The 57,671-nt window shown below is 54.9% G+C and carries 52 protein-coding genes and 4 pseudogenes (2 of these 56 cut by a window edge); 12 read left to right on the top strand and 44 right to left on the bottom strand.

Annotated features, from left to right (window positions below):
* Both IM299_RS08850 and IM299_RS08845 read right to left on the bottom strand, forming a co-directional pair.
* Nucleotides 1-1,708, bottom strand: partial view of a nitrate reductase subunit alpha gene (locus IM299_RS08850; protein WP_193357348.1) — the start only. Its footprint begins 2,036 nt before the window's first position; 1,708 of the gene's 3,744 nt are visible here — the first part of the coding sequence; the start codon lies at nt 1,706-1,708; the stop codon falls past the left edge of the window.
* A gap of 382 nt (nt 1,709-2,090) precedes the next feature.
* Nucleotides 2,091-3,488: a NarK family nitrate/nitrite MFS transporter gene (locus IM299_RS08845; protein ID WP_047364940.1), complete on the bottom strand. Its 1,398-nt coding sequence runs from the start codon at nt 3,486-3,488 to the stop codon at nt 2,091-2,093.
* Between the two features lie 309 nt (nt 3,489-3,797).
* Between IM299_RS08845 and narX the strand changes: the two genes are divergently transcribed.
* Nucleotides 3,798-5,594: a nitrate/nitrite two-component system sensor histidine kinase NarX gene (narX, locus tag IM299_RS08840; RefSeq protein ID WP_188246022.1), complete on the top strand. Its 1,797-nt coding sequence runs from the start codon at nt 3,798-3,800 to the stop codon at nt 5,592-5,594.
* On the top strand, nt 5,587-6,237 hold the full coding sequence (gene narL / locus IM299_RS08835) for a two-component system response regulator NarL (RefSeq protein ID WP_003856701.1): 651 nt from the start codon (nt 5,587-5,589) through the stop codon (nt 6,235-6,237). Before narX ends, narL begins: the two co-directional genes overlap by 8 nt.
* 3 nt (nt 6,238-6,240) lie before the next feature.
* On the opposite strand, the gene IM299_RS08830 is transcribed toward narL, so the two are convergent.
* From IM299_RS08830 to nasR, 7 genes are all read right to left on the bottom strand, one after another.
* On the bottom strand, nt 6,241-7,647 hold the full coding sequence (locus IM299_RS08830; protein WP_049138191.1) for a YchO/YchP family invasin: 1,407 nt from the start codon (nt 7,645-7,647) through the stop codon (nt 6,241-6,243).
* 75 nt (nt 7,648-7,722) lie between these two features.
* Nucleotides 7,723-10,221, bottom strand: a complete 2,499-nt coding sequence (locus IM299_RS08825; RefSeq protein ID WP_193357347.1) for a nitrate reductase — start codon at nt 10,219-10,221, stop codon at nt 7,723-7,725.
* Entirely contained in the window at nt 10,218-14,204 is a 3,987-nt protein-coding gene (nirB, locus tag IM299_RS08820) for a nitrite reductase large subunit NirB (protein ID WP_193357346.1), read from the bottom strand. Before nirB ends, IM299_RS08825 begins: the two co-directional genes overlap by 4 nt.
* 13 nt (nt 14,205-14,217) lie before the next feature.
* A complete protein-coding gene (locus IM299_RS08815; RefSeq protein WP_045630583.1) occupies nt 14,218-15,006 on the bottom strand; it encodes an ABC transporter ATP-binding protein in 789 nt (262 codons plus the stop codon).
* Nucleotides 15,007-15,015: 9 nt separating this feature from the next.
* Nucleotides 15,016-15,894 (bottom strand): nitrate ABC transporter permease, encoded by an 879-nt coding sequence (gene ntrB, locus IM299_RS08810; protein WP_028013452.1) that lies wholly within the window; start codon nt 15,892-15,894, stop codon nt 15,016-15,018.
* 2 nt (nt 15,895-15,896) lie between these two features.
* Nucleotides 15,897-17,144 carry a CmpA/NrtA family ABC transporter substrate-binding protein gene (locus tag IM299_RS08805; RefSeq protein WP_193357345.1) on the bottom strand — a complete coding sequence of 416 codons (1,248 nt, stop codon included), beginning with the start codon at nt 17,142-17,144 and terminating at the stop codon, nt 15,897-15,899.
* 229 nt (nt 17,145-17,373) lie between these two features.
* Complete coding sequence (gene nasR, locus IM299_RS08800) at nt 17,374-18,558, bottom strand: nitrate regulatory protein NasR (RefSeq protein WP_045261104.1); 1,185 nt, start codon at nt 18,556-18,558, stop codon at nt 17,374-17,376.
* A 72-nt stretch (nt 18,559-18,630) separates the two neighbouring features.
* On the opposite strand from nasR, the gene IM299_RS08795 reads away from it, so the two are divergent.
* The 3 genes from IM299_RS08795 to IM299_RS08785 all read left to right on the top strand — a co-directional run bounded on the left by IM299_RS08795 (nt 18,631) and on the right by IM299_RS08785 (nt 21,309).
* Nucleotides 18,631-18,984: a DsrE/DsrF/TusD sulfur relay family protein gene (locus IM299_RS08795; RefSeq protein WP_048998380.1), complete on the top strand. Its 354-nt coding sequence runs from the start codon at nt 18,631-18,633 to the stop codon at nt 18,982-18,984.
* Between the two features lie 106 nt (nt 18,985-19,090).
* Entirely contained in the window at nt 19,091-20,875 is a 1,785-nt protein-coding gene (locus IM299_RS08790; RefSeq protein ID WP_193357344.1) for a methyl-accepting chemotaxis protein, read from the top strand.
* A gap of 194 nt (nt 20,876-21,069) precedes the next feature.
* Complete coding sequence (locus tag IM299_RS08785) at nt 21,070-21,309, top strand: DUF1883 domain-containing protein (protein WP_013096243.1); 240 nt, start codon at nt 21,070-21,072, stop codon at nt 21,307-21,309.
* Between the two features lie 29 nt (nt 21,310-21,338).
* Here the strand turns inward: IM299_RS08785 and IM299_RS08780 are convergent, their stop codons facing one another.
* Together IM299_RS08780 and chaB are read right to left on the bottom strand one after the other, a co-directional pair.
* Complete coding sequence (locus IM299_RS08780) at nt 21,339-22,034, bottom strand: gamma-glutamylcyclotransferase (RefSeq protein WP_028013457.1); 696 nt, start codon at nt 22,032-22,034, stop codon at nt 21,339-21,341.
* A gap of 177 nt (nt 22,035-22,211) precedes the next feature.
* Nucleotides 22,212-22,442: a putative cation transport regulator ChaB gene (gene chaB / locus IM299_RS08775; protein ID WP_014884191.1), complete on the bottom strand. Its 231-nt coding sequence runs from the start codon at nt 22,440-22,442 to the stop codon at nt 22,212-22,214.
* Nucleotides 22,443-22,711: 269 nt separating this feature from the next.
* Here chaB and chaA point away from each other — a divergent pair, with 269 nt between their 5' ends.
* Nucleotides 22,712-23,812 (top strand): sodium-potassium/proton antiporter ChaA, encoded by a 1,101-nt coding sequence (gene chaA / locus IM299_RS08770; protein ID WP_041909576.1) that lies wholly within the window; start codon nt 22,712-22,714, stop codon nt 23,810-23,812.
* Nucleotides 23,813-23,886: 74 nt separating this feature from the next.
* Here chaA and kdsA read toward each other — a convergent pair whose 3' ends face one another.
* From kdsA to hemA, 6 genes and pseudogenes are all read right to left on the bottom strand, one after another.
* Complete coding sequence (kdsA, locus tag IM299_RS08765; protein ID WP_028013459.1) at nt 23,887-24,741, bottom strand: 3-deoxy-8-phosphooctulonate synthase; 855 nt, start codon at nt 24,739-24,741, stop codon at nt 23,887-23,889.
* 36 nt (nt 24,742-24,777) lie between these two features.
* On the bottom strand, nt 24,778-25,587 hold the full coding sequence (sirB1, locus tag IM299_RS08760; protein WP_028013460.1) for an invasion regulator SirB1: 810 nt from the start codon (nt 25,585-25,587) through the stop codon (nt 24,778-24,780).
* Nucleotides 25,588-25,628: 41 nt separating this feature from the next.
* Nucleotides 25,629-25,712, bottom strand: a pseudogene (locus IM299_RS22880) (siroheme synthase); the annotation flags it as partial.
* An 8-nt stretch (nt 25,713-25,720) separates the two neighbouring features.
* Entirely contained in the window at nt 25,721-26,551 is an 831-nt protein-coding gene (gene prmC / locus IM299_RS08755) for a peptide chain release factor N(5)-glutamine methyltransferase (RefSeq protein ID WP_193357343.1), read from the bottom strand.
* Nucleotides 26,551-27,633 (bottom strand): peptide chain release factor 1, encoded by a 1,083-nt coding sequence (prfA, locus tag IM299_RS08750; protein ID WP_193357342.1) that lies wholly within the window; start codon nt 27,631-27,633, stop codon nt 26,551-26,553. Before prfA ends, prmC begins: the two co-directional genes overlap by 1 nt.
* Before the next feature lie 41 nt (nt 27,634-27,674).
* Nucleotides 27,675-28,931, bottom strand: a complete 1,257-nt coding sequence (hemA, locus tag IM299_RS08745; protein ID WP_021240361.1) for a glutamyl-tRNA reductase — start codon at nt 28,929-28,931, stop codon at nt 27,675-27,677.
* A 201-nt stretch (nt 28,932-29,132) separates the two neighbouring features.
* Here hemA and lolB point away from each other — a divergent pair, with 201 nt between their 5' ends.
* From lolB to dauA, 4 genes are all read left to right on the top strand, one after another.
* Nucleotides 29,133-29,744 carry a lipoprotein insertase outer membrane protein LolB gene (gene lolB / locus IM299_RS08740; RefSeq protein ID WP_028013462.1) on the top strand — a complete coding sequence of 204 codons (612 nt, stop codon included), beginning with the start codon at nt 29,133-29,135 and terminating at the stop codon, nt 29,742-29,744.
* Nucleotides 29,741-30,610 (top strand): 4-(cytidine 5'-diphospho)-2-C-methyl-D-erythritol kinase, encoded by an 870-nt coding sequence (gene ispE, locus IM299_RS08735; RefSeq protein ID WP_193357341.1) that lies wholly within the window; start codon nt 29,741-29,743, stop codon nt 30,608-30,610. Before lolB ends, ispE begins: the two co-directional genes overlap by 4 nt.
* 125 nt (nt 30,611-30,735) lie before the next feature.
* A complete protein-coding gene (gene prs / locus IM299_RS08730) occupies nt 30,736-31,683 on the top strand; it encodes a ribose-phosphate diphosphokinase (protein WP_003856663.1) in 948 nt (315 codons plus the stop codon).
* 124 nt (nt 31,684-31,807) lie between these two features.
* Nucleotides 31,808-33,487, top strand: coding sequence for a C4-dicarboxylic acid transporter DauA (gene dauA / locus IM299_RS08725; protein WP_193357340.1), 1,680 nt, complete (start codon nt 31,808-31,810; stop codon nt 33,485-33,487).
* Here dauA and IM299_RS08720 read toward each other — a convergent pair.
* Together IM299_RS08720 and ychH are read right to left on the bottom strand one after the other, a co-directional pair.
* Nucleotides 33,473-34,531, bottom strand: a complete 1,059-nt coding sequence (locus tag IM299_RS08720) for a MerR family transcriptional regulator (protein WP_193357339.1) — start codon at nt 34,529-34,531, stop codon at nt 33,473-33,475. The genes dauA and IM299_RS08720 overlap by 15 nt on opposite strands.
* 122 nt (nt 34,532-34,653) lie before the next feature.
* Nucleotides 34,654-34,929, bottom strand: coding sequence for a stress-induced protein YchH (gene ychH / locus IM299_RS08715; RefSeq protein ID WP_028013466.1), 276 nt, complete (start codon nt 34,927-34,929; stop codon nt 34,654-34,656).
* Nucleotides 34,930-35,203: 274 nt separating this feature from the next.
* Here ychH and pth point away from each other — a divergent pair, with 274 nt between their 5' ends.
* A complete protein-coding gene (gene pth / locus IM299_RS08710; protein WP_047364922.1) occupies nt 35,204-35,788 on the top strand; it encodes an aminoacyl-tRNA hydrolase in 585 nt (194 codons plus the stop codon).
* A 126-nt stretch (nt 35,789-35,914) separates the two neighbouring features.
* A complete protein-coding gene (gene ychF, locus IM299_RS08705; RefSeq protein ID WP_003856650.1) occupies nt 35,915-37,009 on the top strand; it encodes a redox-regulated ATPase YchF in 1,095 nt (364 codons plus the stop codon).
* Nucleotides 37,010-37,063: 54 nt separating this feature from the next.
* On the opposite strand, the pseudogene IM299_RS22875 reads toward ychF, so the two are convergent.
* From IM299_RS22875 to tri1, 25 genes and pseudogenes are all read right to left on the bottom strand, one after another.
* Nucleotides 37,064-37,356: pseudogene (locus IM299_RS22875) on the bottom strand (YciI family protein).
* A 102-nt stretch (nt 37,357-37,458) separates the two neighbouring features.
* Nucleotides 37,459-37,824 carry a hypothetical protein gene (locus IM299_RS08700; protein WP_193357338.1) on the bottom strand — a complete coding sequence of 122 codons (366 nt, stop codon included), beginning with the start codon at nt 37,822-37,824 and terminating at the stop codon, nt 37,459-37,461.
* A 16-nt stretch (nt 37,825-37,840) separates the two neighbouring features.
* Nucleotides 37,841-38,221 (bottom strand): hypothetical protein, encoded by a 381-nt coding sequence (locus tag IM299_RS08695; protein ID WP_193357337.1) that lies wholly within the window; start codon nt 38,219-38,221, stop codon nt 37,841-37,843.
* Between the two features lie 80 nt (nt 38,222-38,301).
* Nucleotides 38,302-38,496 (bottom strand): hypothetical protein, encoded by a 195-nt coding sequence (locus IM299_RS08690; RefSeq protein WP_193357354.1) that lies wholly within the window; start codon nt 38,494-38,496, stop codon nt 38,302-38,304.
* Nucleotides 38,497-38,642: 146 nt separating this feature from the next.
* The gene (locus tag IM299_RS08685) at nt 38,643-38,888 is read right to left on the bottom strand and encodes a hypothetical protein (RefSeq protein WP_193357353.1); all 246 of its coding nucleotides are present in this window, start codon (nt 38,886-38,888) and stop codon (nt 38,643-38,645) included.
* 17 nt (nt 38,889-38,905) lie between these two features.
* Entirely contained in the window at nt 38,906-39,109 is a 204-nt protein-coding gene (locus tag IM299_RS08680; RefSeq protein ID WP_071993454.1) for an RHS domain-containing protein, read from the bottom strand.
* A 344-nt stretch (nt 39,110-39,453) separates the two neighbouring features.
* Nucleotides 39,454-39,660, bottom strand: coding sequence for a hypothetical protein (locus IM299_RS08675; protein WP_193357336.1), 207 nt, complete (start codon nt 39,658-39,660; stop codon nt 39,454-39,456).
* A gap of 744 nt (nt 39,661-40,404) precedes the next feature.
* Entirely contained in the window at nt 40,405-40,809 is a 405-nt protein-coding gene (locus IM299_RS08670; RefSeq protein ID WP_193357335.1) for a hypothetical protein, read from the bottom strand.
* Nucleotides 40,806-42,143, bottom strand: a pseudogene (locus tag IM299_RS08665) (RHS repeat domain-containing protein); the annotation flags it as partial. The gene IM299_RS08670 and the pseudogene IM299_RS08665, both read right to left, overlap by 4 nt.
* A gap of 104 nt (nt 42,144-42,247) precedes the next feature.
* Entirely contained in the window at nt 42,248-42,724 is a 477-nt protein-coding gene (locus tag IM299_RS08660; protein WP_048957816.1) for a hypothetical protein, read from the bottom strand.
* Between the two features lie 167 nt (nt 42,725-42,891).
* Nucleotides 42,892-43,374 (bottom strand): SMI1/KNR4 family protein, encoded by a 483-nt coding sequence (locus tag IM299_RS08655; protein WP_193357334.1) that lies wholly within the window; start codon nt 43,372-43,374, stop codon nt 42,892-42,894.
* A 66-nt stretch (nt 43,375-43,440) separates the two neighbouring features.
* Nucleotides 43,441-43,878, bottom strand: coding sequence for a tetratricopeptide repeat protein (locus IM299_RS08650; protein ID WP_052954166.1), 438 nt, complete (start codon nt 43,876-43,878; stop codon nt 43,441-43,443).
* 102 nt (nt 43,879-43,980) lie between these two features.
* Nucleotides 43,981-44,544, bottom strand: coding sequence for a hypothetical protein (locus tag IM299_RS08645; RefSeq protein WP_193357333.1), 564 nt, complete (start codon nt 44,542-44,544; stop codon nt 43,981-43,983).
* A 204-nt stretch (nt 44,545-44,748) separates the two neighbouring features.
* Nucleotides 44,749-45,351: an Imm43 family immunity protein gene (locus tag IM299_RS08640; RefSeq protein WP_227013064.1), complete on the bottom strand. Its 603-nt coding sequence runs from the start codon at nt 45,349-45,351 to the stop codon at nt 44,749-44,751.
* Complete coding sequence (locus tag IM299_RS22870) at nt 45,351-45,674, bottom strand: AHH domain-containing protein (RefSeq protein WP_075206242.1); 324 nt, start codon at nt 45,672-45,674, stop codon at nt 45,351-45,353. Before IM299_RS22870 ends, IM299_RS08640 begins: the two co-directional genes overlap by 1 nt.
* 26 nt (nt 45,675-45,700) lie before the next feature.
* A pseudogene (locus tag IM299_RS22865) lies at nt 45,701-46,252 on the bottom strand (type IV secretion protein Rhs); the annotation flags it as partial.
* A 154-nt stretch (nt 46,253-46,406) separates the two neighbouring features.
* On the bottom strand, nt 46,407-46,763 hold the full coding sequence (locus IM299_RS08630; protein ID WP_048957416.1) for an SMI1/KNR4 family protein: 357 nt from the start codon (nt 46,761-46,763) through the stop codon (nt 46,407-46,409).
* A 25-nt stretch (nt 46,764-46,788) separates the two neighbouring features.
* The gene (locus IM299_RS08625; RefSeq protein ID WP_193357332.1) at nt 46,789-51,204 is read right to left on the bottom strand and encodes an RHS repeat-associated core domain-containing protein; all 4,416 of its coding nucleotides are present in this window, start codon (nt 51,202-51,204) and stop codon (nt 46,789-46,791) included.
* Nucleotides 51,205-51,207: 3 nt separating this feature from the next.
* Nucleotides 51,208-51,648, bottom strand: coding sequence for a DcrB-related protein (locus tag IM299_RS08620; RefSeq protein ID WP_193357331.1), 441 nt, complete (start codon nt 51,646-51,648; stop codon nt 51,208-51,210).
* Nucleotides 51,649-51,721: 73 nt separating this feature from the next.
* A complete protein-coding gene (locus IM299_RS08615) occupies nt 51,722-52,798 on the bottom strand; it encodes a hypothetical protein (RefSeq protein WP_193357330.1) in 1,077 nt (358 codons plus the stop codon).
* A 3-nt stretch (nt 52,799-52,801) separates the two neighbouring features.
* A complete protein-coding gene (locus tag IM299_RS08610) occupies nt 52,802-53,275 on the bottom strand; it encodes a hypothetical protein (RefSeq protein ID WP_227013063.1) in 474 nt (157 codons plus the stop codon).
* Nucleotides 53,276-53,431: 156 nt separating this feature from the next.
* The gene (locus tag IM299_RS08605) at nt 53,432-53,944 is read right to left on the bottom strand and encodes a hypothetical protein (protein WP_059355731.1); all 513 of its coding nucleotides are present in this window, start codon (nt 53,942-53,944) and stop codon (nt 53,432-53,434) included.
* Entirely contained in the window at nt 53,925-56,465 is a 2,541-nt protein-coding gene (locus IM299_RS08600) for a type VI secretion system Vgr family protein (protein WP_193357328.1), read from the bottom strand. Before IM299_RS08600 ends, IM299_RS08605 begins: the two co-directional genes overlap by 20 nt.
* A gap of 59 nt (nt 56,466-56,524) precedes the next feature.
* Nucleotides 56,525-56,962, bottom strand: coding sequence for a hypothetical protein (locus IM299_RS08595; RefSeq protein ID WP_227013062.1), 438 nt, complete (start codon nt 56,960-56,962; stop codon nt 56,525-56,527).
* A gap of 364 nt (nt 56,963-57,326) precedes the next feature.
* Nucleotides 57,327-57,671, bottom strand: partial view of an ADP-ribosylarginine hydrolase Tri1 gene (tri1, locus tag IM299_RS08590; RefSeq protein ID WP_193357326.1) — the end only. It continues 726 nt past the right edge of the window; the window shows 345 of its 1,071 coding nt (coding positions 727-1,071); its start codon lies beyond the right edge, outside the window; the stop codon is at nt 57,327-57,329.

Genomic DNA, 57,671 nt, shown 5'->3' with positions numbered 1-57,671 from the left:
GACCGACGCAGCCGCAGAAGATCAGCATGTTGATCAGGCCGCGATAGTTCATATCGAGGTGATACCAGTGGTTCAGACCGGCACCCACGATGATCATCGAGCGACCGTGGGTCTTGTCGGCGTTTTCAGCAAACTCGCGGGCGATACGAACGATCTGCGCGCGCGGTACGCCGGTGATCTGCTCCGCCCAGGCCGGGGTGTAGGCCTTCACGTCGTCATAGCTGGTTGCGCAGTTTTCGTCGTTCAGACCGCGCTCCAGGCCGTAGTTCGCCATGGTCAGGTCATAGACGGTGGTGACCAGCGCGGTAGAACCGTCGGCCAGCTGCAGGCGTTTAACCGGCAGCTTGTGCATCAGCACGTTTTTCAGTTCAACCTTGTTGAAGTGCTCGGAACCTTCACCGCCAAAGTACGGGAAGCCAACCTCGGCGATCTCGTCCTGGCTGCCCAGCATGCTGAGGCGCAGCTCCGTCTCTTCACCGGTGGTGCTGTTGCGCTGCTCAAGGTTCCACTTGCCCTTCTCGCCCCAGCGGAAGCCGATAGAGCCGTTTGGTGCCACCAGCTCGCCGTTGCTGTTATAGGCAACGGTTTTCCACTCAGGGTTGTTTTCCTGGCCCAGCGCGTCCACCAGATCGGCGGCGCGCAGCGTGCGGCCCGCGGCATAGTAGCCCTCACGCTCTTCCAGCATTACCAGCATCGGCATGTCGGTGTAGCGACGCACGTAGTCGGTGAAGTACTGGCTCGGTTTGTCGAGGTGGAATTCGCGCAGCATGACGTGGCCCATCGCCATCGCCATCGCGGCATCGGTACCCTGTTTCGGTGCCAGCCACAGGTCGCACAGCTTGGCGATTTCCGCGTAGTCCGGGGTGACCGCAACGGTTTTGGTCCCTTTGTAGCGGACTTCGGTAAAGAAGTGCGCGTCCGGGGTACGGGTCTGCGGAACGTTAGAGCCCCAGGCGATAATGTAGCTGGAGTTGTACCAGTCGGCGGATTCCGGTACGTCGGTCTGCTCACCCCAGGTCTGCGGTGACGCTGGCGGCAGGTCACAGTACCAGTCGTAGAAGCTCAGGCAGGTCCCGCCGATAAGCGACAGGTAGCGCGCACCGGAAGCGTAAGAGACCATTGACATCGCCGGGATTGGCGAGAAGCCCGCCACGCGGTCAGGACCGTAGGTTTTTACGGTATAGACGTTAGAGGCGGCAATCAGCTCGTTCACCTCTTTCCAGGAAGAACGAACGAAACCACCGCGACCGCGCGCCTGCTTGAAGCTTTTCGCTTTGTCGGCATCTTCAATGATAGAGGCCCACGCATCAACCGGGTCGCTGTGCTGCACTTTCGCTTCACGCCACATTTTCATCAGGCGTTTGCGCATCAGCGGGTATTTCAGACGGTTGGCGCTGTAGAGATACCAGGAGTAGCTAGCCCCGCGCGGGCAGCCGCGCGGTTCATGGTTCGGCATATCCGGACGGGTGCGCGGATAGTCGGTCTGCTGCATTTCCCAGGTCACCAGACCGTTTTTAACGAAAATCTTCCAGCTACATGAGCCAGTGCAGTTTACGCCGTGGGTAGAACGGACGACTTTGTCATGCTGCCAGCGCTGGCGGTAACCGTCTTCCCAGTCCCGGTTGGTATCCAGAACCTGGCCGTGCCCATCGGCAAAAGTTTCACCCTTCTGTTTGAAGTAGCGAAACCGGTCCAAAAATTTGCTCATCGGGTATCTCCTGTATGGAGCCTGTGGCTCTCTAAATCGACATTGCTGATTTGCAGCGAAGGTAACGCCCTGAAAGAGGGGGAGAATTGATAACGATCAAGACGAAGAGGGACTGTAAAAGGAGGGGTTAGACCAAATACCACCAAAGCGGTATATTTTTAAAACGAATAAATAAATGATTTATAAAGATATTTATTATTCATCGTACAATAACCCCGGCAAAATTTAACATCTCAGGTATTAAGGGGTAGACATCCCTGCAAAGCGATGGCGATCACAGTGTTACCCGCAGATGACTGCTGCAAAAGCTTTCAGTATGTTGTAACTATTATTCAGTCGAAAAAAAACGCGGCACGAAGGCCGCGTTAACGGATAATCACACTTACTTATTTTTCTTGGTATTACGGCCATATACCAGCCACGTAATCACGACGCAGGCGATATAGAAGACGAGGAAGACTTTCATGGCGCCAGCCGGAGAGCCGGTCAGGTCAAGCGAGATGCCGAACGCTTTCGGAATAAAGAAGCCGCCAATTGCACCAATAGCCGAGATAAAGCCCAGGGCTGCAGCCGTATCCGTCGCCGCTTCACGCATGGCCTGCTCTTCGCTTCCGCCCTGCGCTTTCACGCGATCCATCGTCAGCTTGCGGAAGATCACGGAGATCATCTGGAAGGTAGAAGCACTCCCCAACCCGGCCGTCAGGAACAGCACCATAAACACGCCGAAGAAGGCAAAGAAGTTACCGCCCTGCCCGTCAGAAGGCAGCGTCAGGAACAGCAGCGCGCAGAAGACTGCCATCACAATAAAGTTCACCAGCGTAACGCGAGTCCCGCCCAGACGGTCGGAGATCATGCCGCCCAGCGAACGCGCCAGTGCGCCAATGAACGGACCGAAGAAGGCGAATTGCAGGATCTGCACGTCCGGGAACTGGGTTTTCGACAGCATGGCAAAGCCCGCTGAGAAGCCGATAAACGAACCGAAGGTAGCCAGATACAGCAGCGCCATCACCCACAGGTGTCCACGCTTCAGCACCGGAAGCTGCTCGCTCAGGGATGCTTTCGACGCGCTCAGATCGTTCATAAAGAACCACGCAGCGAGGGTGAAGACCACCAGGAACGGGACCCAAATCCAGGCCGCGTTCTGCAGGTAGAGGGAAGAACCATCCGCCTGCTCAACGCCGCCGCCACCGAAGGCGGCAAAAATAGAAACAGAGATCGCCAGCGGCGCAATCAACTGCATCACGCTTACGCCCATGTTGCCCAGACCGCCGTTAATACCCAGCGCGCCGCCCTGCTTCGCTTTCGGGAAGAAGAAGCTGATGTTCGCCATGCTGGAGGCGAAGTTAGCGCCGGCGAAACCGCACAGCAGGGAGATAATCACGAACACGCTGAACGGTGTGGAGGTATCCTGCACCGCGAAGCCTAGCCACACGCAAGGGACGATCATGATGCCCGTACTGAACGCCGTCCAGCGACGGCCACCGAATACCGGGACCATAAACGCGTAAGGGACACGCAGCAGCGCGCCAGACAGCGACGGCAATGCGGTAAGCATAAACAGCTGATCGGTCGTGAACGTAAACCCTACTTTCGGCAGGTTTACCGCGACCGCGCTAAACAACATCCATACGCAAAACGCTAAAAGCAGACACGGAACGGAAATCCACAGATTCCGGCTTGCTACACGATGGCCGCGCTGTTGCCAGAACGCCGGATCCTCTGGACGCCAGTCTGTAATAACGGCACCATTTTCCCTTTCGGGAGCGGATGAGTGACTCATAGACACCTCTGATTCTCGAATGATGCTGCAAACATTAGGGTTTTAGGGCGGCGGTAAGTTGATATAAATCAAAGGAAAAGTGCGGGGATTTGCGGCGCAAAAAAAGGGGTTATCCTTAGTGAGTAGGATAATTCGGTAAAAAAGACGTGGTTTTTCACTGCACTGAAGGTTCCTTGCTACCACCGCTTCTTCACCTATACTCCGTTGGCAATTTAGGGGTAATCCTTTATTGGTATGGGTATACTCCAGGGTATGCACCAGAATAGCGCCATTCCTGCAAGCAGGCCACGTCAGGAGCCCGGCAACTCTATGTTAAAAAGATGTTTATCACCGCTGACTCTCGTCAATCAGCTAGCCCTGATTGTTTTGCTGTCTACCGCCCTTGGCGTGGCCGGCATGGCGATTTCCGGCTGGCTGGTACAAGGGGTACAGGGTAATGCACATGCCATCAACGAGGCAGGTTCTCTACGCATGCAGAGTTATCGTCTGCTGGCGTCGGTCCCCCTGACGCAGGACGATCGGCGCTTAATTGATGAAATGGAGCGCACGGCCTTCAGCCCCGAACTGGAAAACGCCGCCATCCGCGCCGGCCAGCAGTCCCAGCTTAAAGCCCTGCAGGGCTACTGGCACACCCAGCTGGAACCCGGTCTGAAACAGGCGCGCAGCACCGAAACCGTTGCGCAGGACGTAGCGGGTTTCGTCTCCCGCATTGACGCGCTGGTCTCCTCTTTCGACCAAACCACCGAATTACGCATCGACCGGGTGGTAATGGTACACCGTGCCATGGCGCTGTTTATGGGCCTGCTGCTGATCTTCACCATTATCTGGCTCCGGGCGCGGCTGCTGAATCCCTGGAAACAGCTGCTGGCGATGGCGCGCGCCGTAACGAACAGAGATTTTACCCAGCGCACGCACATCAGCGGCCGCAACGAGATGGCCATGCTCGGCCAGGCGCTGAACACCATGTCGGCGGAGCTCTCCGAAAGCTACGCGGTGCTGGAGCAGCGCGTGCAGGAAAAAACCGCCGGGCTGGAGCAGAAAAATGAGATCCTCTCCTTCCTGTGGCAAGCCAACCGTCGGCTGCACATGCAAGTGCCGCTATGTGAACGCCTTTCGCCGGTGCTGAACGGCCTGCAAAATCTGACCCTGCTGCATGACCTGGAGCTGCGGGTTTACGATGTGGAAGATGAAGATAATCATCAGGAGTTTACCTGTCAGTCCGACATGTCCTGCGATGATAAAGGCTGCCACCTGTGCCCACGCGGCCTGCCGCTGCAGGCTTCTGGCGGCACTACCCTTAAGTGGCGGCTGACGGACAGCCACACCCAGTACGGTATTCTGCTGGCCACCCTGCCAGCCGGACGCCATCTGAGCCACGACCAGCAGCAGCTGGTGGACACCCTGGTTGAACAGCTAACGGCCACGCTGGCGCTCGACAGGCACCAGGAAAAACAGCAGCAGCTGATCGTCATGGAAGAGCGCGCGACCATCGCCCGCGAGCTCCACGACTCTATCGCACAGTCGCTCTCCTGTATGAAAATGCAGGTGAGCTGCCTGCAGATGCAGGACGCGGAAATGCCGGAAAGCAACAAACAGCTGCTGAGCCAGATCCGCAACGAGCTGAACACCTCCTGGGTACAGCTGCGCGAGCTGCTGACCACCTTCCGCCTGCAGCTGACCGAGCCGGGGCTGCGCCCGGCGCTGGAATCCAGCTGCCAGGAATTTAGCGCCCGGCTTGGCTTCCCGGTGAAGCTGGATTACCAGCTGCCGCCGCGGTTTGTCCCCTCCCATCAGGCCATCCATCTACTGCAGATCGCCCGCGAAGCGCTGAGCAACGTGCTTAAACACGCTGAAGCAACGGCGGTCACGGTCACCGTCAGCCAGCACGCTAACCAGGTCAGGCTGACGGTTCACGACAACGGTCGCGGCGTGCCGGAAAATGCCGAACGCACTAACCACTATGGTTTAATCATTATGCGAGACCGCGCCCAAAGCCTGCGCGGTGATTGCCAGGTTCGACGGAGAGAGACGGGTGGCACGGAAGTTGTGGTCACCTTTATTCCCGAAAAACCGCTTACAACTGCTCAAGGAGAAACCCATGACTAATCAGGAACCGGCATCCATCCTGTTGATCGACGACCATCCGATGCTGCGTACTGGCGTAAAACAGCTGGTCAGCATGGCACCCGACATTACCGTGGTGGGCGAAGCCAGCAACGGTGAACAGGGTATTGAGCTGGCCGAATCCCTCGATCCGGATCTGATCCTGCTCGATCTCAACATGCCCGGCATGAACGGTCTGGAAACCCTCGACAAGTTACGCGAGAAATCCCTTTCCGGTCGCGTGGTGGTCTTTAGCGTCTCCAACCACGAAGAGGATGTGGTCACGGCGCTGAAGCGCGGCGCGGATGGCTATCTGCTGAAGGATATGGAGCCGGAAGACCTGCTGAAGGCGCTGCAGCAGGCCGCCGCAGGCGAGATGGTGCTGAGCGAGGCCCTGACGCCGGTGCTGGCCGCCAGCCTGCGGGCGAACCGCGCCACCTCTGACCGCGACGTCAGCCAGTTAACGCCGCGCGAACGCGATATTCTGAAGCTGATTGCCCAGGGCCTGCCGAACAAAATGATCGCCCGCCGCCTGGATATCACCGAAAGCACGGTTAAAGTGCACGTGAAGCATATGCTCAAGAAAATGAAGCTAAAATCCCGCGTTGAAGCCGCGGTGTGGGTCCATCAGGAACGTATTTTTTAAGCATTACTCATCCGGCAGCAGCTTCCAGCGCGGGTCGTCGTCAGGTAATGCGACCAGCGGCTGCACCACAGCGAGCGTGATCTCATTGGATGAGACGCGCTGGCCCTTCGCATCTTCCACCACCGCCGAGAGATGCCAGCGGTTTGTCGCCCCTTCAGCGTCATTCCAGGCAGGCATGATCACGCTCCAGCCGTCGGTGCTGTCACTTTTCCCCGGGGACGTCAGGCTCAATGCCTGGGTATCACCCTGCCAGTGGATCTGACGAATACCGTGAGTGCTGCGAACCTGCAGCTTTAGCATGACGGTTTCGCCCCCTTTGAGATCCCACGGCGGGGTTGCCAGCCAGACGGAGAGCGTTTTACGCTGGCGGAACTCCATCACCGGCAGGCTGTTACGCTCCGGCGAGTCATAGCGGCTTCCGCGCAGGGATCGCGTGGCCGCGACCTCTCCGGCGGAGAGCTGCTTAACCAGCGGCACGCCGAAGCGATAGTTGAGCTTCAGCCCGAGGTTATTCTGGCTCTCTCCGCTTTCGCCCTGCTTATGCCCGGCGGTCAGCGTCACCAGCGGCACGGGGGTATAGTTAAGCCCGAGATTGACCGCCACTGGGTTATGATACCCGGTTCCGCTGTTGAAGAGATCAACGTTGTCGCCAAAATATTGCTCAAAGCTGACGCTGGTGTTCAGGTGATGAAACCACGGCAGCCAGGCTTTGGCGGTCACGTCATATCCCCGCGCCATGCGCTGCTCCTGGACGTCAGAGCTGTCGCGCCAGCCGGCAAAAGGCTGATAATAGTTAGCCGACAGGCGCAGATTTTCTCCCCATACCTCCGCGCCGAGCCCGGCACGCTGCAGGTTCTCATCCAGCAGGTTATCGTAAAAGGTGTTGTAGCCCAGCAGCCATTTTCCGGCCACCCAGCGCTGGCCGATTCCGGCGTTACTGACCAGGCCATCCGTCTGCTGCGTCAGGCCGAGCTGGCTCCAGCTCAGGTAACGGTTGTTATCGTTCCAGGGGATAAACCAGCTCCCGCTGCTGCCGTTGAATTTCCCGTCGTTATCCACCAGCAAATTGACGCTGGCATTCCCCCAGGGCGACAGCAAGGATTCAATCTGCTGGTTCACCTCGCCGCTCACCGCGTCGCGCACCTGACCAAAGGCAAACTGCCGCGCCTGCTCGCCCGTAGTCAGGCCGTTGTCGGTCATACTGGCTTCACCAAAGGCTTTCGCCATTTCGGCGAGATGCTTTTCCCCCTCCCCGGTGGGGGCTGCCATACCGAGATCGGGGAGATTATCCCCGTTATTATCAAAGGGATTTTGTGCCTGCTGGATAAAGGAATTCGGCGCACCGTGAACGGCTCCGGCAGTAACGAGGGAGAGTAAAACCAGCGTTCGGAAAGGGGGAGAAACAGTCATCAATGTCGTAAGAATTACCCGGTGCTTACGTAAGAACACCAGGTACCTTAACGTGATTTCTCCCTCTTTGCAGCTTTACGGGGAATTTTCCGGAATTTCCTGAAACATTGTTTTGAGCTCAGGCACGCACGAACCGCAGTTCGTGCCGCACCGTAGCGTCGCCCCCAGCGCGATAACGGAACCGCAACCTCCGGCAATCGCCTCCCGTATCGCGTTTTCTCCAACGCTGAAACAGCTGCAGATGATGGGCCCCGGATCTGTAACCTTCCCCACGCCCTGCCCGTTCAGCAGCGCATGGCGCTCAGCGGGCGTCGAGGGTGGTGACTGAAAAGCGGCTTCTATCACCGGGTGCGCCAGATCGGGCAAGGCGGTGCCTTCCCAAAAACCCAGCATCAGATGGCCGTTATGCCAGGCCAGCACGCTGCTGCGTTCTCCTGTTTGCGCAACCTGCAGCTGCCAGCCCCGGCCGCTGGCATAGTCCATGACCCACGACAGCAGCGGCTTTTCACCCGCTATCGTCATTCGCGAGGCTTTACGCCACCAGTGAACCGAAGAGGGGATTTCCGGCCATTCCCGGGCATAGAGCTCCCCCTGCCAGGCGGGCTGCCAGGGCATGATTCTGACGGCGGTTTGCTTACTCTCCGGCTGCCCGGAAGCCGGATCTATGCGCCCTTCCACCAGCGCGTTAACCTTTCCCTGGCGGGCAAACTCAGCGTTCCAGTGCATCGGAGCAAACGCTTCGCCTTCCCGTATTCCGTCGTTGATTCGTACTCTGGCCACCATCACGCCGCGCGGCGAGCCGATCCGCGCCAGCTGGCCGTCGCACAGTGAAAACCGAATGGCGTCTGCGGCGCAGACCTCAACAAACGGCTCCGCGATATGCTGCATCAGCCGGGGCACGTATCCCGTACGGGTCATGGTGTGCCACTGGTCGCGGATACGGCCAGTGTTGAGGATCGCCGGGTATAGCGCGGTAGCCGTCGCGCCATGCGGCAGCGGATCGACAGGCACTACGTTTCGGCGCGGTAAATTCCCCGTCGGCCACTGGTACGGCTCAAGCGTCTCCCACGCTTCACGGGTTAACCCCGCCAGTTCCTGAAGGTTCAACGCCCGCGCGCCGTCATTTTCAAACGCCGTCAGCGCCGCATGTTCGCAAAAAATCTCCTGCGGATGTTGCCAGGCAAAGGCCTCGCCGTAGCCCAGCCGTTTTGCAATCTGAGCCACGATCCACCAGTCCGGCTTCGCCTCACCCGGCGCGGGCAGAAACGCGCGCTGGCGCGAAATGCGCCGCTCGGAATTGGTCACCGTGCCGTCCTTCTCCCCCCAGCCCAGCGCCGGAAAACGGATATGGGCGAACCGGCTGGTGTCGGTATCTTTCATCACCTCAGAGACAATCACCAGCGGACAGGCCGCCAGCGCCTGACACACCGCGTGGCTGTCCGGCAGCGACACGGCAGGATTGGTGCCCATGATCCACACCGCCTTCACCTCGCCGCGGGCGATGGCGTCAAACAGTTCCACCGCCATCAGCCCCGGCGTCTGCGCCAGCCGTTCCGTTCCCCAGAAACGCGCCACCCGCGAAAGATCGTCCGGCTCGAAGCTCATATGCGCCGCCAGCTGGTTCGCCAGCCCGCCTACTTCCCGGCCGCCCATGGCGTTTGGCTGTCCGGTCAGAGAAAACGGGCCGCAGCCCGGACGGTTGAACTTCCCGCTGGCAAGATGCACGTTAATGATGGCGCTGCACTTGTCGCTGCCGCTGGAGGACTGGTTGATCCCCATGGTGTAGAGCGTTATCGCGCGAGGCGCGGTAACAAACCAGTCGTAAAAGGTAACAATGTCCTCTGCCGGAAGGTCGCAAAACGCCGCCACGCGGGCAATCGGCCAATCATCAGTGCCCTGGATCAGATTGAGCAACCCCACAAACAGCCCGGCGTCGCTGCCGGGTTTAAGCGCCAGATGCAGGTCGGCAATATCGCAGGTAGCGGTTTTACGCGGGTCAATCACCACCACCTTCATCTGCGGGTTGTTGTGCTTTGCCTGCACCAGGCGCTGATAGAGCACCGGATGTGTCCAGGCCGCGTTCGAGCCAGCCAGCACCACCAGGTCGCTGTTTTCAACATCCTCGTAGCTGCACGGCACCACGTCTTCGCCAAAGGCGCGCCTGTAGCCCACCACCGCCGAGGACATGCAGAGCCGGGAGTTGGTATCGATGTTCGCCGCGCCGATAAACCCTTTCATCAGCTTGTTGGCGGCATAGTAGTCCTCGGTTAATAGCTGGCCGGAGGCGTAAAACGCCACCGCCCGTGGCCCCCATGTGTCGATGATCTCCCGCAGTCGCTCGCCCGCCGCGTTCAGCGCCTGGGACCAGTCCACCTCAAGTCCATCGACAACGGGGTACAGCAATCGCCCCTGCAAACCCGTCGTCTCCCCCAGGGCCGATCCTTTCACGCACAGGCGGCCAAAGTTTGCAGGGTGGGTGTCGTCCCCCCGAACGCTGACCGCTCCATCCTCCACACTGGCGATCACGCCGCAGCCGACCCCGCAGTAGGGGCACGTTGTCCTGGTTTCCGTCATGAGGCCTCCGCGCGCATCACCAGCTCTTCGTTGCCGACCCACACCTTGCCATTTTCAATTTTGACCGGCCAGGCGCGCACCGCGGGTTCGCCACTCTCCACCTGACAGCCGTCGCGCAAGCGAATGCGCTGCTTGTAGAGCGGAGAAATAACCACCGGTTCACCCGCCGCATCGCCGAGGATGCCGCGTGACAGCACATTCGCACTGCTGCCCGGCTCCAGGTCGTCCAGGGCATAAACAGTTTGACCAAAGCGGAACAGCGCGATCGGTTTACGGCCAAGACGCGCGCCAATGCCCGCCTGCTCCGGGATATCGTCAATGCCGCAGATTTCCTGCCAGCGCTTGCTTTCGTCCGACGGCGCGACGTTCACCGCGGTGCGGAACAGCGCCAGGCGGTCAGGATCGCTGAGCGTGGTTTGCCATTCGCACTGGTACGTCTCGACTACCCGGGCCATCTCCTGCTCCAGCTCGTGGGCGATGCCCAGGCTGTCGTTGAGGATCACCTCACGCAGATAGTCGAGGCCGCCCTCCAGGTTGTCCATCCAGGTGCTGGTGCGCTGCAGGCGATCCGCCGTGCGGATGTAGAACATCAGGAAACGGTCGACGGTGCGGATCAGCGTTTCGTCATCCAGATCGCTGGCGAAGAGATCCGCATGGCGAGGCTTCATCCCGCCGTTGCCGCACAGATAGAGGTTCCAGCCTTTGTCCGTGGCAATCACCCCCACGTCCTTGCTCTGCGCCTCCGCGCACTCGCGGGTGCAGCCGGAAACGGCCATTTTGATTTTGTGCGGGGCACGCAGGCCCTTGTAGCGGTGCTCCAGCCTGACCGCGAGACCAGTGGAATCCTGCACGCCGTAGCGGCACCAGGTCGACCCGACGCAGGATTTCACCGTGCGCAGGGATTTCCCGTAAGCGTGCCCGGTTTCAAACCCGGCCTCCACCAGCGCCTGCCAGATCTCAGGCAGCTGTTCCAGGGTGGCGCCAAACAGGTCGATACGCTGCCCGCCGGTGATTTTGCTGTACAGGCCGTAGCGTTTCGCAATCTGGCCGATGGCGATCAGCCCGTCGGCGGTCACTTCTCCTGCGGGCATGCGCGGCACGATGGAATACGTCCCGTCCTTCTGAATATTGGCGAAGTAGCGGTCGTTGGTGTCCTGCAATGGCAGATGCGCCGGCTTCAGCAGGTATTCGTTCCAGCAGGAGGCCAGCACGGACCCCACCAGCGGCTTACATATTTCGCACCCGTGCCCCTGACCGTAGCGGCTGATGAGCTGGTCAAAGGTGCGGATATGGTTGACGCGCACCAGATGGTAAATCTCCTGGCGCGAGTACGGGAAGTGTTCGCAGATGTCCTTTTTCACCTCCACGCCCTGCTCGGCAAGCTGGAACTCCATCACCTGCTTCACCAGCGCGCTGCAGCCCCCGCAGCCGGTCGCCGCTTTGGTGCACTGCTTAACGGCGCCGATATCCGCTGCGCCCGCGCTCACCGCCCGGCAGATATCGCCTTTGCTGACGTTATGACACGAACAGATCTGCGCGCTTTCCGGCAGCGCCGCCACGCCCAGCGCTTTTGGCGCGCTGCCTGACAATGCGGGTAGTATCAGCGTTTCCGGCTCTTTCGGCAGGCTGATGCCGTTAAGCATCATCTGCACCAGCGTGGCGTATTCGCTGGCATCGCCCACCAGCACGCCGCCGAGCAGCGTTTTTCCGTCGTGGCTGACCACGATTTTCTTGTAGATTTGCTGCGGGCCGTGCGTCCACTGGTAGCTTAGCGCCCCCGGCGTGCGCCCGTGAGCATCGCCAAACGACGCCACGTCCACGCCGAGCAGCTTGAGCTTAGTGCTCATATCTGCCCCGGTGAAGGTCTTATCTTCGCCCGCGAGCGCGGCGGCGGCCACGCGCGCCATCTGGTAGCCCGGCGCCACCAGGCCAAAGATTTTCCCCTCCCACAGGGCGCATTCACCGATGGCAAACACGTTCGAATCGGAGGTCCGGCAGGCGTCATCAATGCAGATCCCGCCGCGCTCGCCGACAGCCAGCCCGCTGCTGCGCGCCAGCGCGTCCTGAGGACGAATACCGGCAGAGAAGACTACCATGTCCGTTTCCAGCTGTTCACCGTCGGCGAAGCGCAGCACCAGCCCGTTGTCCGTCGCAGCAATTTCCGTGGTGGCTTTACTGGTGTGAACGCCAACGCCCAGCGCCTCGATTTTCCTGCGCAGCATCGCCGCACCGTCATTATCAAGCTGCACCGCCATCAGATTGGGCGCAAACTCCACCACGTGCGTTTCCAGCCCGAGTTGCTTGAGGGCATTCGCCGCCTCCAGCCCGAGCAGGCCGCCGCCAATCACCACGCCACGACGCGAGCCCGCCGCGTGGGCCGCTATGTTGTCCAGGTCGTCAAGGGTGCGGTAGACAAAGCAGCCCGGCAGATCGTTGCCCGGTACCGGCGGTACGAACGGGTATGAGCCGGTCGCCAGCACCAGCTTGTCCCAGTGGGTCTCATGCCCGCTGGCGGTACGCACCACGCGCGCGTCGCGATCGATAGCGACGATCTGCTGCGAGAGGCGCAGCTCAATGCCGTTATCGGTAAAGAACTCCCCCTCCACCAGCGAGAGCGACGCCGCGCTTCGGCCGCCAAAGTATTCCGACAGATGCACGCGGTCATAGGCGGCATAGCGCTCCTCACCAAAGACAACGATCTGATACTGCTGATGCAGATTGCGGTTAACGCAGTCTTCGAGAAAATGATGGCCGACCATACCGTGCCCAACCACCACCAGAGTAGGTTTTGTCATAGCGTTCTGTCCTGCAACCTGCGGTTGCGTAGTGAAACGATCGAACAGCCAGTCCGCGCGTGCGGGCGCAGCCGTTGCCAGTAAATCGGTAAATGTTGCCGCGCTGCGGCAGTCGCCCATCAGCAGCACGCCAGCCAGCGCACCCTGATGGATCAGTAACCGACGATAGTGACGGGTTAGCGGATCCCAGGAACTCCAGACCACATCATCCTCCTGCACCGCCGTGCGCCCGAGGCTGAACAGCTCCACGCCGGTCACCTTGAGGCGCACGCCGTTGTCGGTGAGGGCAAACGGCGCGGCTGTGTCGCCCGCCAGCCGCGCGGCGAGAATATCCGCCTGCGTCATACAGGGGGCGACCAGGCCAAAGGTCTGGCCGTCAATTTCGCAGCACTCGCCAATGGCGTAGATACTTGGTACGGAGGTCCGCATCTGGCTATCCACCACGATGCCGCGCGCGCAGCGAACACCGCTGGCCTGCGCCAGTGCGACGTTGGGCTGCACGCCTGTCGCCAGCACCACGCGCGCGGCGGCGACGCGGCGTCCGTTGAGCAGCGTCACGCTATTCCCGTTAATCCCCGCGATGCCGGAGGCGAGTTCAGAGCGCACGCCCCGCGCCGCCAGCGCCTCTTCAAGCAGTACGCCCGCCTGCTGGTCCAGCTGCTGCTCCATCAGCCACGGGCCGCGATGAACGAGCGTGACGTTGTCACCTGAACGAGCCAGCGCTGCCGCCGTCTCTACGCCGAGCACGCCGCCCCCCAGCACCACCGCCGGACCGGCGATCGCCTGAATGGCGCGGGTATCCTCCAGGGTACGGAACGTGAAAACGTGCGGCGCATCGCCCCCAGGAATCGGCGGCACAAACGGCGTTGACCCGGTGGCAAATACCAGCGCATCCCAGCCCAGCGTGCGGGTGGTGGTTTGCACTTCCCGCGCGTCCACGTTCACGGCGAGTGCCTTTTCGCCCCGCAGCACCGTCACGCCGCGCTCCTGGTACCATTGGTCATCCTGAAGGCAGATGCCCGCAGCCGTTTTTTCACCCCCCAGCACCGGCGAAAGCTGGATGCGGTTATAGGCATGCTCCGGCTCGTCACCGATGACGGTGATAGCGAACCGACCGGAAGCTCGCCCGGTGAGCGAAGCAATCAGCCGGGTTGCCGCCATGCCATTCCCGATAATGACCAGTCGCATCAACGCCCCCTCGTTACGCCGCTTTCGGCTGTTTTTCGTAGAGGAAATGGAGGATCTGCTGGCGCATGTGGTGATAGCGGCTGTCGTCCGCCAGCTGCACCCGGTTGCGCGGGCGCGGCAGGTCAACGCGCAGGATCTCCCCGACGGTGGCCGCCGGGCCGTTGGTCATCATCAGCACGCGATCGGAGAGCAGCACCGCCTCGTCCACGTCGTGGGTAATGAGCACGATGGTGGTGTTCAGCGCCTGCTGGATCTGCATCACCGAGTCCTGCAGATGGGCGCGCGTCAGCGCATCCAGCGCGCCGAACGGCTCATCCATCAGCAATACTTTCGGCTTCATCGCCAGCGCGCGGGCAATCCCGACGCGCTGCTTCATGCCGCCGGAGATCTCCCCCGGACGCTTGTGCAGCGCGTGGCCCATCTGCACGCGGTCGAGGTTGTGCTCGATCCACTCTTTGCGCTCGGCCTTGCTCATGGTGTGACGGAACACCTGATCCACCGCCAGCGCCACGTTGTCGAAGCAGGTCAGCCACGGCAGCAGAGAATGGTTCTGGAACACCACCGCGCGCTCGGGCCCCGGCCCGGCGATTTCGCGGTTGTCGCAAATCAGCCCGCCTTCCGTCGGCAGCGCGATCCCGGCGATGAGGTTAAGCAGCGTCGACTTGCCGCAGCCGGAGTGGCCGATAAGACTCACGGTTTCGCCCTCGTGGATATCAAAAGAGACGTTCTGCAGCGCCAGAAACTCGCCGCTGGCGGTGGAAAAACGCTGGCTCACGGCCTGGACCTGAATTAATGGTTTCATGTTCGCTCCTTATTTTTCCTGCCAGCTAAAGCGACGGGCGATCAGCATCAGCCCCTGCTCCAGCAGCAACCCGACCACGCCGATGATGACGATGGCGATCAGAATGTTTTCGACGTTGAGGTTGTTCCACTCGTTCCAGATCCAGAAGCCGATACCCAGCCCCCCGGTGAGCATCTCGGCGGCGACAATCACCAGCCAGGCGATGCCGATGGAGAGGCGCACCCCGGTCAGCACAGCGGGTAGCACAGCCGGGAAGAGTATGCGGCGCATGATCGTCCACTCGGAAAGCTGCAATACGCGGGCGACGTTGAGGTAGTCCTGCGGAATGCGGCGCACGCCTTCGGCGGTGTTGATCACCATCGGCCAGATAGAGCAGATGAAAATGGTCCAGCTCGACGCGGGCTCCGCTTTCTGGAACAGCAGCAGGCCGATGGGCAGCCAGGCCAGCGGGCTGACCGGGCGCAGAAGCGCAATCAGCGGATTGAACATGCGCGAGAAAAAGGTGAAGCGGCCAATCAAAAAGCCCAGCGGAATACCCGCCAGCGCTGCCAGGCCAAAACCGATGGCGACGCGCTGCAGTGAAGCAAGCACGTTCCAGCCAATGCCCATATCGTTAGGCCCGTCGCGATAAAACGGGTCGGCAAACAGGGTAATGGCGGAATCAAGGGTGCTGAGCGGCGTCGGGAAGCCTTTGCTGTTTATCGCCGCCAGCTGCCAGAGCACCACCAGCAGCCCAAGGCCGAGTAGCGCCGGAATAACGCGCTGGAAAAAGTCGTTCATCCGGCGCGCTAACGCGGGCGGGCGGCGGCGAACCTGTACCGGAGGCAGGACAATCACTTCCCCGCTCTCTGGCGTCTCTTGTGGTTTCGTGTTTTGCAGATGCGGCATAATCAGGCCCCTTTACGGTGAATGGCGAAACGGCTGGCGTACCCTTCCGGATCGGTGCCGTTCCAGACGGTGCCGTCCATCAGCGTGCTGCTGCGGAATGGTGATGACGGCGTGGACACGCCCCCGACGGCGGTGGCGGCATCCTGCCAGACCGCGGTCTGGTTGATGTGCTGCGCGATGCCCGCGTAGTCCGGCGCGGCTTTGAGCAAGCCCCAGCGGCGGAACTGGGTTAAGAACCACATGCCGTCGGAGAGATACGGGTAGCTCACAGCCCCCTCGTTGAAGAAGCGGATCGGGTGCGCGTCCTGCCAGCGCTGGCCCAGGCCGTTGTCGTACTCGCCGAGCATGCGCCCGGTGAGATACTGTTCTTTGCAGTTGAGCCACGCCCGGCGAGAGAGGACCTGCGCGGTTTCGCGTTTGTTTTCCGGGGACGCCTCGATCCAGAGCGCGGCCTCCAGCACCGCGCTCACCAGCGCCCGGGCGGTGTGCGGGTTTTTCTCCACCCAGTCGCGGCGCGTACCGAGGATCTTTTCCGGATGATCGGCCCAGATGGACTGCGACGTGGCGGCGGTAAAGCCGATACGGTCGTTAATCGCCCGCGCGTTCCACGGCTCGCCGACGCAGAAGCCCACCATGTTGCCGATGCGCATGTTCATCACCATCTGCGGCGGCGGCACCACCACCGTGCGCACGTCGTCAAAGGGGTTAATGCCCGCGCTGGCCAGCCAGTAGTAAAGCCACATGGCATGCGTCCCGGTCGGGAAGGTGTGCGCGAAGGTGTAGGTTCCCGGCGCCTGCTGCCCGATCAGCGTTTTCAGCCCGTCGAGATCGCGAACGCCCTTCTCCGCCAGATCGCTTGAAAGCGTGATGGCCTGGCCGTTCTGATTGAGCGTCATCAGGTTCGCCATCTGCTGCGGCTTGCCGGCGATGCCGAGCTCCAGCCCGTACAGCAGACCGTAAAGAATGTGTGCAGCGTCCAGTTCTCCCGCCACCAGCTTGTCGCGCACCGCCGCCCAGCTCGCCTCTTTGGTGGGAACGATGGTGATACCGTATTTTTTATCAAAGCCTTTTAACGCTGCGATAACCACCGGCGCGCAGTCGGTCAGCGGGATAAACCCGACGCGCACCGTCTCCTGTTCCGGTTTATCTGAGCCAGCCGCCCAGGCAGCCTGCATAACACCCGGTAACAGCGCTGCGCCACTCGCCAGCATGCTGGCCTGCAAAAATCGCCGTCTCGACAAATCCGCCATAACCGCTCCCGAAAAAAAGCCAAAAAAAAGCGCCCGCCGTGCCGAAGCACCGCTGGACGCCTTTATCCCGAAGACAAATGCACCGCCGTTGGCGCACCGTCAAAAATGGTTAATTAAATAATGCAAAGCCAGTGCCAGGTTTAAAGACCCCCTCTTTCAGGGCCGAAAACCGGGTTTTGCCCGCGTTCGCGCACCTCAATCAGGCATAAAATGCCCGCTGATTGTGCAGCTACTCCTTTGGTGTTACCTGCCAGACGCTCTTCACCGTAAGCAGCGCGCGGGCGATATCGACCATGCGCTGGTTCTTGTCCATCGCCATTTTGCGCAGCGTCGTCCAGGCCTGTTCTTCACTCATGTTCTGGTGGGTCATCAGCACGCTTTTGGCTTTATCAATGGTTTTGCGCTCCTCAAGCGTATCGCGCAGCGACGCGAGCTGGCGGGAAAGCTGCTCTATCTCTCGTGCCTGCTGGCGAACCAGGGTCAGCAGCGGTTTATCCGGGTAGTGCGCCAGCGGATCGTCCTGTTCATCCCCGGGAAGCGGGTATGCCTCGTCGCGCTGAATACGCTCATCCACCGCGACCATCAGATCGGCGATGATCGTCTCCTCCAGCGCGCGCAGATGCTCCAGCCGCGCCGTTTGCAGCGCAAACCAGGCGAGTGCGGTATGGCCATTGTCTGCAGCAGGCTGGCGGGTACAGGCCACCCGCCGGAGCTGCTCCGTCTCACGATCGGGCTGACAATTAAGGGAGAACGAAGTCTGCACGTCGGCCTGGCTGTGGGAGAGAAAGATCTCAAAGCAGGCCTGCTGCCCGTCAATGCGGTCAACCAGCCGCTGGCGGGTCACATCATCGAAAAAGCCCTGCGTGAAGCCAATCGCCCCCAGGGCCCGCTCTTGTCCCGCCAGCTCTTTCCCCTGCATCAGGCTATATAGCGCGACGAAACGACCCGCGATTTGCGGGTCGTCAATGCTGTCATTAAGCTGCGGTACGATACTGAGCAGGTGGCGCAGCATGCGGGAGTAGTGCTCCATTGCCTGCGGAGCCGTCAGCGTTTGTCGATTTACACCGTCGCGCAGCGCGGGAAGCGTCTCCAGCGTGAGCAGCGCATTGCCGATACGTTCGCAAACGGCGCTTCCCGGAAAGGCGGACTGTTTTCCAAGAATGTCGTTCAGTGCAGCAAGGTTTTCGTCCACCAGGGCCCGGCTGGCTTTGCATTCAGGCGCATAGAGCTTACCCTGTGAGCAGAGCCAGACGTTAGATGCGCCGCGCTCGCACTGGAGCATATGCACCAGCTGGCTAATACCGCGCACCAGCACGTTCAGCTGCGCCAGCCTGCTGAGCTGCTCCCGGCGCATCCGCCTTGCGCGCTGGAGCCATTCGGTTGCACCTGGCGAAATGCCGGCCATTAATGTCATGCTTACTCTCCCGGACAGCGAAACTCCGGGAAATTAAGCAATATTCGTGCCTTTATAAGAACAGGAGTCAACATGCAGAAGATTGTGATCGTCGCCAACGGGGCGGCCTACGGCAGCGAATCCCTTTTCAACAGCCTGCGCCTGGCGATCGCGCTACGCGAAAAAGAGAGCGATCTGGTATTGCGGATATTTTTAATGTCCGATGCCGTGACCGCCGGGCTGAAGGGTCAAAAACCGGCGGAAGGCTACAACATTCAGCAGATGCTGGAGATCCTGACCGCGCAGGACGTGCCGGTAAAACTCTGTAAGACCTGCACCGACGGGCGCGGCGTTACCGGGCTACCGCTGATCGAGGGCGTAGAAATCGGTACGCTGGTTGAACTGGCCGAATGGACGCTGACCGCGGATAAAGTATTAACTTTTTAATAATAAACCCGTAAAAATATTATTTTCTTATGGACGCGGTTTCAGCATCAAGTTTACCTGCGGGGTTGCCGATAGGCATGGAAACAACACAGCAGGTATTTCACTTATGTTCAGATCCATTCGCGCACGCATTATCGCCGCGACGACAGGCTGCCTCGTCGTCGCCCTTCTTCTCAATACCGTAATTAACTTCCAGGTCACGCGCCAGGATAACCAGCAGTCCCAGCGCGATATTCTGACCAGCACCAGCGCCAGCCACAACATGGCGATTGACGACTGGGTCAAAAGCAAAATGACGGTGATTACCTCCGCGCAGAGCATCGCGCTGGCTGACGATCCGGTTCCGGCGTTTAAGCAGCTTGCCCTGGCGGGCGGTTTCACCAACGTTTACGTGGGCTACGCCAGCAAGACGGCGAAATTCTCCGACCCGACAGGCGTCCCGGCGGATTATGACCCCACCGTTCGTCCCTGGTATCAACAGGTGGTGAGCACGGACGGCCCGGTGGTAACGGCACCCTACGTTGATGCCGGGACCGGGAAGCTGGTGGTCACGTTTGCCGTGCCGGTGAAGGAGAATGGCGCTCTGAAAGCGGTGGTGGCGGGCGATGTCGCCATGGATAGCGTGGTGGCGAACGTGCGCGGGATCCACCCCACGCCGGCCAGCAGCGGGTTGCTTCTGAACAGCGACGGCACGGTGATTGCCGCCAACGAGCCGGCCCTGACGCTGAAGCCGTTTGCCGAGACGATCAAAGGCATCGACCTTGCGGCGCTGAAGAGCGGTAACCCGGTCGACGGAACGCTGAATGACAAGGAAAAAACCTTTATCGCCTCAGCCGTGCCGGGCACGAACTGGCTCCTGGTCGTCGCCCTCGACAGCAGCGATGCCACCTCCGGCATGCGTTCCCTGCTGAAAGCGTCGGCGATTTCGCTGGTGATCCTCGCACTCCTGAGCGGCGCCATTGTTCACGTCCTGATTGCCCGCCTGCTGAAGCGCCTGTCCGACATTCGCGACGCGATGCACAACATTGCCAACGGCACTAACGATCTGTCCCAGCGCCTGCCGGACAGCGGCGATGACGAAGTGGCGCAAATTGCGCAGGCGTTTAACGCCTTCAGCGATAAGCTCTCGGTGGTAATGGTTCAGCTCCGCGACGCCAGCGCCTCGGTGAAAAACGCCGCGCAGGAGATTGCGGCAGGTAACCAGGATCTCTCCGGACGTACCGAGCAGGCCGCATCCAGCCTTCGCGAAACCGCCAGCGCCGTGGAAGAGATCACCGCCTCCGTCACCCAGTCGAATGAATCGGCAGCAGAAGCCAACGACCAGGCCAGCAAGGCCTCTGCGGCCGCAGCGCGCGGCGGTGAAGTGGTTTCGCAAGCCATCAGCACCATGCAGTCCATTGAAGTGGCGTCCGCTAAGATTGGCGATATCACCAGCGTGATCGACGGCATCGCCTTCCAGACCAACATTCTGGCGCTGAACGCCTCCGTCGAGGCGGCGCGTGCCGGTGAGCAGGGCCGCGGGTTCGCCGTGGTTGCCGGTGAAGTGCGGAACCTCGCCAGCCGCAGCGCCCAGGCGGCGAAAGAGATCAAATCGCTTATCGACTCCACCACCGACAGCGTGGCCACCGGCTCGCGCTACGTGCATCTGGCCGGGGAAAGCATGGATGAGATCCGCTCCAGCATCGGCAGCGTCTCCGGCATCATGCGCGAGATCTCGATTGCCACCAGCGAGCAGATGAAAGGCATTCACGAGATCAACCACGCGGTGACCCATCTCGACAGAATGGTGCAGCAGAATGCCGAGCTGGTGGTGCAGTCCGCCGCGGCCGCCAGCGCATTGCAAAGCCAGGCGGGCGACCTTGCTGAAACCGCCGGCCATTTCCGCATTTAATTTTCTTCAGGCGCGCGTTAAACAGGGTAAACGCGCGTCAGCTGAAAGGTTTCAGGAATTTTGTCATTTTTGTTTAATCGTTATGCCATTTTTTGATCAAAATCAGCATCCCTCGCTCCCCGCTTTGGTGTTATGCAATGAGTATTTTGTGAACAACATCACGCTCGGGATGGGCAAAATCGACGGGGTAGAAAATGGCACTGGTGAAAACAAGTTTGAAACTGTTTGGCGGGGATACGGTGGTGGTGCGTTGCTCAGAGCGCTGTCGTATTCATCTGATGAGTGCGAAAGCACAGAAGCAATCCCAGGCGGATATTCTGACCGTGCAGGATGACAAAGCCTGGCTTACCGTGCCGTATACCGGCACGTGGGATGTGCTGATCGACAGCCACAGCCAGTCGCTGGAGCATTCGGTCAGCTACGTGGCAGCGTAATTTAAACGCCCGGCTCGCCGGGCGTATTCTCAGGCAAAACCCGGTCGCAGCGTGCTGTTGAGCGGGTTCCCTTCCAGCAGCGCCTTCACTTTCACCACCAGCTCATTCAGACAATCGTCCTGCATGCCGAGGCGGGTCAGCTCCTGATCGAGGGAGAAGAGATATTGCGCGTTGGTGCCCAGCGGCCCGCTGGCGGCGGCGATTAACGGGGCAATCACCTGCGTGCGGGTGTCCGCTTCATACAGCGGGTGGCGCGGATCCATAATAAACACCAGCGCGTTAACGGTGCGCCCGTCGTCGAGCTCCAGCTTGCACCAGCTCGGCATATAGCAGCCGGTGATCATCTCGCGCTTCCAGAGCAGCGTCAGCTCCTCTTCGAGCGTGGCATCCGGAAGGCGATACGCGACGCCCGTGGTGCGTCCGCCCTCTTTTAGTGCAAGCATGCGCCCTGGCTGACAGGCGCTGCCGCGTCCGGCCGTCAGGCGCAGGCAAAATGCGCGATGCCAGCCGGGCAGCGTGCCGGTTGCCGATTCAACAAATTCGAGAGCCGGGTTCCACATCAGTGAACCGTAGCCAAAAATCCATACCGGGCCATCATCCGGGCGGCAGGCAAGCGTGGCAGCGAGCGACGCCGCACGTTGTTCAGCTGACCAGAGAAGCGATTCCTCAATAGCACCAAATGCCGTCTTACAATCTGCCTTCATTAAGAAATCACGCGTTAACACTTTCCACCTCCGCCACTGCATGCTTCCTTGCGACATCTGTAATTCGCCTTCCCGGCATTCTGTGCTGGTCATTTTGCCAGCAGTCAAATTACGATAAGCAATTAGCGGACCAGTTGCAATACAACGGCAGTTCAACCGCCTGAAAAGTCAAAATGAAGGCAGCGAATAATTTCACGGCTATTTCTTCTTATGCCATTTATCATCGTCTCCTTTCTCATAGTCATGTTTTACTGCGGCCCAGGCGACCTTGTGCGCCGTCTCTTCCCGGCTGGCATCATCCCGCCGATCGTCTTTATCTTTGTACTGATCCCAGGCGCTGTTAAACGCTTCTTTGTAGATATCCTGCGCGTGTTCGGGCAGGACGTTTTTCACGTTATCGGGTAATTCGCGTTTCGTTTTATATGGCATCACTAACCTCTCTTTTGCCTAAAGAGTTAAGTGTGGACGACGATACGCCGGTGTGCCAGCCGGTTATAAACAATGAACGGATTAATTTCATAATTCATTGTTATTCAACATATATTTAAAAGAAATACCTTATTATAGGCATTAAACAAGAAAACCATAACAAAGGGTAAAATTAAGTAAAAAATAAAGGTTATTTAACAGATTTCTGTTAATTTATTGCCCTTAAAATCTATCTATAATTACAAGCACCTGCATTGATGGAGAAGCACATGACAGCAACACACGAGGCGGTAAAGACCCGCCACAAGGAGACGTCTCTCATTTTCCCGGTTCTGGCACTGGCTGTGCTGCTCTTCTGGGGAAGCAGTCAGTCACTGCCAGTGGTGGTTGGTATCAATATTCTTGCCCTGGTCGGTATCTTAACCAGCGCATTTAGCGTCGTTCGTCATGCGGACGTATTAGCCCACCGCCTGGGCGAGCCTTATGGCTCTTTAATTCTCAGCCTTTCCGTCGTTATTCTCGAAGTCAGCCTGATTTCCGCGCTGATGGCAACCGGCGATGCCGCCCCGACCCTGATGCGCGATACGCTTTACTCCATCATTATGATTGTGACGGGCGGCCTGGTAGGCTTCTCTCTGCTGCTGGGCGGACGCAAATTTGCGACCCAGTACATGAATCTTTTCGGCATTAAACAGTATCTGATCGCCCTCTTCCCGCTGGCCATCATCGTACTGGTCTTCCCGATGGCGCTGCCGGGTGCAAATTTCTCCACCGGCCAGTCGCTGCTGGTCGCGCTGATTTCCGCCGCCATGTACGGCGTGTTCCTGCTCATTCAGACCAAAACGCACCAGAGCCTGTTTGTGTATGAGCATGAAGACGACAGCGACGACGATGACCCGCACCACGGTAAACCGTCGGCCCACAGCAGCGCGTGGCACACGGTTTGGCTGATCGTGCATCTGATTGCGGTGATTGCCGTCACCAAGATGAACGCCAACCCGCTGGAGACGCTGTTAACCGAGCTGAACGCGCCGGTGGCCTTTACCGGTTTCCTGGTGGCGCTGCTGATCCTGTCCCCTGAGGGTTTAGGTGCGCTGAAGGCGGTGCTGAACAATCAGGTGCAGCGTGCGATGAATCTGTTCTTCGGCTCCGTGCTGGCGACCATTTCACTCACCGTGCCGGTGGTGACGCTGATTGCCTTTATGACCGGTAACGAGCTGCAGTTTGCGCTGGGCGCGCCGGAGATGATTGTGATGGTGGCCTCGCTGCTGCTGTGCCAGATTTCATTCTCCACTGGCCGCACCAATGTCCTGAACGGCGCGGCGCATATGGCGCTGTTTGTAGCGTATTTGATGACAATTTTTGCCTAGTCTTTTTGCCCAGCGGCGCTGCGCTTACCCGGCAATATGTCCCATAAAAAAACCCGCCGAAGCGGGTTTTTTTATTAGTTGCTGGTATCCAGCTCGTCGAAACTTTTCACCAGATCGTCAATCGCTTTGATCTGCTTCAGGAACGGCTCCAGCTTATCCAGCGGCAGCGCGGATGGACCATCGCATTTCGCGTTAGCCGGATCCGGGTGCGCTTCAATGAACAGACCTGCCAGGCCGGTCGCCATACCGGCGCGCGCCAGCTCGGTCACCTGAGCACGACGGCCGCCAGAGGCTGCACCAAACGGGTCGCGGCACTGCAGCGCGTGGGTCACGTCAAAGATCACCGGCGACTGGTTAGAAACGTTCTTCATCACGCTGAAGCCCAGCATGTCCACAACCAGGTTGTCGTAACCGAAGTTAGCGCCACGGTCGCACAGAATAATCTTGTCGTTACCGCCTTCGATAAACTTATCAACGATGTTACCCATCTGGCCAGGGCTCACGAACTGCGGTTTTTTCACGTTGATCACGGCACCGGTTTTCGCCATCGCGGCAACCAGGTCGGTCTGACGCGCCAGGAACGCCGGAAGCTGGATTACGTCTACCACGTCTGCCACAGGCTGCGCCTGCCAGGACTCATGCACGTCGGTGATCACTTTCACGCCAAACGTCTGCTTCAGCTCCTGGAAAATTTTCATCCCCTCTTCCAGGCCAGGGCCACGGTAAGAGTTGATGGAGGAGCGGTTGGCTTTGTCAAAAGAGGCTTTAAACACGTACGGAATGCCCAGCTTCTGGGTCACGGTCACGTAGTGCTCGCAGATACGCATGGCGAGATCGCGGGATTCCAGCACATTCATACCGCCAAACAGCACGAACGGCAGGTCGTTTGCTACCTTGATATCACCAATGCTAACCACTTTTTGTTTCATAGGATCGCCTTATTCAGGTGTGAATCGGAATTAAGATTAATGCAGTGTAATTTGTTTGTGCGAGATCGCGTTGATCTGCGCGCGAATCATTTCGCTAATCGGATCTTCCGGACACTGCTCGACGAAATAGCTCAGATCGTTCAGCGCCACGTGCTCGCAGTCGAGCTGGGCATAGATAAGCCCGCGGTCGCGAATTTCGTAAGGATCTTCCGGATTAAACTGCAGCAGCACTTCACTGGCACGCAAGGCCAGCTCCATCTGACGCTCTTCCATCAGCGCTGACTTCAGCGTATCCAGCAGCTTGCGAATGACTTCGGCGTTGTCGGCTTCGTCGAGATCTTCGTTAAAGAGCTCGGCCACCGGGCTGATGTTGCCTTTCAGCCAGACGTCCAGCGTATGCTCGTCCAGCGTATCGCCGTTAAACGGATTAATGAGCCACATCTCACCGTCCAGCCACTCCGCACGCAGGATCATCTGCGTCGGGAAAATGACCGGCACCAGCGGAATATCCAGGCGGTGCGCAACCCACAGCAAAATAGAGCCCAGCGCAACGGCGCTGCCCTGACGATTTTTTAAGACCTGGTCCAGCCATAATGCGTCAGACAGGCGATACACGCCACGCGTGTCGCAGAAACCCCATTCGCCGTAGAAAAGCTCCAGAAGCTTCTCTAATTGCCAGTCCTGCGGGCGCGCCTGATTGATCTCTTCACGCGCCAGGCTGACCAGATTCTCCAGCTCATCGTAGACGTACTGCGACGTAAAATCGTCGCGTATCATCTCCGAAATCAGGATCATGCCATCGCAAAGCGGCACTTTATTAAATTCGAAATCGGCTAAGGACCTCATGACTTACCCCAGTAACGACTGAGCGAACAATGACGCTCAGGCGCGATAAAACTCAAAACGATGTAGATGATAACGCCAAACTGCCTTTCAGTCAGCCTTACGCCTTTATCAGTAAATGGCAGATACGCGGAACTCAAGACCACTGCCCCAGCGTCAGGCGTTCGTTGCCGCCGTAGTCGCGGCAGGTTTCGACAGCGGCGTAGCCTGCCTGGGTAAACAGTGCCCGCACGGATTCTCCTTGCGTCCAGCCATGCTCCACGAGCAGCCAGCCGCCGGGGAGCAAATGCTCTCGTGACGTTGTCACAATGTGATCAAGATCGGCTAATCCCGCGTTGGCGGCCACGAGCGCCGTCAGCGGTTCGAAGCGAACATCTCCCTGCGCAAGATGCGGATCATGTTCGTCAATGTAAGGAGGATTGCTGACAATCATGGCAAATGAGCGGTTCTCCAGCGCGGCAAACCAGCTGCTTTGCAGCACCGTTACGTTGCTGAGCCCGAGACGTTCCACGTTACGCAGCGCCAGCGCCACCGCGTCGGGCATCACATCCACTGCCGTCACATCGCAGTCAGGCCGCTCGCTGGCCAGCGCCAGCGCGATAGCACCTGTTCCCGTCCCGAGATCGAGAATGCGGCAGGCCGCTGCGGGTAAACGTGCCAGCGCCTGCTCCACCAGACACTCGGTATCCGGACGCGGGATCAGCGTCGCCGCCGAGACGTAAAGCGTAAGCGACCAGAATTCGCGCTCACCGACAAGGTGAGCCACCGGCTCGCCGTTTTTACGGCGGGCAAGCAGCGTGGCGAGCCGTGCTTCCTGCTCTGCGGTCAACTCAGTTTCGCCGAACGCCAGCAGGTACGTGCGGGCTTTACCCGTCACATGCTCAAGCAAAATTTCGGCATCGCGCTTCGGGCTTTCGCTTTTGCAAAGCTCAGCGGCCGCCTCGCGTAACCAGCGCTGAAAATCCATTATTCCTGCTCGGACAGCGCCGCCAGCTGGTCGGCCTGGTATTCCTGCACGATAGGCTCAATCAGCATATCCAGCTTCCCTTCCATCACCTCGTCCAGACGGTACAGGGTCAGGTTGATACGGTGGTCGGTCACGCGCCCCTGAGGAAAGTTGTAGGTGCGGTTACGGTCACTGCGATCGCCGCTGCCCAGCAGGTTACGACGCGTAGAGGCTTCCGCCTGCTGACGCTTCGCCATTTCCGCCGCGTGGATGCGCGCACCCAGCACGGACAACGCTTTGGCTTTGTTTTTGTGCTGCGAACGTTCGTCCTGACACTCCACCACGATGCCGGTCGGCAGGTGGGTAATACGGATGGCGGAGTCGGTGGTGTTAACGTGCTGACCGCCCGCCCCGGAGGAGCGGAAGGTGTCGATGCGCAGGTCCGCCGGGTTGATGTCCGGCAGTTCCGCTTCCGGCAGCTCCGGCATCACCGCCACCGTACAGGCGGAGGTGTGAATACGGCCCTGAGATTCGGTGGCCGGAACGCGCTGCACGCGGTGACCGCCGGATTCAAACTTCAGACCTCCGTACACGCCGTCGCCGCTGATCTTGGCGATAACCTCTTTGTAGCCGCCATGTTCGCCTTCGTTGGCGCTCATGATCTCCACGCGCCAGCGGCGCGATTCGGCGTAGCGGCTGTACATGCGGAACAGATCCCCGGCAAAGAGCGCCGCTTCGTCACCGCCGGTACCGGCGCGCACTTCGACAAACGCGTTACGTTCATCGTCCGGATCTTTCGGCAGGAGCAGCACCTGAAGCTGCTGCTCCATCTCTTCGGAACGCGCTTTTGCATCCTGCAGCTCTTCCTGCGCCATCTCGCGCATCTCAGGATCGTCGAGCATCATCTGCGCGGTTTCAATATCTTCCTGAACCTGTCGCCAGTCGGTAAAGCATTTTGATACATCACTCAACTGCGCATATTCACGCGAAAGCGCGCGAAAACGTTCCTGGTCTGCGATAGTCCCGGCATCGCCGAGCAGCGCCTGTACTTCTTCATGGCGCTCGTGCAGAGCTTCCAGTTTAGCGACGATAGAAGGCTTCATAGGCGTAAGTGCACCTTGTCTTAGAAAATGGGTATAGGGCGCTATTCCAGCCCGAGGCTGTTGCGCAGAATAGTCAGGCGTTCATCATCCCCGTCACGGGCAGCCTGTTGAAGAGATTTGGTTGGCGCATGGATCAGGCGGTTGGTCAGCTTCCACGCCAGATCCTGCATAATCGCCTGCGCGTCGCCGCCCTGTTCCAGGGCCGCTAACGCTTTGGCAGTCAGGTCATCACGCACCTGCTCCGCCTGTCCGCGATACTCGCGGATGGTCTCGCTGACGCTTTGCGCGCGCAGCCAGGCCATAAATTCGCTGGTTTCCTGCTCAACAATGGTTTCCGCCTGCACCGCCGCCGCTTTACGCTGGGCGAGGTTGTGCGAAATAATGCTTTGCAGGTCATCCACGCTGTAAAGATAGGCGTTAGCCAGCTTTCCAACCTCTGGCTCAACATCGCGCGGAACGGCGATATCCACCAGCAGCATTGGCTGATTACGGCGGGATTTCAGCGCACGCTCCACCATCCCTTTACCGATGATCGGCAGCGGGCTGGCGGTAGAGCTGATAATAATGTCCGCCTCTTTCAGACGTTCATCAATATCGCTCAGCGCAACCACCTCGGCACCCACTTCGTCCGCCAGCACCTGCGCGCGTTCGCGGGTGCGGTTCGCGATAATCATCTTTTTCACTTTATGCTCGCGCAGATGGCGCGCCACAAGCTCGATGGTTTCGCCCGCGCCTACCAGCATCACGGTGACGGTCGACAGGGATTCAAAGATTTGCCGTGCAAGGGTACAGGCCGCGAAAGCAACAGAAACCGCACTGGCACCAATGTCGGTTTCGGTTCGCACACGCTTCGCCACGGAGAAGGACTTCTGGAACATACGCTCCAGCTCGCTGGCCTTGAGATGCCCTTTCTGGGAGTCTGCGAAGGCTTTTTTTACCTGGCCGAGGATCTGCGGCTCGCCAAGCACCAGCGAATCCAGACCGCTGGCGACGCGCATCAGATGACTGACCGCATCGTTATCCTGATGCCAGTACAGGCTGTTGCGCAGCTCGTCTTCGTTGAGATTGTGGTAGTCACATAGCCAGCGGATCAGCGCGTCGTGCAGGTTATCCTGCTCTTCCACGCTCAAATACAGCTCGGTACGGTTGCACGTCGAAAGCACCACGCCACCCTGCACCATCGGCTGTGCAAGCAGGCTGTCCAGCGCCAGGTCAAGCGTATCCGGCGAAAACGTAACGCGTTCTCGCAGCGAAACCGGGGCCGTTTTGTGGTTGATGCCGAGTGCTAATAGGGTCATGTTGAGCGGGAGTAGTACCAGCGTTAATAAGGTTAGCAGGACGCATCATACAGGATGCGCGAGATCAATAAAAGAGACCGCCTCCTTTCGGAGTAATAGGTTACTCAACGCTTTGAGATAATTTGAACGTAGACGGTAGCACTGCGGGGCGCTAGCATTAACAGTTATAACTGCAACGTATCTCAAGGATTTGTCCTCATTATGACCCGACTGATTCGCCTGCTGCCGCTGGCAGCACTGGTTCTGACCGCCTGTACTGTCACCCAACCAAAAGGCCCGGGCAAAAGCCCTGATTCACCGCAGTGGCGTCAGCACCAGCAGGACGTCCTTAATTTGAAGCAGTACCAGACGCGCGGCGCCTTCGCGTATCTCTCTGACGAACAAAAGGTTTATGCCCGCTTCTTCTGGCAGCAAACGGGGCAGGACAACTATCGCCTGCTGCTGCTGAACCCGCTTGGCAGCACCGAGCTGGAGCTTATCGCCAAACCGGGCGAAGCGCAGATCACCGATAACAAAGGCCAGCACTACACGGCGACCGATGCCGAAGAGATGATTGGCAAGCTGACCGGGATGCCAATTCCACTGAACAGCCTGCGCCAGTGGATCCTCGGCCTGCCGGGCGAAGCGACCGACTATACGCTTGACGATCAATACCGTCTGAGCCAGGTCAACTACACCCAGAACGGCAAAACCTGGAAAGTGGTGTACAGCGCCTATGACAGCAAGAGTAAACCTTCGCTGCCATCAAACATGGAGCTGACCCAGGGCAGCCAGCGCATCAAGCTGAAAATGGACAACTGGATCGTTAAATGATGACCCACTGGCCTTCTCCGGCAAAACTGAACCTGTTTTTATACATCACCGGCCAGCGTGCTGACGGCTATCACACCCTGCAGACGCTGTTTCAGTTTATTGACTATGGCGATACGATCTCCATTGAACTGCGTCAGGACGGGCAGATTTGCCTCCTGACGCCGGTCGACGGCGTGGCGCATGAGGACAACCTGATCGTCCGCGCCGCGCGCCTGCTGATGAAAGCCGCCGCGGAATCGGGCCGTCTGCCGGCGGGAAGCGGTGCGGATATCCGCATTGAGAAGCGTCTGCCGATGGGTGGCGGTCTCGGCGGGGGCTCATCCAACGCCGCCACCGTGCTGGTTGCGCTGAACCACCTCTGGGGCTGCGGGCTGTCGACGGATGAACTGGCTGGTTTGGGCTTAACGCTGGGTGCAGATGTCCCTGTGTTTGTTCGCGGCCACGCGGCCTTTGCCGAGGGCGTGGGTGAGATCCTCTCCCCGGTCAACCCGCCGGAGAAATGGTATCTGGTTGCCCACCCCGGCGTGAGCATTCCGACCCCGGTCATCTTTAAAGATCCTGACCTGAAAAGAAATACCCCGGTACGGTCAATAGAAACGTTATTAAATTGTGAATTCAGCAACGATTGCGAGGATATCGCAAGAAAACGTTTTCGCGAGGTTGATGCGGTGCTTTCCTGGCTGTTAGAATACGCGCCGTCGCGCCTGACCGGTACAGGGGCCTGTGTCTTTGCTGAATTTGACACCGAATCCGCCGCCCGTCAGGTGCTTGAGCAAGCGCCGGATTGGCTGCATGGTTTTGTAGCGCGCGGGATGAACACCTCCCCCCTACAGCAGGCCATTCTGGCGCAGACTGAGTTTCGGTGACAACGTCACCCTGTTCCAGACGTTGCATCGCGCTCTTTAATACACCGCCTGGATAGCCTTCGCTTAGGCCCCGCAGTTTGCGGCGAACGTTATCCACCACTGGACGCATGCCTGAGGTTCTTCTCGTGCCTGATATGAAGCTTTTTGCTGGTAACGCCACCCCGGAACTAGCACAACGTATTGCCAACCGCCTGTACACTTCCCTCGGCGACGCCGCCGTAGGTCGCTTTAGCGACGGCGAAGTCAGCGTACAAATCAACGAAAATGTACGCGGTGGTGATATTTTCATCATCCAGTCCACCTGTGCTCCAACAAACGACAACCTGATGGAACTGGTTGTTATGGTCGACGCTCTGCGTCGCGCTTCCGCAGGCCGTATCACTGCTGTTATCCCTTACTTTGGTTATGCCCGCCAGGACCGTCGCGTCCGTTCCGCGCGTGTGCCCATCACCGCAAAAGTTGTCGCTGACTTCCTGTCCAGCGTCGGCGTTGACCGCGTACTGACCGTTGACCTGCACGCAGAGCAGATCCAGGGCTTCTTCGACGTCCCGGTTGATAACGTATTCGGCAGCCCAATCCTGCTGGAAGACATGCTGCAGCTGAACCTGGACAACCCAATCGTGGTTTCTCCGGACATCGGCGGCGTGGTCCGTGCCCGTGCTATTGCCAAGCTGCTGAACGATACCGACATGGCGATCATCGACAAGCGTCGTCCGCGCGCTAACGTTTCTCAGGTGATGCACATCATCGGTGACGTGGCTGGCCGCGACTGCGTGCTGGTTGACGACATGATCGATACCGGCGGTACGCTGTGTAAAGCCGCTGAAGCGCTGAAAGAGCGCGGTGCCAAGCGCGTGTTCGCTTACGCGACCCACCCGATCTTCTCCGGTAACGCGGTAAACAACCTGCGCAACTCCGTCATTGACGAAGTTGTGGTATGCGATACCATCCCACTGAGCGACGAGATCAAGGCACTGCCAAACGTGCGTACCCTGACCCTGTCCGGGATGCTGGCCGAAGCGATTCGTCGTATCAGCAACGAAGAATCCATCTCTGCAATGTTCGAACACTAATCGAACTCGGCCAAAAAACCCGCTGCGGCGGGTTTTTTTGTCTCTGGGTTTTATTTGTATGATTAATGCCTCCTTCACCTGCCATTCACATGACAGATGATGCGCACACGGATGATAGATAATTGTGAAAAACGTAGCCTCCTCACATGTTCTGCCCTTTCGCGCCCTCATCGACGCCTGCTGGAAAGAGAAGTACACCTCGTCACGCTTTATCCGTGACCTGATTGCCGGGATCACCGTCGGGATTATTGCCATCCCGCTGGCGATGGCGCTGGCGATTGGCAGCGGCGTTGCGCCACAGTACGGTCTGTATACCTCGGCCGTTGCCGGGATTGTTATTGCCCTGACGGGCGGCTCGCGCTTCAGCGTCTCCGGCCCGACCGCCGCCTTTGTGGTGATCCTCTACCCGGTTTCACAACAGTTTGGTCTGGCAGGCCTGCTGGTTGCCACCCTGATGTCCGGCGTCTTTTTGATTCTGTTCGGTCTGGCCCGTTTTGGTCGCCTGATTGAATATATTCCCCTTTCCGTGACGCTGGGGTTCACCTCGGGGATTGGGATCACCATCGGAACCATGCAGATCAAAGATTTTCTCGGTCTGCAGATGCCCCACGTCCCGGAGCACTATTTACAAAAAGTGGGGGCGCTGTTTATGGCGCTGCCAACGGCCAACCTGGGCGACGCCGCCATCGGAATAGTCACCCTGGGGACGCTGATCGTCTGGCCTCGCCTCGGTATTCGCCTGCCGGGCCATCTGCCCGCCCTGATGCTGGGCTGCGCGGTGATGGCTATCGTCAATATGTTCGGCGGTCATGTCGCGACTATCGGCTCGCAGTTCCACTATGTTCTGGCGGACGGTTCGCAGGGTAACGGCATTCCGCAGCTGCTGCCGCAGCTGGTGCTACCGTGGGATATGCCTGGTTCGAGCTTCACCCTGAGCTGGGATTCCCTTCGCGCCCTGCTGCCCGCCGCGTTCTCTATGGCGATGCTGGGAGCGATTGAATCCCTGCTGTGCGCCGTGGTGCTTGACGGCATGACCGGCACCAAGCACAAAGCCAACAGCGAACTGGTCGGTCAGGGCTTAGGCAACCTCATCGCACCATTCTTTGGCGGTATTACCGCCACGGCAGCCATCGCCCGTTCTGCGGCAAACGTGCGCGCAGGTGCGACCTCCCCCGTTTCAGCGGTTATCCACTCCGTGCTGGTGATTCTGGCGCTGCTGATCCTTGCCCCGCTGCTCTCCTGGCTGCCGCTTTCCGCCATGGCCGCCCTGCTGCTGATGGTGGCCTGGAACATGAGCGAGGCGCATAAGGTGGTGAACCTGCTGCGTCGCGCGCCGAAAGACGACATCATCGTGATGCTGATCTGCATGTCGCTGACCGTGCTGTTCGATATGGTTATCGCCATCAGCGTCGGGATCGTGCTTGCGTCCCTGCTATTTATGCGCCGCATCGCGCAGATGACGCGCCTCACGCCGGTTAACGTGGAGGTGCCTGAGGATGTGCTGGTGCTGCGCGTGATTGGCCCGCTATTCTTTGCCGCGGCGGAAGGATTGTTCAGCGATCTGGAGTCCCGCATCGCGGGGAAACGGGTTGTGGTGCTGAAGTGGGATGCCGTCCCGGTTCTGGATGCCGGTGGTCTGGATGCCTTCCAGCGCTTTGTTGCACGTCTGCCGGAAGGCTGCGAGCTGCGGGTCAGCAACCTGGAATTCCAGCCCCTGCGCACCATGGCGCGTGCGGGCGTGCAGCCGATCCATGGCCGCCTTGCCTTTTATCCTAACCGTGAAGCCGCGTTAGCGGATCTGTGAGTTATCTGATGCAGAGAAACGTCTCTGCATCATCACCCCGATCGCCTGCTGGAGCCATGCAAGCACGGCAGGCGTCATCCAGGTTCCTTTCATCAGATGCGGCTCCTGCTGCATAGCCGTACGAAACTTTTGCTGGGTCTCGGGGTTGGTGCCTGCGTAGGACTGGAACAATGCCAGCCAGTTTTCAGCCAGCTTTTGCGCCTCCTTCGAGTCAGGAGCGATATTGTCCCGCTGCGCCTGATGCAGTTTCGCCACCAGCGGCGGCCACTCCATCATGCGGTCAAAATAATGTGTCCGGGTAAAGGCCATCTCTTCGGCAGTGAGATACTTCTCCCATATCCTGAGCTTAGATTCCGCAAACGCCCGCGTGATGTAATCTGTCATCTCCGGGGTGATGCCGGTCTGCGCCTGCATCTGTGGCTCTACGCTGTGCATCTCGTTCAGCCGGGTGAGAAACTCCGGCTTGCCCGCCGTGTCCTGTTCAAGACGTTCCATCCAGCGGGTCGCCAGATCCATCGCCCGCGTGTCAGTAACGGGTATATCCTGTTCCAGCAGCGCGTTAGCCTCTGCCACCAGCCCTGACCAGATAGCCGCCAGCGCATCCTTCTGTACCGCAAACGGCAACTGCTGTAACTCTTCTTTGCTAAACCAGCGATCGTACATATTCATTAACTCCAGAGTCTGTAGCCAGGACTCCAGATCCGGCGTCGCATCGTCGGTAAGCCCGGTACGCAGCTCCACCAGCCGGTCGCGCAGCGTGTGTATGCTGCGCAGCTGTTTATCCAGCAGCGTGATTTGCGCATCGAGTAGCTCGGTCAACGACAGCGACTCCTTTTCCAGAAAATCCCTGATTTCAGCAAGTTCCAGCCCCGCTTTTGCCAGCGCCTGGATCATGTGCAGACGCTGGACATCCGCCAGGTTGTAAAGCCGGTAACCTGCCGCGCTTCTGGCAGAAGGCAGCAACAGCCCTGTTTGCTCGTAGTGATGCAATGTCCGCACGGTGATACCGGCTCGTTTCGCCAGCTCACCCACTTGAATCAACATAACTGCTCCTTTTTACTTTGCCAGTGCCACCACTCTGGAGCCTTACGTTACGTGAGGGTCAATATGCTATGCAAAAAAAAAACGACTCCGGATGGAGTCGTTTCGATGTTCTTAATCAGGCACTAGCTGTGCTTATGCTGGTCACGACGACAGCGTTTGTCGTAGTGGCGCACCCACCAGTATTTATCGCAGACTTCCTCATGTCCGCTTACGCGCGCCCCGGCGAGCCACAATACTGCACCGAGGAAGATGCTCAATACCGCGCCATGCGCGAAGTATTGTGGGAGATCAAGCTGCGGCAGTTGGTTTAAAATGGAATAACCTACGCCGACTACCATCACGAACAGTCCCAACCCCATTAGCACGTTACCGAGCATCGAAGCGTTTTTGCGTTTCATATGTCACCTCCGGAACTTTGGGTTGTCAGGGGAAAAGCCCCTAATCCTTGTGTGTAAAGTATAGACAACGCCCCTTTTATGAGTTGCGTGAATGATCACAATTACGGATAACGCACAAACAAAAGTTTACAAATAAGGCGTTGAACAGCTTGAAATTCTAATTGTTCAGATGAGTAATTATTCGAATTTTGCCGGGATAACCGCAGAATTTTGTCAAGCGGCGCGCCAGACAGTAAACTACGCGCCAGATCTGGAACCCATTAGGAATTGAATCGTGACGATTAAACTGATTGTCGGCCTCGCCAACCCGGGCGCGGAGTATGCGGCCACCCGCCACAACGCCGGAGCCTGGTACGTCGATCTGCTGGCCGAACGGTTACGTGCTCCCCTGCGTGAAGAACCTAAATTCTTCGGCTACACCTCACGTATCAACCTTGCAGGCGCGGATGTTCGCCTGCTGGTGCCGACCACCTTTATGAACCTGAGCGGTAAAGCGGTGGCGGCGATGGCAACGTTTTATCGCATCAACCCGGATGAAATTCTGGTGGCTCACGATGAGCTGGATCTCCCGCCTGGCGTAGCAAAATTCAAGCTGGGCGGCGGACACGGCGGTCACAACGGTCTTAAAGACATCATCAGCAAGTTGGGCAATAACCCGAATTTCCACCGTTTGCGCGTGGGAATCGGCCATCCGGGCGATAAAAACAAAGTTGTCGGTTTCGTGCTCGGTAAACCCCCGATTTCCGAACAAAAACTGATTGACGAGGCGGTAGACGAAGCGGCACGCTGCACTGAAATCTGGCTGCAAGACGGCTTAACCAAAGCGACAAATCGCTTACACGCTTTCAAAGCGCAATAATCCGCCCGATACGGCTTTTTTACCGCGCGTCATGCGGGTTACGTGTATAATAGGCGTAGTTATTTACTTTTCATCAATCGGTTATCGTTAACGGATTGATTATCAAGATATTAAGGTGATTTAGAAATGGGATTCAAATGCGGTATCGTCGGTCTGCCAAACGTGGGCAAATCCACCCTGTTTAACGCGCTTACCAAAGCGGGTATCGAAGCGGCGAACTTCCCGTTCTGTACCATCGAACCGAACACCGGCGTGGTGCCAATGCCGGACCCGCGTCTGGATCAGCTTGCGGAAATCGTGAAGCCGCAGCGCATTCTGCCAACCACCATGGAGTTCGTGGACATCGCGGGCCTGGTGAAGGGTGCCTCCAAAGGCGAAGGTCTGGGTAACCAGTTCCTGACCAACATCCGTGAAACTGAAGCGATCGGCCACGTTGTGCGCTGCTTCGAGAACGACAACATCATCCACGTTAATAACAAAGTGGATCCGGCTGACGATATCGACGTCATCAACACCGAGCTGGCGCTCTCTGACCTCGACACCTGCGAACGCGCCATTCACCGCGTGCAGAAGAAAGCGAAAGGCGGCGATAAGGATGCGAAAGCGGAACTGGCTGCGCTGGAAAAATGCCTGCCACAGCTGGAAAATGCCGGCATGCTGCGCGCGCTGAAAAACCTGACTGACGAAGACAAAGCGGCGATCAAATACCTGAGCTTCCTGACCCTGAAGCCAACCATGTACATCGCCAACGTTAACGAAGACGGTTTTGAGAACAACCCGTACCTGGACAAAGTCCGTGAAATCGCCGCGGCGGAAGGTTCTGTGGTTGTGGCGGTTTGCGCAGCCGTTGAGTCCGATATCGCCGAGCTGGACGACGCCGACCGTGAAGAGTTCATGGCCGAACTGGGTCTGGAAGAGCCGGGCCTGAACCGCGTGATCCGCGCAGGCTATGAGCTGCTGAACCTGCAGACCTACTTCACCGCTGGCGTTAAAGAAGTGCGTGCGTGGACGATTCCTGTGGGTGCGACTGCGCCTCAGGCGGCCGGTAAGATCCACACCGACTTCGAGAAGGGCTTTATTCGTGCGCAGACTATCGCGTTTGAAGACTTCATTACCTATAAGGGTGAGCAAGGAGCGAAAGAAGCAGGCAAGATGCGTGCGGAAGGGAAAGATTACATCGTTAAAGATGGCGACGTGATGAACTTCTTGTTTAACGTTTGAGTTGTTTTGAATGAAAAAAATCCACGCTTTGGCGTGGATTTTTTTATTGCGGGGTCAAAACACATTGTCTAAGAGATCTGCCTGCATACTGGGTTCAAGGGAATAATTTCGGCAGTCGCAAGTTTTAACGCCTGAAAGGATCCTCGCGTAATCGCTCTTCAAGAGAGGCAAGACTCTCAGAGTTAGCGAGAATGGCTCCACCGCGTTTCATGGGATCCGTCTTCCGGATGCCAGAAATATCCCCACTGAATACCCCTTTTTTAGCAACTCCACATGAGCAGGTATCACTGCGTCAACCTCTTCAAGGGTTTTATATAGGTCAAAATGACAATGTAAACCGTGCTCATCTTTTGCCTCTCAGCTCTGTTTTTTAAACCGCTTGATGTAACTGCTGATACAGCCCCTCTTTTGCCACCGGTTATTGTTATCATTTTTTGGCGCTTTGGAAGTTAATACGCAGGGCCAGATAGAGACAACGCGTTACGCTTCATATCCCAAGAATAAAACCAATCATGCCAGCCATTTTGTTTTTCTGGATAGCTACAGACAACGACCACTTCCTTTGACAGGTTGAATGTTAAGTAATAGAAAGTTGCGCCTTCAGGAGGCGCAGTCCAAAATAATTTTTCGCCCTGAGCATTGAAGATGGTCAAAATAGTTGGAAATGGCTTTGGCTCGCTTAACGCAAAGGCTAACTGGCGTGTTAAGTCGACCAATGCATAGTTTAAAAATGGCACATTAACCAGTATGTTACTTTCACCACACGCCCATTGAAGCAGGTCTTTTTCTTTAATACAAATGAGATTTTCAATCATTGGTAAACCTCAACGTTTAAAGTTTGATCTGCTTCAAATTACCTTCAAAAAGCCCCACAAGATATACCCGGTATCGGGCTGGCTGCACTTCTTTATACGTTAATACAATAGAAAATTCTTTTAAACAATTTGAACATGCTTTTTTCGAAACATGTAATTGGCTTTCATTATAGCTAAATTCATTATGATCGCTAACAAGCTTCACTCCTCTCATTTTCTTAACCAAAAAATATTTTACCTCTTCAGAGAGCGAGTCAAACTCATATGAGTTTTCGATGGAATAGACTATTACACCCTCGCATTCAGGGCATGCTATTTTTGCGCCATAATCTATAAAGTCATTATCAATGCCATCCAGGACTAATATCTTCTTTTTCAGTCGATTAGTTATTTTCATTTTTTTATATTTTAACTTTATTAATAAAAAAGTAAGGCGAGAAGAAAATGAGGGGTTTATTAATTAATAACATTATTTAGTCAAACATTCCATTCGATATAAATACCAAAATCGAAGCTTTTTTTCATATTTGGCATGATTTTCTTAACGGCTTTGTGCTTTACTAATTCGCGGTATAAATCACACTTACAAAAGCCTTCTTTAGTATCAATTTCCAAAGGCAGATCATCAAGATTTAGTTTACCTGTAATCGGTTTAAATTTTAATTCAATCATTTTGCCCTGATTTACTTTTTATTGTCTGACAAGATCTTAATAAGATAATCGACTCAACATGAGAACATCCATATGAGGAGCATTTTCCGCGTGCAAATTATATTTGTTATAACCATTTACAATGACACCCGCATAACAATAAAGTCTTATTGCCAATGGTGCAATAAGTCAATCCACATTTCTTTTTCCTCAGCGTTAATTTTTATGCCATCTCTATTTTGTTTTACATACTGCATGTACGTTTCATAAATTGCTCTTATTATCACCGTTTTTTCGGTGCGAGATCCTTCAATCAAAGTCATTAGTTTTTCTAAATAAATTGATGAATCCACTCTTTCGTTGAAAAAAAACCTGAGATAATCGAGTACTTCATCATATGAATCGTAATTCATGATAGGCATTCCTGATTTCATACACTGGTTTGTTTGGCACATCCAATTCTGGAGATACCCGGATATCTGCGTCTCGCTTTCCAGCAGTAGCTTACGCAGGCTCCGTTCGCCCCTTCCCAGCGCATCTGCCCTTCGATATCCATTATCCGCTCTGGCGTGCCGTTGGGCTGGCAGTGGAACCAGAAGATCTCTGGGGCATTAACGTCGTCAGCATGTGCCAACGGGTCATCACTGTCTGGTCGCAGTATACTAAGGTCATCGGCACGTCCCCTGCACCTCCTGCAGCAGGCGGTTATGGGTAATTTTCTCAATCGCCCTTCTAACGGATTATCATCAGCGGCGAACAGGTTTTGAATAAAGTTAAAAGAAGGAAATCAGCATAATGCGTGATATATAAAATAAAATCTGTAATTAATATATTTCTAATATCCCTCATAGAGGAGGGCAAGGATTGGGACGAGTCAAGAGTCATTTACCCTTCCCCATGCATCAACCTACTCACCTCCCATAAAAAAACAAACATAATAAACAACCTGAAAAAATCAATTCCCCTTATAACTATTAGTTAGCAAAAATAAAAGTAAATATCACGTATCAAATCTCCATCCGCTTCATCAACGGTTCTTGTTTTGACTTTATTAAAGTCAGCTAAAATACCTTTCACTGGCACATCAGGCTTTGATATGCCATCATAAAATGCTTCCTGTTGACTTTCCCGAACATATTTTTTTATTAAAAAAACAAGATTCTTTCGTAACTCTTCCCCTGTCATTCATTTTACTCCTGAATTTTAATAACACATTCGAAAAAAAAACAGATTACATCCTGACACCGATGGTAATAGCATAACCTTAGCAAAATAATACGGGATATTAAGTAAAAACCCATCAAGCCATTTTTATTTAATATTTTACTGCCATATATTGAACAACTGTTTCCATATCTCCTGTTCCTCATGAGTAGGGACTCTATAATCTTGATTCTTTCGACTATATTCCATAAAACATGAGTCTATAGCTCAAATAGCCACCATTTTTTCTTTTCGACAATCATCTAAAATAGATTGCATATCCTGCAAACAATTAGAATCAAGAATATATTTTTGAAAAAACAGCTCCAGGAAATCTAACACTTCATTATAAGATTGTAAATTTATCATGATTCCTCTGGCAGAATATCAATCTTGTCGAAATTAATAACTCTGTTTTCAGCATGCCGCTATTGAACATTATCTTGGCCGTATTCAGGGTATGCTATTTCTGCGCCATAATCTATAAAGTCATTATCAATGCCATCCAGAACTAATATTTTCTTTTTCAGTTGATTAGTTATTTTAATTTTTCATCTAAACCCTTAATTAAAACGCAACAAATCAGAATCAATTATAGATATAATGAATAGATGTGCTTTTTTTTATTGGATAGATAACTCAAAGATGAATGCGATCACAAATGCACGCCAGAATGCTATGCATAGAGACGCTGGGGAAATCGTATGCAATAAAAAGTAAAACTGACTATTCATCTTCTATATCAGGGGGCGGCGTCGTAATACCAAGTATTTCTCGGCCAAATCTAATTTCCTCAGCAGTTTTCTTTTTAAGTCTAAGGATAATAACACCCAGTAAAGTATCATTATTTTCATCTGAGTAAATCTTGAACGAGTATGACTTGTTTCGGATATTAATTACGAATACATTTTCCTTTTCAAAATTTTCAAGGGCAATAATCAACTCATCAAGACCATTAACTTTCAACCCTGTAAATTTAGTATTTTCCTTATGCGCTTTCATTATTCTCAATTCATCTTTAGTACTACTTATAAATGATGCACATTGAAGATTATTCTTTTCATTTAGATAAGAACGAAACTCACCCGGTATTTTTTCTCGTGCGTATTCAATAAGTTTATCATTTATCATGGTAGGAATACCTCCACATCGCCACTTCGAATTCCCTTAAGTAAGATTTCGCGTTCCATCCATTCATCAAAAGAATACTCCCACGACCAAGAATCACCAGGCTTAGGAGCACCAACTTTGACTCTTAATATGACCCCGTCAGGTCCTGCGAAGCCTCTAGCTACATCTGGACTATCTATCCACGAAGTATAGGGACTGATACTGGATACCCCTCCGAAGTTATGTTGCTCAGGAGTTATTGATGAATGAACATCCCCAGGATTTACCTTACCATTAAGTGCATTTTCCCATTCGGGATGGTCTTTATGTATATCCCGGTAATTATATTGCCCAGGTTCCGCATCCGGTAGATGTTTATCAGGCTTACAAGGCGACAACCCCCACGGATCCACCCACCCCAGCGCATTCGGCGCATACTGGTAAAGGTTAAACCCTCCCGCCAGCCCTATCGGATCCTGCTGCGTAAACCGTCCGCAGTCCGGGTCGTAATACCGGAACAGATTGTAGTGCAGCCCTGTCTCACGGTCCAGGTATTGCCCCTGCATGCGCAGGTTCTGAGAATATCCTGATAGCTGCGTCTCACTTTCCCGCAGCAGCTTGCCCCAGGCGCTGTTCACCCCTTCCCAGCGTACCTGCCCTTCGCTATCCGTCATCCGCTCCGGCGTGCCGTTGGGCTGGCAGTGGAACCAGAAGATCTCCGGGGCTTCCACGCCGTCAATACGCGCCAGCGGGTCGTAGCTGTCCTGATCGCTGTATACGTAGGTGAGCGGCACATCCCCGTGCACCTCCTGCAGCAGACGGAACCCTTCCCAGACAAACCGCGTGGTGACAGGCTTACCGGTTGGCTGGCCGCCCAGCATCTGGCGGCGCGTTTTGCTGATGCGTCGCCCGAGCGGATCTTAGCGGAAGCTGACCTGCGTCTGCGGCCTGTTGCGGTCCCGCGGCTGGCTGATGACCTCCGTCAGGCGGTGTTCGCCATCGTACCGGTAGTGCCAGCGGGTCTGGCCGTTATCCTTCTCCACGGTGCGGCCGTGGATGTCATAGCGCCAGCGAATACCGTTCAGTTGCGTGACCCGGTTATGGGCAATCTTCTCTCCAGCGCCCTCTAACGGGTTACCGGCTGCATCCCAGCGCCACTGCTCCTGGCCGGGCAGTGTGCCGTCCTTAACGAGCAGACGCCCGACGCTGTCGTACTGCCAGCGGTACCAGTTAAACGGGTTATCGTCTCGTACTTCCCGCACCAGGTTATTACGGAAGCCGTAATCCCAGCGGCGGGACCAGCGGAGCGGCGACGGACGTTGGGCATTGCCGGTAAAGATGTCCCGTCGATAAAGATTACATCGTTAAAGATGGCGACGTGATGAACTTATTTTTTAACGTTTGATTTGTTATGAATGAAAAAACCCACGCTTAGAGTGGATTTTTCATTGCGGGTAATCTAACAATAAATAACCAGTTTTCCCGCTGGCCAAGTACCTGAACATCCACAGGGCATATGCCCAGCTTCATGAACACTAATTAATCCGTCAAAAAAGAATGGCTCTTGTAGTAGAGAACTATACGCATCTTCAAGCAAGAAATTCACAAGGTCCCATTTTAAGTTCTCAGTCACTGTACCTTTCTCAGACTCAGGGAAGGTGATTTTTGGGATAATATCATTCTCCACAACTTTCTTAGCATCTTTGACCAAAGAGTTCCAGTATTGATATTTGTTAGTGTGTTTTTTTGCAAGATAACCCGTTATTTCATTTACAGCCTCCAGGGTGGCACTTTCCCATTTATCGCTTTTCAAGCCTTTTATAAATAAGCTAAGGGACTGAGCCTGGATAACCCCAGAGAGTGTCGTCGCCACACCTAGATTAACAAACCAATTAATTTTATTTAATCTGTCTATTGCTAACTGGGATAATTTCATTTTTTAACCTGATTTATTTTTCTTGGGAACTCTAGGTGTGTTCATACCGTCAAGCGCGCCATGCTGCTTTCAAATAAAACTCTATGATTTGCCATAGAGCTTTATTAAAATAATCTCAAAACAACAGCATTCGCATTAAATTAATCGCTTAAATTTTTAAAGCTTTCTTAAGAAAGATCTTCTTCTGTTACTAATCCGTTAACAAAATTGGAAAATGAATTTGTCAGATATCTTTGAAGTTTTGTGTAATTCTCTTGCAGAGTCAAATCCTCGTCAAAAGAATCTGTAGCAAAGTATACAATTGAGTTATTATTTAAATCCAGACAGAAGAAATTCCCTCCCCAATCATTTGCGAAGGGAAGCAGGTTTTTAGGAATCACTTCCCTATCCAACATATTGATATAGCAACCATCAATTAAAGATCTGGGGTCATCATTTGTCTGACAATTATAAACAAACGGTTTAAACCCTGCCACCTCTACTGGCTCAAAATCTTCATCATCGTCCCACCAACTTTTCTCAGGAGTGCCACCATTAAATTGCAGATAATGTGAAACGAAATCATCCGGAAGAGTAATAGATAATTCCTCTTCAATTTTAGTAATATCTGCACGTCCAATCTTTTTTTCACAGTTTATGATATTATTCATGAGTATGTGGCTTAAGATACAACACGCTTATTCTAGTTGACTAAGTAACGTATAACAGCGAGGCCTTCATGTTCTTTTGCATAAATAAAACTCAAAATATTTTTTAGGTCTATCCTGAAATGCACGCTCTTTGCCGTAGTTATAAGCATCGTTAAAATATTTATACGCTTCCTCGAATTGATTCAACTCATAACAGACCATGCCGAGATCGATTAAGGGTGCAGTGTCTATATCCGATCCACGTATCCGTAATGTCGTCTCTCCCCATTTCTTTGCCTCAGCGTAATCCGCGAGATCAAAATATGCGCTGTATATGCAGGCAGCGATCCAGTTGGCGAGCTCCCATTCGTGCTTTGGCTCAGGAAGAGCTTGCCAGGCCTTTTGGTATTGATCTAAAGCCTCGGCGTATTTTTGATTGTCGTGAAACTCTATTCCTTTTTCAACAAGAGATGTAACTCTTTTTTCATCGAATTTATAGCATACGCTTTTCATATGTTTATTCATTATCCTCCGAAAAGAGACCTCCTTTCCTATATAAAAGGTATATCAGCGATAAATACCTTAAGAAGCAAGGAGGTCTCTAAAAGAGTGAGTTTTGATTGTTAACTAACCCAAAAAGAAATATTTAAAACCTTCTGCCTCAACATCCTTAAGCTTGCTTTTTAGCATTAACTCGATATCTTCCAGAAAGTCCTCTCTGAAATTAAAATCATCATCTGTAGCATCACCATCATATTTACTTTGTTCTATCTCAATAGCAGAACAAAAAGCATCCAAAAAGTCGGCTAACGAATTGGAAATAATGAAATTTCTTTTTTGAATACTACCATAAACAGGAGATGTGATATTTTGGGTATCACAAAAAAGAACATCTCCATTTCGTTCAGCAAAGATTATATATTCATCGCGCCAGGTTGTATCATTTTGAACTCGCCAGCCTGATAACATTTCATTAAGCTCTTGGGGCTCAACAATCTGTATAAAGAAAGTACCATCAAATGTTGGGTGGTCATTTAAAATCAAATGGCTATAAAAAAAACGAATTTCACCATTTAAATTTACAGGAAAATAAGTTTCATTCTCATCGTCTGTATAGACTATCTCTCCCATATTTAAATCATTCATTTTGAATTTGTTAACAAAGTCTTGGATAGTATTTTTTATATGCATTATTCCTCTTTAAGAGTTAAGATTATTGGCTACTCTTAAAATTACTGTGATCCATAGTCGAATAATGTACCCATAATCCAAAGAGCTTCTCCGCGCCATTAGAAAAGAAAAACCAAGAATCAATAATGGCACGACACCATTCAATATTAAGGTAGTTTATTGCCCTTTCTTTTACGATTTGAGTCTATTTCGTAGAAATAATCTTCACAGAAAACGTCTAAAGCATTTTCCAGTGGAACAAGTTTCACCCCCCCGGAAGCCTTTACTTTCTATAACTTCCTTGACTTCTTGTTTAACAATGATAAAACCACCTAACAATGTGTCATTCAACGAAATTATATCATATTCCAGCGCATCATCCTTGAACTCAATTTTAAAAGGTATGATATCTCCGAACTTATCCTCTTCAAGAATAGATTTACCCTCATCTATTACATCGCCACCTGGAAAATATACATATTTAAAATCATCCCGAAGAACTTGACCATTCCCAATCGAAACTGGTGTTATATCTCGGCCAAAAAAAACAGTGTGCTTATAATTTTCAAAAATTGAAAATAAAGACTTATCCATCAAGTGTCCAAAGTCTTTTTTATAATAGTCAAATTTCAAAGCCCCAACATTTTTATTGCACAACAAATAAATACGGTTTGGACATGCATCGTCTGCTATTCGATACGGGAAGGGAAATGCAGAGCCTTCTATTTCCCAGTTTCCATTGATCTGTAATCTTTCATCAACCATGCCCTGTAAATTTCTTGGCATGAGTGATGACTCGAAGTCATTCATGATCAAATAATAGGACATTAACTCATTCTCCTGCATTTTGTTGTGGGAGCATGTCCCATCCAAATTATATTCTTCATATCAATCTGGATCCGCCTTATAGCTATCCTCGCCCCTTTAGCATCCAATCTTCCAGAATTATATCGTTGCTCAACACGAGCAATGCGCTGACGGACAATGTCACTATAGTTATGATGATTACTGCTATGGAAAACATCCATACCTTTCCCTGCATCTTGTTTCATCGCTGATGCGCTACCTAGAACATGAATACCATTAAACGCAGAATTCATGTCTTTTCCGATGCCAACAATATTGAAGAATGATTGGTCCTCTTTCCACACCTCAACGGGTATAACATGGTGAGCAGAATTCGCTCCGGCGTGCCGTTCGGCTGGCAGTGGAACCAGAAAATCTCCAGGGCATCAACGCCGTCAATACGCGCCAGCGGATCGTAGCTGTCCTGATCGCTGTAGACGTAGGTCAACGGCACATCTCCGTGCACTTCCTGCAGCAGGCGGAACCCTTCCCAGACAAACCGCGTGGTGACCGGTTTACCGGTTGGCTGGCCGCCCAGCATCTGCTGGTGCGTTTTGCTGATGCGCCGACCGAGCGGATCGTAGCGGAAGCTGACCTGCGTCTGCGGCTTGTTGCGATCCTGCAGCTGGCTGATGACTTCCGTCAGGCGATGTTCGCCGTCGTAGCGGTAGTGCCAGCGGGTCTGGCCGTTATCCTTCTCCACGGTACGGCCGTGTATGTCATACTGCCAGCGAATGCCGTTCAGCTGCGTCAGGCGGTTGTGCGTGACCTTCTCAGCAGAGCCTTCAAGCGGGTTACCGGCAGCATCCCAGCGCCACTGCTCCTGGCCGGGCAGCGTGCCGTCCTGAACGAGCAGACGCCCGGCGCTGTCGTACTGCCAGCGGCGCAGCGCTGGGGGCGGGAGGTAAAGATTACACCATTAAAAATTGCGATGTGTTGAACTTCTTTTTTATGTGTGATTTGTTTTGAAAGAAAAAATCCACGATTTGGCGTGGATTCTCCAACATACTGAACTAGAAATTTGATAAATATAAAAGTTATAGCATAAATATGCTATTACTTTCTTTATCCATGTCTAGGCTTCCTAACGCTCCAAGATCTAAAGAATAAATCTCATCAGTACCTTTTCGCAAATTCAAAAAATACCCTAGGTCACCATCTTGACCAACCAATAAAAAGTCAGGCACAACCTCTTGAATTGTGTATGTATTATTTCTCTCAAGTAAATCAAAACAATTGAAAACATAAAGCTGGTCACCATTCGCTCGTTGAATTTCATAAGAATCACTATCCTTGACGTTCTCAATCATAAAACGCTTATAATCAGAAGGTAAAGAAGTGTGCATGAGCTTTTCAATTTCATTTAACTGATCAATAAAATCCTGTTTTTTCATTTCGGCTTACCTATAAATGAACAAGTTATATATCAAAATAAACATTACTACTATTAGACTCTCTCAATTGGTCAAAATATTTATACGAGTCACTAATTGATTTCCTTGCCTGCTGCTTTGGAACACCTGCATCAATCATTTCTTTGTAACTGATATGAAACTCTTGTTTCAACGTTGTATCCCAACCTCCCGGCAAAGCTCTGCGAGTTCGTTGAGCAGAACTTATATTAGCATGTGGACTGCCTGATGCGGATTTAAGTAACGTAGCAGGTGCAGTATTTCTCTGGTAACCGTTTATTCTTTTCTTAGCCCAAGCATCTTGTATTGGGTGGTGACTTTGTACAAACCCATCATTTTTACTATTTGTGTGGCCCGACGCCCTGTTTACACCAGGTGAAAGATTACCATGTGGATCAACATCACCAGTTTTATATCCGTTCGGTGCTTTACATCTCGACAACCCCCACGGATCCACCCACCCCAGCGCATTCGGCGCATACTGGTAAAGGTTTATCCCCCCCGCCAGCCCTATCGGGTCCTGCTGCGTAAACCGTCCGCAGTCCGGGTCGTAATACCGGAACAGATTGTAGTGCAGCCCTGTCTCACGATCCAGGTATTGCCCCTGCATACGCAGGTTCTGGGAATATCCTGATACCTGCGTCTCGCTTTCCCGTAGCAGTTTGCCCCAGGCGCTGTTGACCCCTTCCCAGCGCACCTGCCCTTCGATATCCGTCATCCGCTCCGGCGTGCCGTTGGGCTGGCAGTGGAACCAGAAGATCTCCGGCGCTTCCACGCCATCAATACGCGCCAGCGGGTCGTAGCTGTCCTGATCGCTATAAACGTAGGTCAGCGGCACATCCCCGTGCACCTCCTGCAGCAGACGGAACCCTTCCCAGACAAACCGGGTTGTGACCGGCTTGCCGGCTGGCTGTCCGCCCAGCATCTGGCGTCGCGTTTTGCTAATGCGTCGCCCGAGCGGATCGTAGCGGAAGCTGACCTGCGTTTGCGGCCTGTTGCGGTCCCGCGGCTGGCTGATGACTTCCGTCAGGCGATGCTCGCCATCGTAGCGGTAGTACCAGCGAGTCTGGCCGTTATCCTTCTCCACGGTACGGCCGTGGATGTCATAGCGCCAGCGAATGCCGTTCAGCTGCGTCAGGCGGTTGTGCGTGACCTTCTCAGCAGTTCCTTCGATCGGATTTCCCGCCGCATCCCAGCGCCACTGCTCCTGGCCAGGCAGCGTGCCGTCCTGAACGAGCAGACGCCCGGCGCTGTCGTACTGCCAGCGGTACCAGCTGAACGGATTATCGTCCCGCTCTTCGCGAACCAGGTTATTACGGTAATCGTAATCCCAGCGGCGGGACCAGCGGCGCGGCGACGGGCGCTGGGCGTTGCCGGTAAAGACGTCCCGCCGATGCAGTCGGCCAAGACGATCGTATTCGCTGCGGGTGGTCAGCAGCCCCTGGGTGCGGCTGGTCTCCCGGTGGAGTTCGTCGCGGGTAAAGTCGGAGACCGACAGCTTATCGAGCACAATGCTGAGCAGATGCCCGCTGCCGTAGTAGAACTGCTTCAGCTCGCGGCCATCGGGCAGCGTGACGGAGGTGCGGTTGCCCAGCGCGTCATACTCCCACGCCAGCTCGCCGTGCTCGCCCGCTTCGCGCGTCACGCGACCAAGCGCGTCATACTCAAAGGCAAGTTCCTGCTCTGCCTCGGTGGTCCACGCGTCGGCTGAAAGCGCAGGATGCAGACCAATCCGGCTTAATAGCCCGGACGGCGTGTAATGGTAGCGGGTCTGCCCTTCCGGCGTGGTGCGGGCGACCAGCTGGCCGCTCGCGCTCCAGGCGAAGGCGTGGGTGATGGCCTCCGGATGTCCGGCGGCAAAGGTGCGCGCTATCGTACGCCCGCAGGCATCGTAGCGATACTGCGAGGCCACGCCATCGAGCCCCACCTCTTCCAGCAGCAGCGAATCTGGTCCCCAGCGGAACAGATACGCTTCGCCGTTTTCGTTTTCCAGGGCAATCAGACGCCCGCGGCTGTCCCAGCGCCGGCGCACCTCTTCACCCTGCGTATTACGGGTGGCGGTTAAGCGCCCCGCCTCGTCGTATCTGAACTCACTTTCTTTCCCGTCGGCGCCCGCATGCTTCACCGGCAGACCGCGTTCGTTCCATTTGAGAGACTCTGTCCACCCTTCCGCGCGGTCGAGCTGCACCGGACGCCCCGCGGCGTCGTAGCGGTAGCGAGTCTCTTCACCGTCGGCGGCTGTCTCAGCCACCAGCCAGCCCAGAGGATGATAGCGATAGCGGGTAATACGCCCGGAACAGTCCGTCGAACGCACAACCTGCCCGGCCTCGTTGTACTCCTGGTAGCGGCTGTTTCCGGCGGCATCGACCTCTTCAACGACCTGGCCGAACTCGTCCCGGCGCAGCAGCGTCGTCTGCCCCATCGGGTCTACCACGCGCTTGAGCCCGTGATGTTCGTCGTACCAGAACCGGGTGGCGCTGCCGTCGGCTTCGATAATGGCCGCGGGAAGCGCGCGGTGCTCCAGCCAGGTGGTGGTGCGGGTATTGCCGTCGGCATCGGTCTCCTGAACCCGGTTGCCCATTTCGTCGTAGACGAAGGTGACGGCATTGCCGAGCGGATCGATACGGCGCGTCAGAAGCTCGTTATCGTCCCACTCGTAGCGCCAGTTTTCACCGCGCTCGTCGACGTAGCGCACAATCAGATTCTGTGCGTTCCAGTAGTGGCGTCGCGTCTGGCCGTCGTAGTGCTCGACGGTCGTCAGCCCCGCGTCTAAATCGTAGCTAAAGCGGCAGCCATCGCCGGTGCTGGTGCGGTTTTCCACCACGCGCCAGTGGTCGAATTTTTGCCAGCGGTATTCGCTCTCCAGCCCCCCCGGCAAGCGGTGCCAGACCATCAGGCCGTGGTCGTTGTAACGGTATTCACGCGTCACCACGCCGGAGGCATCCGTCGCGCTCGCCAGCTGGCCGCGCGCATCGTAGCCCCACTGCATCAGCGGCCAGGTTTGGTTGCCGTCGAAATGGCTGGCTGCGGTAACGCGCTGCGGGAAACGTTCATCCTCATAGCGCAGGGTGACGTCTATCGCCCGCGGCTCGTCGTGAAGACCAACCAGCCTGCCGTGCTCGTCCCACGCCGTCAGCAGCGCGTTGCCGTATTCGTCGCTGAGGGAGGCCAGACGCAGGATAGAAGGATTCGCGCGGGTCGGTTTGTACAGACGCCACACCGCGCCGTCATCGTCAGCAATCGCCACGTCGCCGCTCTCATTGCGGCGGATAATGATGCCTTCGCTGATGCTGTAAAACGCCCGGTCGACCGGCGGCAGCTCGAAGCTCAGCTCGCGCCCGGTTTCATCGAACCAGGTCGCATTGTTATCTTCCAGCGTCAGATAGCTGTCAAAGGTTGTAGCCCAGCCCAGACCGAACAGCCCTTCGCGGGTGGTCAGGCTGTTATAGCTGCGCTGCCAGCGCAGCGGAAAGCGCCCCGGCAGCGAGAAATCGAGCTCGTCGTCGTCATTCAGCACCTTCACGCCGGTGGCGGCGTGAACCGGGTGCGAGGAGCCAAACACGGCATTCACCGCCATATCCGCCAGCATCCCACCGCCTGCCGCCGCCAGCGCGCAGGGCATGTTTTTCAGGATCTTGCCCGGACGCCCGCGCAGCAGGGAGAGCGCAATCATCCCCAGCGCCAGACCCGGCGTTTTACCGCTTTTGATATCGCGGACCGTGAGCGTGTCCCCGCCGATGATTACGTTAGGAGAGACATCGTCGGAAACGGTGCCTTCGCAGGTGGTGCGATCTTTCGCGCGCACCGCAGGCTGGCCGTTGATGAAAACGCTTTTGGAGCCTTCCGCCAGATACTGCGGCCCGGAGTGTTTTTCACACGCCACCTTGTCTTCTTCCAGCGGCGAAGTTCCCGCAGCGGCAGAGGCCACGCTCGGCTGCCACATTTCGCTGCCAAACTGTCCGGCGGCGGAAAGCAGCATGCCCGCGTAATCGGCAAAGCTGCCCGGCGACTGTGGCTCAGGGGGCGGGGTATCGGCGGGCGTGAGCGTGCCTGCCGCGCGCGCGGCAGGGATTGCGTTGGTCAGAACGTTATTCGAACCGGTGGTGATTTTGCCCGCAGGCGACGGCGGGAAAAGCGCATTGCCTAGCCCCTCAGCGGCGTTGCTAATATCGTCGGTGATCCCCGCCACGTTCGCCAGCACACCACCGATAATTCCGCTTAACAGACAGCTGGATCCAATCGCCGCCACGCCCGCGGCGGCGGCTCCGGCACCGAGGAGTGGCGCGGCCGCCGTAGCCGCCAGCCCTACCGCCGCGCCAATCACCGCATAGGCGGCACCTTCCGCCACAATGCTGGTGATGTCAGCAAAAATGCTGGAGTGAATAATCTCGTCGCCCTTACGGGCCGCGTTGTTATCGCTCATGCCTTACACATTCCGGTTGTCGTTTAGCGTCAGACTCAGCTTAAGCGCGCTCCAGCGCACCTCGTCCTCTTCGGTAAAGGCTCTGAGTGCCGAGAGGGTAAAAATCATCAATACCGGTTTGCCCGGCGTCTGCACAGCCAGCTGTTTTTGCCACAGACGCTGCCCGTTGCGGTCAAAAGTGGTCTCGACTTCCAGTCCGCTAATTTTTCCATCTGGCCCTGCTTTCACCTGCTGGAACTCACTCTGGGCAATCTCACCCATCTGAGGACGCAGCACATCCCACTGGCGGTGAAACTCTTGTTCGTAGTCGCTGCCATCGGGAATCACGCCGCGGCTGACCACCACGGACAGCCCGCTTTCGTCATCGCGAATGATGTTCATGCTGTTATCCTGCCAGGCAGCAGGAAAAAGGGAAAATGAACCTTCCTGGAGGGTGTATTTCATAAGTGAACTCGGGATGATTAATATTGAGAGAAACAAAAGAGGCCAATCCATGCTGGCCTTTTGGCTGGCTTTTTTATTTAAGCCACTGACCTGACTGTTCGACTAAAACATGGCTGCCTTTGCTGACAACCAATTTCACGGGTGCATACGTCACGGTATAAGCGATCTCGCCATTCTTATACGTTGAGCCGATTATTTTACCTGCGGAGTCGTGTAACGTTTTACCCCTTAAGGAGATCGTACTGTTATCGCTTTTGCGCACGCCGAGATAAACCATCTCGTCACATTTGCTCTCAAAATGGCCGCATTTGTTTATCAGCGAAATAGCGAATTTATCGGTGTCCAGTTTTCTGGTTTCCGCGTTTTGAACCGAAGCGGCTTTACGTAACGTATATCGCAGCGGGGCATAGTAATTTCCTTTTTGAGGAGGAGTAACTAAACGCCATTCCATTTCACGCCCCTTTATTTCCAGAACAGCCCGTCCACCTACGCCGCCAAACGATGAGTTGAACTCAACGTTGGCACGATTGCCAGCGATCGTACCGCTAAGATTTTGCTCATCATCTTCCGGGCAATCTATGCGGTTTCCTCTCTGGGAGATATAGCAATAAGAGCCGGTGATCCGGTTGTCTGATTCAGCTAACCGCAGGGTTAACGTCGAGTCGTTCTTGAATTCGCCAGCCCACTCCCCGTCAAATACGAGTTTTGATTGGCCGAACATTGCAAAATGCATCGCATTAAATCTGGCGGCCCACTGCTGAATATCGGCATGAATAACCGGGCTATTGTCAGATGACTGGTAATGAATAACGTCCGACGTCGGAACCACCCAGGCTGCAAAGATTTTGCCGTCAGGATTGATGACCAGCGCGGATGCATTCTCCTGATAGAGATCTTTTAACCAGCCTTCAACAAACAATCCACCACCTGTGGTGGTATGCGGTTCACCGAAGACATCAAAGTTATCAATAAAGGTCTGGTAATGATTTCCCAGCGTTTTCCTGAGATTGTCAGTCACTTCGCTGTCGTTAACGATGTGACTGACCGTATCGAGCTTGTTGTATTGAGATAATTCAAGCGCCGTTGTGGTTTCAATGGGGCCTGTCAATAAAGCGGTGGACAATACGACTGCCAGATATTTTTTGGCCATAATTCACTCTGAAGTACCATTTTCGTAATTCATTGTTATTTTTACAACCTTACTGTCTTTAAGCTCAAAAGAGAGCAATTTCTTTCCCAATTCATAGGAAACCCACTGCTCCCCGGAATCATTTTCGACCTGACCACTGCCGTAAGCTTTATTAAGTTCATTTATTGTTGAACCAATATGGATCCCGCGAACTGTTTTGCCATCCGGAGCAGTTAACGTAATCTGCGCCACAATATAATAGTCAACACTTCGCTCGGTTTTATCCCACCAGAGATTGGAACTGAATATTTTTAACCCAGTCTTCTGATGCTGGTAGAATTTATAGTTCGTTCCGTCAAAAGGAACTTCACCGACAAAACTACCTTCCACAGAAACTGCAATTTCACGCGCAACCTCAGGAGTCCATCTCTCACCCAGTGCCACAATCTGGTCGTTTAACTGCAGAGAAAAATCATCTTTAGCCAGAATGCGCGACATAGTCTGAGCCACTACTTCATAACTGCTCAGAAAGGTAGACATGAGTGTAAAAAAAAGAGAGACAGAAAGGCGTTTTTTCACGTTAATCGTCATTTGCTGGATAAGTATTGTGCTACTCACTACTTTAAAAAGCAGTGAGTAATGAAATAAACATTTTTAGTCAGCGCTAATAGCGACCCCACCCAAGCAGTCAGGTTTTTTTACCGTGAAACTGAAGCTTATTTTTTGTCCATTCATATCCTTTGGCGCTGTATAACTGGTCACTTCGTTCTCCGAACGGCCTCGTGGATAATCAGTTAACGTCAGTTGCGGATAATGTTTTTTAACAGTGTCGAGAGTGATGCACTGGCCGGACGGTGAAAAATTCAGTAACGGTGCCATCCCGTCACTTTCTTTACTTAAACGTAAATCAATTGCAGTAATGTTCGTTCCATCCGCCAGTTTGATATCGTCGGCATTGTAGAAATTGATATATTCATTTTGTTTCGTTAGCTTGAATGACAACGGAGCGTTATCCAGACTGTTAACGGACAATGTTTTGAGTGATGCGCTCATTTCTGCAATGAACTGCCAAAGATCCTGTTTCTGCATGTTACCTCCTGCCATTCCCGTCGTTAATAAAGCCGCAAGCACCGCACCCGTTTTTAGACTATGGATAATTTTTATCATACCAACCGCCATAATAATCTTCGTAATATTGCCCTGTGGTAGACGTTTGTTCGCCTTTGCCAAAGATACGGCCTATCTGCGTACGCGCTTCACTTTCCTTTATAGCCCCACGTTCGAGAGAATCATAGATACGATTATATTGTGTCTGATTTGCCGGATTGCCTGCAATACCTATATCCCCACCCTTGTTGGCTATGATTTCGCGTTGGACCCGGATATTGTTCAACGTTGCAGCGCCTTCATCACTGAGTGTGCTGTTGAGATAGGCGTCGCGCGAAGAAAAATCAATGTTGGGTTCATATAAAGCGTGACCACTTTCATGTGACAGAGACTGAACGACTGCATTCGGGTTACCGAGCTCATTTTTATCAACGGTAATAACGCGCTTTTGACGATTGGCAAACGTCCCCTTGCCTGCTTCACCTTCTTCAAATGTCCAGCCTCGTTTCTTTAACGTCGCTATGTCATTTTTCATCGTCGGTGATTTATCGACAAGACTATCTACATCCTTTCCATATCCGCTTGAAGGAACATTGGATGCTGGAGGCGTAGCGTTTTTAGAGGTTTCGGCAGGTGCGCTGGCAGCCACACCAGCCTTACTCTCCTTTCCCGGCGTAAATTTCGCCTGCACCGCCGCATCAATATCCCCTTTATGCCCTGATCCCGGCGCCGTTGTGCCCGGCTTGGTGCCAGAGGTATTCAGATGCAACTTACCGCCCGTGGTGATATACCCATCCCCTTCGACAAAGAAGTTAAACTCTTTGCCGATGAGGTTAATCTTGCCGTTCGCGTTGAGTTCAATGGCGCTTTCACCTGAGACCAACCGCAGCTTCGTCCCGGAAGCAATGACGTATTGCTCCACCGCCGCATCCAGCTTGCCTTTCCCCGTCAGGATCTCGGTGCCACCTTTCACAGCCTGTGTCTGGTTCGCTTCCACGCGATGCAGTTCATTTTTCTTCACATAATGGCTGCGCTCGCCACCGACGCTGTGCGTTTCATCATTTTTAATACTGGTGTCCATGTTGCGCTCGGCCTGGATCCACACCTGCTCTGCACCCGCTTTATCCTCAAACCGCAGGGCGTTGGCGTTGTCCACGGAACCGTCTTTCGTGCGGCTCATAAAGCCCATCTGCGTCGCCGCCGCCGGCAGCGCCCACGGCGGCATGCTCGCGTCGTTGTACACGCGCCCGGTAATGATCGGACGGTCCGGGTCGCCGTTGATAAAGTCCACCACCACCTCATCGCCGACGCGCGGGATCTGCACCCCGCCGTAGCCCTGGCCCGCCCACGCGCTCGACACGCGCACCCAGCAGGAGCTGGTGTCATCGCCCTTCGCCAGACGGTCCCAGTGGAACTTCACCTTCACGCGGCCGTATTTGTCCGTCCAGATACTCTCGCCCTGCGGCCCCACCACTTTCGCCGTCTGCGGGCCGTAGGTGCGCGGCCACGCCGTGGTCTGCGCCGGACGGTAGGCCACCGACGCAGGAATGACCGTGAAATCGGTCCGGTGAATGGTCTCCCCCTCGCCGCTGGCGTAGCGGTTCTCTTCGAGGTGGTAACCCGCCGCCGTGACCAGATACTCACCGTTGTCGCTGAAGAACGGCGCGTTGGTTAACGTGAAGGTGTGCCCTGGCGCTATCCCCGCCGCCGTGGCGGTGGCCTGAATCTGCTGATGCTCCACCTGCCAGCGCTCCTGACGGATACGGGCATAGAACTCCCCGTGACCTTTGTCCACAAAGCGCCCCGGCCAGTCGTACACGTCGATGCTGCCCGGCTTCGGCGACGCCGGGTTCTGCTGGGCCTGGAACAGCCACGCGTTCGGCTTGCGGAAGTCATAGTCGTCGAGGCTGTAAATCCCCGGCGTCACGCTGTCCTCCAGCGCCCACTGGCTGATACCCTCTTCATCCGTACTGCCGCCGGACGGCGTCTGGTGGTAAGGAATGACCTCATAGCCGCTGAACGGCTGATGCTGCGTGGCGGCGTCAGTCAGCACCAGGGTGTGCTTGTCCGCCTCATGGCGGAAGTGATAGGCAATCCCCTCCAGCTCCATCAGGCGGCTGATGAAGTCCAGGCTCGACTCCTGATACTGCACGCAGTAGTCCCACACCCGGTAGCTGCCGGTGAGTTTATCCTCAACGTTGACCTGATGCTCACCCAGCAGGGTTTTCACAATCTGCGGCACCGTCTGCCCCTGGAAAATACGCAGGTTGCGGTCGCGCTTCATCGGCCACAGGTCCGGCTCCACCGTCAGCTGGTACACCGCATAGCGCGTGCCCGTCAGCTCAACGGCGCTGACCGCCACCCGGGTAATCTTGCCGTTAATATAGCGGGAGGTCAGCAGGCTCTGCGTCGGGATGGTCACGGTGACCGGCTGGCCCAGCAGCTTACTGCGGTCAATGCGCGCGTCCGTGCCGAGCACGGTCAGCGTCAGCGCGAACGACTCGGACATCGCCTCGCGGCCCGTCAGTTTCCAGAACAGAAGCCCCTCCACCGGGAGCTGAACGGTAATTCGGTTGAGCATAATCTTTATTCCACTATGGACTAATCTCGGTGTTCATTGAGATATTTTTTCAATCGTGCTTATTTAAGCCATAAACCTGAAAACATAAGGACGCTACCCAGGGAAACTACGCTTTTAGCAACGATAAGTAAGCCAGGCGCAACGACGCGTATTATAGACGATATTGCTTCATAATTTTCAGCATTGTATTTTTTGTGCCCTCCTGTAATCCCGGAAAAGATCGTGCAGAGCAGCACAACGGTAACTTTTAGTCCCCATACGCACAGGAAAGACATGGAAAAGATAATCGAATAGTGTTTCGCCGTTGCGACGGAGAATAATGACATTGACTGAGCGAGCCATTTCAACGTAAAACCAATAACAACCGTAGCCACTAACACCAGAACGAACATCAACCCAGCAAGGAACCATTGTTTTTTACTGAATAAGTCTTTTCCATTCCAGATAAGCGCTAGTGTCCAAATCATAAAGAGAATAAAGAAAAGCCATTGAATCATAACGTACCACATTTATACATGTTGTTCTCCAGGCATTGTCGTGTCGTCATCTCACTTCGCATCACACTCCTTTTCCAAACCAAATACCATAAAACAACAAGATACAGCTTAACGCGGCGATAGATTTTGCTACCAGGCGTAATATTGGCCCGAACCGCTGATTGACTATATCAGTGACGCCATTAATTCAACCCAACTCAATATAATTTTCTTTATCCACAAACCATGGTCACCACATCTTCTCTTTTCGAAGAATGTGTATTGTCCAATTTTTGACACGCCGGGACGCTTTTAACTAACAAACCATTAGGGACAGACAAAGAAAGAGGCACGGTACAATACCCGTGCCATATGACTAATATAATTATAAGAAATTATCCTCTGGAGCTCTATCGAACAGTTCACCTGCCATTTTGGCGATACGTTCGCGCTGTACGAGTTTGTTTTTCCACTCCTGCGGAATAGCGGAATAACCATACAATGCCCCCGCTATTTGTCCCGCCGTCGCTGCAACGCTGTCAGCATCATCGGCAAGGTTAGCTGCCAGTAGAATGGCATCACGGAAATTATTCGTATTCCATACGGACCACATCGCGGCCTCAAGCGTATCAATAACGTAACCACTTGAACGAATCTGGTCGCGAGTTTTTTGCTTATACTCACCCGCGTTTATGATCATTACACGCGCGCACAGTGGGAAAACATGAGG

The sequence above is a fragment of the Enterobacter cloacae complex sp. P47BA genome, assembly GCF_014930485.1.
Taxonomy (GTDB): domain Bacteria; phylum Pseudomonadota; class Gammaproteobacteria; order Enterobacterales; family Enterobacteriaceae; genus Enterobacter; species Enterobacter bugandensis.
Note: the sequence above shows the minus strand (reverse complement) of the source record. Positions and strands in the feature narration are given on the sequence as shown.

Bases quoted from the DNA above. Each gene is read 5' to 3' on its own strand.
- IM299_RS08845 (WP_047364940.1), bottom strand. From the start codon at position 3,488: ATGAGTCACTCATCCGCTCCCGAAAGGGAAAATGGTGCCGTTATTACA.
- narX (WP_188246022.1), top strand. From the start codon at position 3,798: ATGTTAAAAAGATGTTTATCACCGCTGACTCTCGTCAATCAGCTAGCC.
- narL (WP_003856701.1), top strand. From the start codon at position 5,587: ATGACTAATCAGGAACCGGCATCCATCCTGTTGATCGACGACCATCCG.
- IM299_RS08830 (WP_049138191.1), bottom strand. From the start codon at position 7,647: ATGACTGTTTCTCCCCCTTTCCGAACGCTGGTTTTACTCTCCCTCGTT.
- IM299_RS08825 (WP_193357347.1), bottom strand. From the start codon at position 10,221: ATGACGGAAACCAGGACAACGTGCCCCTACTGCGGGGTCGGCTGCGGC.
- nirB (WP_193357346.1), bottom strand. From the start codon at position 14,204: ATGCGACTGGTCATTATCGGGAATGGCATGGCGGCAACCCGGCTGATT.
- IM299_RS08815 (WP_045630583.1), bottom strand. From the start codon at position 15,006: ATGAAACCATTAATTCAGGTCCAGGCCGTGAGCCAGCGTTTTTCCACC.
- ntrB (WP_028013452.1), bottom strand. From the start codon at position 15,894: ATGCCGCATCTGCAAAACACGAAACCACAAGAGACGCCAGAGAGCGGG.
- IM299_RS08805 (WP_193357345.1), bottom strand. From the start codon at position 17,144: ATGGCGGATTTGTCGAGACGGCGATTTTTGCAGGCCAGCATGCTGGCG.
- nasR (WP_045261104.1), bottom strand. From the start codon at position 18,558: ATGACATTAATGGCCGGCATTTCGCCAGGTGCAACCGAATGGCTCCAG.
- IM299_RS08795 (WP_048998380.1), top strand. From the start codon at position 18,631: ATGCAGAAGATTGTGATCGTCGCCAACGGGGCGGCCTACGGCAGCGAA.
- IM299_RS08790 (WP_193357344.1), top strand. From the start codon at position 19,091: ATGTTCAGATCCATTCGCGCACGCATTATCGCCGCGACGACAGGCTGC.
- IM299_RS08785 (WP_013096243.1), top strand. From the start codon at position 21,070: ATGGCACTGGTGAAAACAAGTTTGAAACTGTTTGGCGGGGATACGGTG.
- chaB (WP_014884191.1), bottom strand. From the start codon at position 22,442: ATGCCATATAAAACGAAACGCGAATTACCCGATAACGTGAAAAACGTC.
- chaA (WP_041909576.1), top strand. From the start codon at position 22,712: ATGACAGCAACACACGAGGCGGTAAAGACCCGCCACAAGGAGACGTCT.
- kdsA (WP_028013459.1), bottom strand. From the start codon at position 24,741: ATGAAACAAAAAGTGGTTAGCATTGGTGATATCAAGGTAGCAAACGAC.
- sirB1 (WP_028013460.1), bottom strand. From the start codon at position 25,587: ATGAGGTCCTTAGCCGATTTCGAATTTAATAAAGTGCCGCTTTGCGAT.
- prmC (WP_193357343.1), bottom strand. From the start codon at position 26,551: ATGGATTTTCAGCGCTGGTTACGCGAGGCGGCCGCTGAGCTTTGCAAA.
- prfA (WP_193357342.1), bottom strand. From the start codon at position 27,633: ATGAAGCCTTCTATCGTCGCTAAACTGGAAGCTCTGCACGAGCGCCAT.
- hemA (WP_021240361.1), bottom strand. From the start codon at position 28,931: ATGACCCTATTAGCACTCGGCATCAACCACAAAACGGCCCCGGTTTCG.
- lolB (WP_028013462.1), top strand. From the start codon at position 29,133: ATGACCCGACTGATTCGCCTGCTGCCGCTGGCAGCACTGGTTCTGACC.
- ispE (WP_193357341.1), top strand. From the start codon at position 29,741: ATGATGACCCACTGGCCTTCTCCGGCAAAACTGAACCTGTTTTTATAC.
- IM299_RS08720 (WP_193357339.1), bottom strand. From the start codon at position 34,531: ATGTTGATTCAAGTGGGTGAGCTGGCGAAACGAGCCGGTATCACCGTG.
- ychH (WP_028013466.1), bottom strand. From the start codon at position 34,929: ATGAAACGCAAAAACGCTTCGATGCTCGGTAACGTGCTAATGGGGTTG.
- ychF (WP_003856650.1), top strand. From the start codon at position 35,915: ATGGGATTCAAATGCGGTATCGTCGGTCTGCCAAACGTGGGCAAATCC.
- IM299_RS08700 (WP_193357338.1), bottom strand. From the start codon at position 37,824: ATGATTGAAAATCTCATTTGTATTAAAGAAAAAGACCTGCTTCAATGG.
- IM299_RS08695 (WP_193357337.1), bottom strand. From the start codon at position 38,221: ATGAAAATAACTAATCGACTGAAAAAGAAGATATTAGTCCTGGATGGC.
- IM299_RS08690 (WP_193357354.1), bottom strand. From the start codon at position 38,496: ATGATTGAATTAAAATTTAAACCGATTACAGGTAAACTAAATCTTGAT.
- IM299_RS08685 (WP_193357353.1), bottom strand. From the start codon at position 38,888: ATGAATTACGATTCATATGATGAAGTACTCGATTATCTCAGGTTTTTT.
- IM299_RS08675 (WP_193357336.1), bottom strand. From the start codon at position 39,660: ATGACAGGGGAAGAGTTACGAAAGAATCTTGTTTTTTTAATAAAAAAA.
- IM299_RS08670 (WP_193357335.1), bottom strand. From the start codon at position 40,809: ATGATAAATGATAAACTTATTGAATACGCACGAGAAAAAATACCGGGT.
- IM299_RS08660 (WP_048957816.1), bottom strand. From the start codon at position 42,724: ATGAAATTATCCCAGTTAGCAATAGACAGATTAAATAAAATTAATTGG.
- IM299_RS08655 (WP_193357334.1), bottom strand. From the start codon at position 43,374: ATGAATAATATCATAAACTGTGAAAAAAAGATTGGACGTGCAGATATT.
- IM299_RS08650 (WP_052954166.1), bottom strand. From the start codon at position 43,878: ATGAATAAACATATGAAAAGCGTATGCTATAAATTCGATGAAAAAAGA.
- IM299_RS08645 (WP_193357333.1), bottom strand. From the start codon at position 44,544: ATGCATATAAAAAATACTATCCAAGACTTTGTTAACAAATTCAAAATG.
- IM299_RS08640 (WP_227013064.1), bottom strand. From the start codon at position 45,351: ATGTCCTATTATTTGATCATGAATGACTTCGAGTCATCACTCATGCCA.
- IM299_RS08630 (WP_048957416.1), bottom strand. From the start codon at position 46,763: ATGAAAAAACAGGATTTTATTGATCAGTTAAATGAAATTGAAAAGCTC.
- IM299_RS08625 (WP_193357332.1), bottom strand. From the start codon at position 51,204: ATGAGCGATAACAACGCGGCCCGTAAGGGCGACGAGATTATTCACTCC.
- IM299_RS08620 (WP_193357331.1), bottom strand. From the start codon at position 51,648: ATGAAATACACCCTCCAGGAAGGTTCATTTTCCCTTTTTCCTGCTGCC.
- IM299_RS08615 (WP_193357330.1), bottom strand. From the start codon at position 52,798: ATGGCCAAAAAATATCTGGCAGTCGTATTGTCCACCGCTTTATTGACA.
- IM299_RS08610 (WP_227013063.1), bottom strand. From the start codon at position 53,275: ATGTCGCGCATTCTGGCTAAAGATGATTTTTCTCTGCAGTTAAACGAC.
- IM299_RS08605 (WP_059355731.1), bottom strand. From the start codon at position 53,944: ATGATAAAAATTATCCATAGTCTAAAAACGGGTGCGGTGCTTGCGGCT.
- IM299_RS08600 (WP_193357328.1), bottom strand. From the start codon at position 56,465: ATGCTCAACCGAATTACCGTTCAGCTCCCGGTGGAGGGGCTTCTGTTC.
- IM299_RS08595 (WP_227013062.1), bottom strand. From the start codon at position 56,962: ATGATTCAATGGCTTTTCTTTATTCTCTTTATGATTTGGACACTAGCG.